At 75.7% G+C, this 56,979-nt stretch carries 46 protein-coding genes (2 of these 46 running past the window's edge); 22 read left to right on the top strand and 24 right to left on the bottom strand.

Annotated features, from left to right (window positions below; translation table 11 throughout):
- Window positions 1-826, top strand: partial view of a cytochrome P450 gene (locus tag VFG42_RS14760; RefSeq protein ID WP_324909499.1) — the 3' portion only. The gene continues 554 nt to the left of window position 1, outside the view; 826 of the gene's 1,380 nt are visible here — the last part of the coding sequence; its start codon lies off the left edge, out of view; it ends in the stop codon at window positions 824-826.
- Window positions 823-1,782 (top strand): NADP-dependent oxidoreductase, encoded by a 960-nt coding sequence (locus VFG42_RS14755; protein WP_324909498.1) that lies wholly within the window; start codon window positions 823-825, stop codon window positions 1,780-1,782. The genes VFG42_RS14760 and VFG42_RS14755 overlap by 4 nt, the downstream gene beginning before the upstream one ends.
- A gap of 44 nt (window positions 1,783-1,826) precedes the next feature.
- Here the strand turns inward: VFG42_RS14755 and VFG42_RS14750 are convergent, their stop codons facing one another.
- Together VFG42_RS14750 and VFG42_RS14745 are read right to left on the bottom strand one after the other, a co-directional pair.
- Window positions 1,827-2,396: a helix-turn-helix domain-containing protein gene (locus VFG42_RS14750; RefSeq protein WP_324909497.1), complete on the bottom strand. Its 570-nt coding sequence runs from the start codon at window positions 2,394-2,396 to the stop codon at window positions 1,827-1,829.
- A gap of 12 nt (window positions 2,397-2,408) precedes the next feature.
- Complete coding sequence (locus VFG42_RS14745) at window positions 2,409-3,923, bottom strand: MFS transporter (protein WP_324909496.1); 1,515 nt, start codon at window positions 3,921-3,923, stop codon at window positions 2,409-2,411.
- A 116-nt stretch (window positions 3,924-4,039) separates the two neighbouring features.
- Between VFG42_RS14745 and VFG42_RS14740 the strand changes: the two genes are divergently transcribed.
- Window positions 4,040-5,470 (top strand): MFS transporter, encoded by a 1,431-nt coding sequence (locus tag VFG42_RS14740; protein WP_324909495.1) that lies wholly within the window; start codon window positions 4,040-4,042, stop codon window positions 5,468-5,470.
- 3 nt (window positions 5,471-5,473) lie between these two features.
- Window positions 5,474-6,007 carry a universal stress protein gene (locus tag VFG42_RS14735; RefSeq protein ID WP_324909494.1) on the top strand — a complete coding sequence of 178 codons (534 nt, stop codon included), beginning with the start codon at window positions 5,474-5,476 and terminating at the stop codon, window positions 6,005-6,007.
- On the opposite strand, the gene VFG42_RS14730 is transcribed toward VFG42_RS14735, so the two are convergent.
- From VFG42_RS14730 to VFG42_RS14720, 3 genes are all read right to left on the bottom strand, one after another.
- Complete coding sequence (locus tag VFG42_RS14730) at window positions 5,998-6,909, bottom strand: DUF5996 family protein (RefSeq protein WP_324909493.1); 912 nt, start codon at window positions 6,907-6,909, stop codon at window positions 5,998-6,000. The two genes, VFG42_RS14735 and VFG42_RS14730, sit on opposite strands and share 10 nt — an antisense overlap.
- Window positions 6,910-7,005: 96 nt before the next feature.
- Window positions 7,006-8,175, bottom strand: a complete 1,170-nt coding sequence (locus VFG42_RS14725; protein WP_324909492.1) for an acyl-CoA dehydrogenase family protein — start codon at window positions 8,173-8,175, stop codon at window positions 7,006-7,008.
- A gap of 72 nt (window positions 8,176-8,247) precedes the next feature.
- On the bottom strand, window positions 8,248-9,060 hold the full coding sequence (locus VFG42_RS14720; RefSeq protein WP_324909491.1) for a crotonase/enoyl-CoA hydratase family protein: 813 nt from the start codon (window positions 9,058-9,060) through the stop codon (window positions 8,248-8,250).
- 82 nt (window positions 9,061-9,142) lie between these two features.
- Here VFG42_RS14720 and VFG42_RS14715 point away from each other — a divergent pair, with 82 nt between their 5' ends.
- Window positions 9,143-10,039 carry a haloalkane dehalogenase gene (locus tag VFG42_RS14715; protein ID WP_324909490.1) on the top strand — a complete coding sequence of 299 codons (897 nt, stop codon included), beginning with the start codon at window positions 9,143-9,145 and terminating at the stop codon, window positions 10,037-10,039.
- Here the strand turns inward: VFG42_RS14715 and VFG42_RS14710 are convergent.
- Window positions 10,036-10,635, bottom strand: a complete 600-nt coding sequence (locus tag VFG42_RS14710) for a phosphatase PAP2 family protein (protein ID WP_324909489.1) — start codon at window positions 10,633-10,635, stop codon at window positions 10,036-10,038. The two genes, VFG42_RS14715 and VFG42_RS14710, sit on opposite strands and share 4 nt — an antisense overlap.
- Window positions 10,636-10,733: 98 nt before the next feature.
- On the opposite strand from VFG42_RS14710, the gene VFG42_RS14705 reads away from it, so the two are divergent.
- The gene (locus VFG42_RS14705; RefSeq protein ID WP_324909488.1) at window positions 10,734-11,627 is read left to right on the top strand and encodes a class II fructose-bisphosphate aldolase; all 894 of its coding nucleotides are present in this window, start codon (window positions 10,734-10,736) and stop codon (window positions 11,625-11,627) included.
- 190 nt (window positions 11,628-11,817) lie between these two features.
- On the opposite strand, the gene VFG42_RS14700 is transcribed toward VFG42_RS14705, so the two are convergent.
- On the bottom strand, window positions 11,818-13,164 hold the full coding sequence (locus VFG42_RS14700; RefSeq protein WP_324909487.1) for a pyridoxal phosphate-dependent decarboxylase family protein: 1,347 nt from the start codon (window positions 13,162-13,164) through the stop codon (window positions 11,818-11,820).
- Between the two features lie 97 nt (window positions 13,165-13,261).
- Between VFG42_RS14700 and VFG42_RS14695 the strand changes: the two genes are divergently transcribed.
- A complete protein-coding gene (locus VFG42_RS14695; protein WP_324909486.1) occupies window positions 13,262-15,568 on the top strand; it encodes a TIM-barrel domain-containing protein in 2,307 nt (768 codons plus the stop codon).
- Here the strand turns inward: VFG42_RS14695 and VFG42_RS14690 are convergent.
- The 3 genes from VFG42_RS14690 to VFG42_RS14680 all read right to left on the bottom strand — a co-directional run bounded on the left by VFG42_RS14690 (window position 15,565) and on the right by VFG42_RS14680 (window position 19,180).
- Window positions 15,565-16,911, bottom strand: coding sequence for a DUF1254 domain-containing protein (locus tag VFG42_RS14690; protein ID WP_324909485.1), 1,347 nt, complete (start codon window positions 16,909-16,911; stop codon window positions 15,565-15,567). The genes VFG42_RS14695 and VFG42_RS14690 overlap by 4 nt on opposite strands.
- 85 nt (window positions 16,912-16,996) lie before the next feature.
- A complete protein-coding gene (locus VFG42_RS14685) occupies window positions 16,997-18,307 on the bottom strand; it encodes a serine protease (RefSeq protein WP_324909484.1) in 1,311 nt (436 codons plus the stop codon).
- Between the two features lie 99 nt (window positions 18,308-18,406).
- Entirely contained in the window at window positions 18,407-19,180 is a 774-nt protein-coding gene (locus tag VFG42_RS14680) for an intradiol ring-cleavage dioxygenase (protein ID WP_324909483.1), read from the bottom strand.
- A gap of 114 nt (window positions 19,181-19,294) precedes the next feature.
- Here VFG42_RS14680 and VFG42_RS14675 point away from each other — a divergent pair, with 114 nt between their 5' ends.
- The 4 genes from VFG42_RS14675 to VFG42_RS14660 all read left to right on the top strand — a co-directional run bounded on the left by VFG42_RS14675 (window position 19,295) and on the right by VFG42_RS14660 (window position 24,191).
- Window positions 19,295-21,499, top strand: coding sequence for a methyl-accepting chemotaxis protein (locus tag VFG42_RS14675; RefSeq protein WP_324909482.1), 2,205 nt, complete (start codon window positions 19,295-19,297; stop codon window positions 21,497-21,499).
- Window positions 21,500-21,682: 183 nt separating this feature from the next.
- Window positions 21,683-22,453 (top strand): hypothetical protein, encoded by a 771-nt coding sequence (locus VFG42_RS14670; RefSeq protein WP_324909481.1) that lies wholly within the window; start codon window positions 21,683-21,685, stop codon window positions 22,451-22,453.
- The gene (locus VFG42_RS14665) at window positions 22,450-22,728 is read left to right on the top strand and encodes a hypothetical protein (protein WP_324909480.1); all 279 of its coding nucleotides are present in this window, start codon (window positions 22,450-22,452) and stop codon (window positions 22,726-22,728) included. The genes VFG42_RS14670 and VFG42_RS14665 overlap by 4 nt, the downstream gene beginning before the upstream one ends.
- A complete protein-coding gene (locus VFG42_RS14660) occupies window positions 22,728-24,191 on the top strand; it encodes a sigma-70 family RNA polymerase sigma factor (protein ID WP_324909479.1) in 1,464 nt (487 codons plus the stop codon). Before VFG42_RS14665 ends, VFG42_RS14660 begins: the two co-directional genes overlap by 1 nt.
- Before the next feature lie 38 nt (window positions 24,192-24,229).
- On the opposite strand, the gene VFG42_RS14655 is transcribed toward VFG42_RS14660, so the two are convergent.
- Together VFG42_RS14655 and VFG42_RS14650 are read right to left on the bottom strand one after the other, a co-directional pair.
- Window positions 24,230-25,612: a glutamate decarboxylase gene (locus tag VFG42_RS14655; RefSeq protein ID WP_324909478.1), complete on the bottom strand. Its 1,383-nt coding sequence runs from the start codon at window positions 25,610-25,612 to the stop codon at window positions 24,230-24,232.
- The gene (locus tag VFG42_RS14650; RefSeq protein ID WP_324909477.1) at window positions 25,576-26,967 is read right to left on the bottom strand and encodes a chloride channel protein; all 1,392 of its coding nucleotides are present in this window, start codon (window positions 26,965-26,967) and stop codon (window positions 25,576-25,578) included. The genes VFG42_RS14655 and VFG42_RS14650 overlap by 37 nt, the downstream gene beginning before the upstream one ends.
- 85 nt (window positions 26,968-27,052) lie before the next feature.
- Here VFG42_RS14650 and VFG42_RS14645 point away from each other — a divergent pair, with 85 nt between their 5' ends.
- Window positions 27,053-27,547: a potassium channel family protein gene (locus tag VFG42_RS14645; protein WP_324909476.1), complete on the top strand. Its 495-nt coding sequence runs from the start codon at window positions 27,053-27,055 to the stop codon at window positions 27,545-27,547.
- Between the two features lie 40 nt (window positions 27,548-27,587).
- Here VFG42_RS14645 and VFG42_RS14640 read toward each other — a convergent pair whose 3' ends face one another.
- Window positions 27,588-29,498 carry a glycoside hydrolase family 15 protein gene (locus tag VFG42_RS14640; RefSeq protein ID WP_324909475.1) on the bottom strand — a complete coding sequence of 637 codons (1,911 nt, stop codon included), beginning with the start codon at window positions 29,496-29,498 and terminating at the stop codon, window positions 27,588-27,590.
- Window positions 29,499-29,537: 39 nt separating this feature from the next.
- Window positions 29,538-29,939 carry a hypothetical protein gene (locus VFG42_RS14635; RefSeq protein ID WP_324909474.1) on the bottom strand — a complete coding sequence of 134 codons (402 nt, stop codon included), beginning with the start codon at window positions 29,937-29,939 and terminating at the stop codon, window positions 29,538-29,540.
- Window positions 29,940-30,231: 292 nt separating this feature from the next.
- Between VFG42_RS14635 and VFG42_RS14630 the strand changes: the two genes are divergently transcribed.
- Complete coding sequence (locus VFG42_RS14630) at window positions 30,232-32,280, top strand: LuxR C-terminal-related transcriptional regulator (protein WP_324909473.1); 2,049 nt, start codon at window positions 30,232-30,234, stop codon at window positions 32,278-32,280.
- A gap of 61 nt (window positions 32,281-32,341) precedes the next feature.
- Window positions 32,342-32,965: a hypothetical protein gene (locus tag VFG42_RS14625; RefSeq protein WP_324909472.1), complete on the top strand. Its 624-nt coding sequence runs from the start codon at window positions 32,342-32,344 to the stop codon at window positions 32,963-32,965.
- Between the two features lie 66 nt (window positions 32,966-33,031).
- Here VFG42_RS14625 and VFG42_RS14620 read toward each other — a convergent pair whose 3' ends face one another.
- Both VFG42_RS14620 and VFG42_RS14615 read right to left on the bottom strand, forming a co-directional pair.
- Window positions 33,032-33,646 carry a hypothetical protein gene (locus VFG42_RS14620; RefSeq protein WP_324909471.1) on the bottom strand — a complete coding sequence of 205 codons (615 nt, stop codon included), beginning with the start codon at window positions 33,644-33,646 and terminating at the stop codon, window positions 33,032-33,034.
- A 105-nt stretch (window positions 33,647-33,751) separates the two neighbouring features.
- Window positions 33,752-34,408: a trimeric intracellular cation channel family protein gene (locus tag VFG42_RS14615; protein ID WP_324909470.1), complete on the bottom strand. Its 657-nt coding sequence runs from the start codon at window positions 34,406-34,408 to the stop codon at window positions 33,752-33,754.
- 81 nt (window positions 34,409-34,489) lie between these two features.
- Here VFG42_RS14615 and VFG42_RS14610 point away from each other — a divergent pair, with 81 nt between their 5' ends.
- Entirely contained in the window at window positions 34,490-35,764 is a 1,275-nt protein-coding gene (locus tag VFG42_RS14610; RefSeq protein WP_324909469.1) for an amidohydrolase, read from the top strand.
- Window positions 35,765-35,842: 78 nt separating this feature from the next.
- Window positions 35,843-38,110 (top strand): DEAD/DEAH box helicase, encoded by a 2,268-nt coding sequence (locus VFG42_RS14605; RefSeq protein ID WP_324909468.1) that lies wholly within the window; start codon window positions 35,843-35,845, stop codon window positions 38,108-38,110.
- A gap of 27 nt (window positions 38,111-38,137) precedes the next feature.
- Here VFG42_RS14605 and VFG42_RS14600 read toward each other — a convergent pair whose 3' ends face one another.
- Both VFG42_RS14600 and VFG42_RS14595 read right to left on the bottom strand, forming a co-directional pair.
- Complete coding sequence (locus VFG42_RS14600) at window positions 38,138-41,608, bottom strand: hypothetical protein (protein WP_324909467.1); 3,471 nt, start codon at window positions 41,606-41,608, stop codon at window positions 38,138-38,140.
- 29 nt (window positions 41,609-41,637) lie between these two features.
- The gene (locus VFG42_RS14595; RefSeq protein WP_324909466.1) at window positions 41,638-44,820 is read right to left on the bottom strand and encodes a fibronectin type III domain-containing protein; all 3,183 of its coding nucleotides are present in this window, start codon (window positions 44,818-44,820) and stop codon (window positions 41,638-41,640) included.
- A 364-nt stretch (window positions 44,821-45,184) separates the two neighbouring features.
- Here VFG42_RS14595 and VFG42_RS14590 point away from each other — a divergent pair, with 364 nt between their 5' ends.
- Both VFG42_RS14590 and VFG42_RS14585 read left to right on the top strand, forming a co-directional pair.
- Window positions 45,185-45,400: a hypothetical protein gene (locus VFG42_RS14590; RefSeq protein ID WP_324909465.1), complete on the top strand. Its 216-nt coding sequence runs from the start codon at window positions 45,185-45,187 to the stop codon at window positions 45,398-45,400.
- The gene (locus VFG42_RS14585) at window positions 45,397-46,995 is read left to right on the top strand and encodes a glycosyltransferase family 39 protein (protein WP_324909464.1); all 1,599 of its coding nucleotides are present in this window, start codon (window positions 45,397-45,399) and stop codon (window positions 46,993-46,995) included. Before VFG42_RS14590 ends, VFG42_RS14585 begins: the two co-directional genes overlap by 4 nt.
- Window positions 46,996-48,271: 1,276 nt before the next feature.
- Here VFG42_RS14585 and VFG42_RS14580 read toward each other — a convergent pair.
- The gene (locus VFG42_RS14580; RefSeq protein WP_324909463.1) at window positions 48,272-49,300 is read right to left on the bottom strand and encodes a glycoside hydrolase family 43 protein; all 1,029 of its coding nucleotides are present in this window, start codon (window positions 49,298-49,300) and stop codon (window positions 48,272-48,274) included.
- Window positions 49,301-49,558: 258 nt separating this feature from the next.
- On the opposite strand from VFG42_RS14580, the gene VFG42_RS14575 reads away from it, so the two are divergent.
- From VFG42_RS14575 to VFG42_RS14560, 4 genes are all read left to right on the top strand, one after another.
- Window positions 49,559-50,200, top strand: a complete 642-nt coding sequence (locus VFG42_RS14575; RefSeq protein ID WP_324909462.1) for a hypothetical protein — start codon at window positions 49,559-49,561, stop codon at window positions 50,198-50,200.
- Window positions 50,201-50,272: 72 nt separating this feature from the next.
- On the top strand, window positions 50,273-52,090 hold the full coding sequence (gene edd / locus VFG42_RS14570) for a phosphogluconate dehydratase (RefSeq protein ID WP_349260419.1): 1,818 nt from the start codon (window positions 50,273-50,275) through the stop codon (window positions 52,088-52,090).
- Window positions 52,087-52,725 (top strand): bifunctional 4-hydroxy-2-oxoglutarate aldolase/2-dehydro-3-deoxy-phosphogluconate aldolase, encoded by a 639-nt coding sequence (gene eda / locus VFG42_RS14565; RefSeq protein WP_324909460.1) that lies wholly within the window; start codon window positions 52,087-52,089, stop codon window positions 52,723-52,725. The genes edd and eda overlap by 4 nt, the downstream gene beginning before the upstream one ends.
- Before the next feature lie 228 nt (window positions 52,726-52,953).
- A complete protein-coding gene (locus VFG42_RS14560; protein WP_324909459.1) occupies window positions 52,954-53,793 on the top strand; it encodes an NAD(P)-binding protein in 840 nt (279 codons plus the stop codon).
- 5 nt (window positions 53,794-53,798) lie between these two features.
- On the opposite strand, the gene VFG42_RS14555 is transcribed toward VFG42_RS14560, so the two are convergent.
- From VFG42_RS14555 to lpdA, 5 genes are all read right to left on the bottom strand, one after another.
- On the bottom strand, window positions 53,799-54,635 hold the full coding sequence (locus tag VFG42_RS14555) for an LLM class F420-dependent oxidoreductase (protein ID WP_324909458.1): 837 nt from the start codon (window positions 54,633-54,635) through the stop codon (window positions 53,799-53,801).
- Between the two features lie 103 nt (window positions 54,636-54,738).
- Window positions 54,739-55,281, bottom strand: a complete 543-nt coding sequence (locus VFG42_RS14550) for a nitroreductase family protein (RefSeq protein ID WP_324909457.1) — start codon at window positions 55,279-55,281, stop codon at window positions 54,739-54,741.
- An 84-nt stretch (window positions 55,282-55,365) separates the two neighbouring features.
- On the bottom strand, window positions 55,366-55,776 hold the full coding sequence (locus VFG42_RS14545; RefSeq protein WP_349260424.1) for a type II toxin-antitoxin system VapC family toxin: 411 nt from the start codon (window positions 55,774-55,776) through the stop codon (window positions 55,366-55,368).
- Complete coding sequence (locus VFG42_RS14540; protein ID WP_324909456.1) at window positions 55,773-56,009, bottom strand: AbrB/MazE/SpoVT family DNA-binding domain-containing protein; 237 nt, start codon at window positions 56,007-56,009, stop codon at window positions 55,773-55,775. The genes VFG42_RS14545 and VFG42_RS14540 overlap by 4 nt, the downstream gene beginning before the upstream one ends.
- Before the next feature lie 77 nt (window positions 56,010-56,086).
- Window positions 56,087-56,979: the 3' portion of a dihydrolipoyl dehydrogenase gene (lpdA, locus tag VFG42_RS14535; protein ID WP_324909455.1), read on the bottom strand. Its footprint extends 439 nt past the window's final position; only the last 893 of its 1,332 coding nucleotides appear in the window; its start codon lies off the right edge, out of view; it ends in the stop codon at window positions 56,087-56,089.

Raw genomic sequence — 56,979 nt, 5'->3', positions numbered from 1 at the left:
GCTGACCTCGCTGCTGGCGCTGCAGCCGCTGTTCTTCCTGCCCCAGGCGCTGCGCCGCGACCTCGGGCGGTTGAGCCCGTGGGGCCTGTTCCGGCGGCGGCTGGCGGCGGCCGACGCGCTGATCTACGAGGAGATCGCGCGCCGCCGCGCCGATCCCGCCCTCGACGAGCGCGCCGACGTGCTGTCGCTGCTGCTCCGGGCCCGCGACGAGGACGGCGGCGCGCTGACCGACCGCGAGCTGCGCGACGAGCTGATGACGATGCTGCTGGCCGGGCACGAGACGACCGCCACCGGGCTGGCCTTCGCGTTCGACCTGCTGGGGCACCATCCCGAGGTCCTCGCCCGCCTGCGCGACGAGCTGGCCGCGGGCGACGGCGACCGCTACCTGGACGCGGTCGTCACCGAGACGCTGCGCCTGCGCCCGGTCATCGACGGCGCGGAGCGGACGCTGACGCGCCCGCGCGTGGTCGGCGGCCACGAGCTGCCCGCCGGGATCCGCGTCTACCCCGCGATCGCGGTCGTCCACCTGCGCGAGGACCTCTACCCCGACGCGACCGCGTTCCGGCCCGAGCGCTTCCTGGACGGCAAGGCCGACGCCTACACCTGGCTGCCCTTCGGCGGCGGCATCCGGCGCTGCATCGGCGCCGCGCTCGCGCAGGCCGAGATGGCCGAGGTGATCCGCGCCGTCGTCCTGCGCGCCGACCTGGAGCCGGTCCGCGCCGACCCCGAGCCGGTCGTCCTGCGCGGCATCACGCTCGTGCCGCGCCACGGCACGCCGGTGCGCGTGCGGCGGATCGCGCCGGCGGTGCCACACTCGACGGCATGACCTCCACCGCCGCCGTGTCCCCCGCCCGCCGCTGGGTCGCCGAGCAGTTCGGCGCGCCCGCCGAGGTGCTGAAGCTCGTGGAGGCCGAGGTCCCGCCGCCCGGGCCGGGCGAGGTGACGATCGCGGTCCGCGCCGCCGGGCTGAACCCGGCCGACTACAAGCGGATGGCCGCCGGCGACCCGGCGGCGCTGCCGATCGCGCCGGGCTTCGAGGTCGCGGGAACGCTGGCGGCGGTCGGCCCGGACACCGAGATCGCCTCGGGCGGCGGCGCGGTCGGCGACGCGGTGCTCGCGTTCCGGATCGGCGGCGGCTACGCGACGGCGGTGACGGTCCCGGCCCGGGACGTCTTCGCCAAGCCCGCGTCGCTGGGCTTCCCGGAGGCGGCCAACCTGCTGCTGGCGGGCGCGACCGCGGCCGAGATGGTGGAGCGGACCGGCGTGGGCGAGGGCGACACGGTCCTGCTGCACGGCGCGTCGGGCGCCGTGGGCGTGGCGGCGCTGCAGCTCGCGCGGCGGCGCGGGGCGCGCGTGATCGGCACCGCGAGCGAGGCGCGGTTCGGCGTCGTCGAGGAGCTCGGCGGCGAGCCGGTGGCCTACGGCGACGGCCTGGAGGCGCGCGTCCGCGCGCTGGCGGGCGACGGCGTCGACGCCGCGCTGGACGCGGTCGGCACCGACGAGGCGAGCGACGTGTCGCTCGCGCTGGTCGCCGATCGCGACCGGATCGTCACGATCGCGAACGCCGGCCGCGCGCGGGCCGACGGCTTCCGCCACATCGGCGGGTCGATGTCCGGCTCGGCGGAGTTCCGCGACCAGGTCCGCCCGGAGCTGATCGCGCTGGCCGGCGAGGGCGCGCTGGTCGTCCCGGTGGCGCGCACGTTCGCGCTGGACGAGGCGCCGGCCGCGCTGGACCTGCTGCGCGGCGGGCACCCCGGCGGCAAGCTGGCGCTCGTGCCGTAGCGGCCGGTCAGCGCCGCGGTGCTCGAAGCGCCCGGCCGTAGGCCTCAGCCGGCGGCGGGCTCGCGCAGGCCGCGCGCGAGGATCTCGGCGTAGGCGCGCGGGTCGCGGTCGATCGTGCCCGACGTGATGACGGCGCCGGTGATCATGCGCAGCGCGACGAGCAGGTCCTGGGTGTCCAGGGCGACCGCCAGCGAGCCGTCCCGATGCCCGCGCTCGGCCAGCGGCGCCAGGATGTCGATCGCCATCGCCACCAGCTCGGCGCGCACCTCGGGGTCCACGTCGCCCCGGCTGAAGGCGTCGACCACGCCCCGGTTCTCCGCGTAGACGTCGACCTGCGCGACCAGGAACCGCCCGACGACGTCCGGCCCGCCGCCGGCCATCGCCGCGTCGCGCGCGGCGCGGCACGGCTCCAGCAGCGACTCGCCGACCGCCAGCATCAGCGCGCTCTTGGACGGGAAGTTCCGGTACAGCGTCGCCACGTTGATCCCGGCCTCGCGCGCGATCTTCTCCACCCCGACGCCGAAGCCCTCCCGGCGGAAGACCTCGGCGGCGGCGGCGAGGATCCGCGCGCGGTTGGCGACGGCGTCCTTGCGGGGAGCGCGGGCGGCGGGCATCGCCCCGGGAGGCTAGTCCCCTTCGAGCATGGGCAGGCCGGCGGCGCCGACCTCGCCCTCCTCGACCGCGCGCTCGGCGTCCGCGTGCGACACGGGCGCGGCGTCGGCCTCCAGGTCGCCGGTCAGCAGCCACGCCACGCCCGCCGCGACCAAGCAGATCGCGGCACCGATGAAGAACGTCTTCCCATAGGCGTCGCTCGTCGGGACCGCGGCGTCGTGGTCGAACGCGCGCACGAACGTCACCGCCAGGCCGCTGCCGATCGAGAAGCCCACGTACCGGGTCACCTGGTAGAAGCTCATCGCGCTGCTGGTCTCGTCCCGGGGCACCGAGGAGACGATCAGCCCGGGCATCGCCGCGAACGTGAAGCCCAGGCCGAGGCCGACGAAGGCCATCGTCACGAACGCCTGCCAGAGCGCGTCGCCGGTCAGCGCGAAGAACGCCATCCCGAGCGCCAGCACCGTCGCGCCGAGCGGGATCGCCGCGCGGACGCCCGCGCGGTCGCGGACGATCGGGTACAGCCGGCTGGAGGCCATCGACAGCACCGACAGCGGCAGCAGCGTCAGGCCGGCGGCGAAGACGGTGCGGTGCATCCCGCTCGGGAGCTGGACGACCTGCGTGATCAGCGAGATGCCCAAGTACATGGCCATGCCGAGGATCAGGCCGGTGACGTTCGCCGCCAGGACCGCGCGGCGGCGCACCAGGCGCAGCTCGACCAGCGGGTGCTCGGTGTGCAGCTCGGCGATCGTCCACAGCCCCAGCAGCACGATCGCCGCCGCGATCAGGCCGAGCGTCGAGCCCGAGCCCCAGCCCCAGTCGCTCGCCTTCTCCAGCGCCAGCAGCAGCGCCAGGACGCCGGCGCCGATCAGCGCGGCGCCGCGCAGGTCCAGCGGGACGCGCTCGTGCTCGCGCGCCGGGCCGGGGATCCAGAGCAGGGCCACCAGGAACGCCAGGCCGCTGGCGCCCGCGCCGAACCAGAACGCCGCCGAGGCGTCGGCGTGCTCGGCGATGAAGCCGGTGATCGGGTAGCCGAGGCCGACGCCGGCCGCGCCGATGATCGACAGCAGCGCGATGACCGACCCGGCGCGCAGGTGCGACAGGTGGTCGCGGGCGGAGGCCATCGTCAGCGGCATCAGCGCCAGGCCAAGGCCCTGCAGCGCCCGGCCGAGGATCAGCGGCCCGAGCGAGCCGGCCAGCGCGGCGATCACGCCGCCGAGGCTGACGAGCGCGAGGCAGACCAGCAGCGTCGTGCGCCGGTGCGGGCCGTCGCCGAGGCGGCCGACCAGCGGCGAGGCGACCGCGCCGACCAGCAGCGTCGCGGTCAGCGACCACTGCGTCGCGCCGAGGCTCGCGTGCAGGTCCTGGGCGATCGTCGGGATCAGCGGCGCGCCGAGCGAGCTGATGACCGACACCACCATGCCGACGGCCAGCAGCGCCGGGACGAACGCGGGCCCGGGGCCGTGGGCCTCCGCGGCCTCCGCTCGCCCGTCTCGTCGCGCCTGAACCGTCTTGTCAGCAATTGATGACATCGCGTCACGACGATAGCGCGATCCGAAGCCCGCGCCGGGGATCGCTAGACTGCCCGGCCGATAACGAAGTGAGCACTTCGTTTCTCCCCCTGCCGTCGCACCCCGCGCTCTTCTCCATGACCCACGCCTCCGCTGACCGCCAGCACCACAACGTCACCCTCGCCGTCCTCGGCGTCGGGGCGCTCGCCTTCGCGCTCGCCCAGACCACCGTCGTGCCCGCGCTGACCCCGATGCAGCACGCCTTCGGGGTCGGCACGTCCGACATCACGTGGATGGTCACCGCCTATTTCCTGTCGGCCTCGATCTTCACCCCGCTGCTGGGCAAGTTGGGGGACATGTTCGGCAAGGAGCGCTTCCTGTCGATCGCGCTGGCCGCCTTCGCCCTCGGCTCGCTGGTCTGCGCGCTCGGCAACGGCCTCGGGCTGGAGATCGTCGGCCGCGTCCTGCAGGGCGTCGGCGGCGGCGTCTTCCCGCTGAGCTTCGGCATCGTCCGCGACGAGTTCCCGCGCGAGAAGATCCCGACGGGCATCGCGCTACTCGGCGCGATCGTCGGCATCGGCGCCGCCGTCGGCCTGCCGCTCGGCGGCCTGCTCGTCGACCAGGCCTCCTACCACTGGATCTTCTGGATGTCGGCCGCGATGGGCGTGGTGGCGACCATCACCACCATCAAGTTCGTGCCCGAGTCGCCGGTCCGGACGCCGGGCCGCCTCGACGTCGGCGGCGCCGCGATCCTCGCCGTCGGCCTGTCGTGCGTGCTGATCGCGGTCTCGCGCGCCAACGAGTGGGGCTGGGGCGCGGGCCGGACGCTCGGCCTGATCGCCGTCGGGCTGGTCGTCCTGGTGGCCTTCGTGGCCTTCGAGCGCCGCCACAGCGCGCCGCTGATCAACATGAAGACCTTGGCGCGGCCCGCCGTGCTGACGACCGACCTCGCGACGCTGCTGGTCGGCTTCGGCCTCTTCGGCACCTACGTGTTGATCCCGCAGATGGCCCAGCTGCCCAAGGGCCACGAGATCGGCCTGGGCCTCGACGCGTTCCAGGCCGGCCTGCTGATGGCGCCCGGCGGCCTGGCGATGCTCGTCGTCGCGCCGATCGTCGGCCAGGCCGGCGAGCGCGTCGGCTCCAAGCCGCCGCTGCTGATCGGCTGCGTGATCGCCGCGCTCGGGCTCGTCGGCCTGGCCGAGCTGCACGGCCACGTCGTCGAGGTCATCCTCTGGGGCCTGGTCCTCAACGTCGGCGTCAGCTGCGCGTTCGCCGCGCTGCCCAACCTGATCGTCAACGCGGTCGAGCCGCACGAGACCGGCGAGGCCACCGGCGTCAACACGATCGCGCGCAACGTCGGGGCGTCGCTGGGCGGCCAGGTCGCCGCGTCGATCATCGCCGGCCACGCGATCGCCGGCGGCCTGCCCGCCGAGAGCGGCTTCCGGATCGCGTTCCTGATGAGCGCGGGCGTCGCGCTGGCGGCCGGGGCCTTCGGCCTGCTGATCCCGGCGTCGCGCCCAGCGGGCGCCGCCGCACCGGCCGCCGCCACCGAGCCGACGCGCGCCTGAGCCATGTTCCGCAACGTGCTGGTCGGCCTCAGCCTCACGCCCCGCTCGGAGCGTCCGCTCCGCGAGGCGATCGAGCTCGCCGACCAGCACCACGGACGGCTGACGATCCTCACCGTCCTGCCCGAGTGCCGCTCCTGCGCGTTCGGGCCGATCGAGACCTGCACCGCGGCGCGCGACGTCTCCGACGACCTCTGGCGCACCGGCCAGGCCGCGCAGCGCGCCGCCCTGGAGCAGGTCCCGGCGTGCCTGCCGGTCTCCACGCTGCTGCTGCAGGGCTCGGCCTGGTCGTGCCTGATGCGCGAGCTGCGCGGTGAGCGCCACGACTCGCTCGTGGTCGGCGCCTCCGGCCGCTCGCGCCTCTCGCGCCTGCTGCACCGGTCCTTCGACGACCGCCTCACGCGCTGGTCGCCGGTGCCGGTCCTGGTCGTGCCGCCGGAGGGCCCGACCGACCTGTACGTGTCGCGCGCGGCCCGCCGCCGCGGCGCTCGAACGCGCCTGGCCCGCGATCCGCGCGGGTCCGGCGCGCCTCAGCGCTGAGCGGACGCCGCCTCCAGCGCGGCGCGGTCCCAGGCGCCGCGCTCGGCGGCGGCCTCGTAGGTGCTCTGCAGGAAGTCCAGCAGCGTGGCGTCGGGGTCGGCGGCGCGGCGGACGACCTCGTAGGGCAGCAGGAACTGGCGGAAGTCGTCGTTGTAATAGGCCTCGGTGGGCCGGACGGGGACGTCGCGGAAGCCGTCGGGCTCGGGGTAGGCGTAGGCGTAGAACGCGCCCTCCTCCCCGCCGCCGGGCCAGAAGCCGCAGCTGCTCAGCTCGTGGGAGTAGGCCTCCACCATGACCCAGTCGGCGCAGTTGGGCGCGCCGCCGGGATGGCGCGGAGCGGTGCGGCCGGTGAAGCGCGTGACCGCCAGGTCGAACGAGCCCCAGAAGAAGTGCACGGGGCTGGCCTTGCCGACGAAGCGGCCGCGGAAGTCGTGCAGCACGCGGTCGGCCTGGACGAGCTGGCGCCAGAACGCCTGCGCGGCGGCGGGGTCGTACGAGGCGTGTTGCTCGTCCCGCTCGAACGGGATCGCGGTCTCGACCTCGACCGGCGTCGTGTTGATCTCCACGTCGATGCCGAGGTCGGCCAGCGCGGCCATCGTCTCGGCGTAGAAGCGCGCAACGCTCTTGGGCTCCAGCGCGACGTGGCGCTCGTCGCCGCCCTCGCGGTGCACGTGCAGCCGGTGCGCGCAGAAGTCCAGCTCGATCTCGAACGTCGTCGTGCCGTCCGGGATCGCCCCGGTCGTCAGCCCGCGCGGCGTGACGTACAGCGTCACCTGCCACCAGTGGTTGACCATCGGCGCCTTGGCGAGCCGCACCTTGCCGACGACCTGCGTCCACATGTGCAGCGTCTCGCGCGTGTCGGTCCAGTCCTCGACGCGCAGCGCGGGCCAGTTGTCGCTCATGACCGGACAGGCTGACCGGCCATGAGCGGCCGGTCAAGCGGTGGGCGCGGGGCCGCCGCGCGCGCGACGCGGCGCGGCGCGGCGGCCCGCCCGGGGCTACAGGCCCATGCTGCGGCCGACCAGCTCCTTCATGATCTCGTTGGTGCCCGCGTAGATCCGGTTGACGCGCGCGTCGGCCCAGATCTCGGAGATCTTGTACTCGGTGGTGTAGCCGTAGCCGCCGAAGAGCTGGACGCAGGCGTCGGAGACCTCGGACAGCAGGTCGGTCGTCCAGTACTTGGCCATCGCCGCCTCCTGCACCGTGCAGGTGCCGTCGACGTAGCGGCCGATCGTGCGGTCCATCCAGCAGCGCGTGATGTCGACCTTGGTCTGCAGCTCGGCCAGGACGAAGCGCGAGTTCTGGAACGAGCCGATCGGGCGGCCGAACGCCTTGCGCTCCTTGACGTAGTCGAGCGTCAGCGCGAGCGCCGCCTCGGCGCCGGCCATCGAGCTGACCGCGAGGCCCAGGCGCTCGGGGATCAGGTGCGCCATCAGCTGCGCGAAGCCCGTGCCCTCCTGGCCCAGCATGTTCTCGGCCGGGACGCGGCAGTCGTTGAAGAACAGCTCGGCCGTGTCGTTGGCGTGCTGGCCGCGCTTGTGGATCTGCTTGCCGCGCTCGAAGCCCTCCATGCCGCGCTCGATCACGAACATCGACAGGCCCTTGTGCGGGTCGTCGCCCGTGCGGACGGCGGTCACGACGAGGTCGGCGTTGATGCCGTTGGAGATGAAGGTCTTGGCGCCGTTGATGATGTAGTCGTCGCCGTCCTTCTTGGCGCGCGTGGCGATCGCGCTCAGGTCCGAGCCCGTGCCCGGCTCGGTCATCGCCAGGGCCAGGATCTTCTCGCCCGACGCGACGCCCGGGAACCAGCGCTGCTTCTGCTCCTCGTTGGCGGCGGCGCGCAGGTAGGGCAGGCCGAGGTCGTTGTGGACGGTCGGGCCCATCCACGACGACTGGACGATCGCGTAGGCGGCCTCCTCGGCGAGGATCGCGTTGAAGCGCCAGTCGTCGACCTCGGATCCGCCGTACTCCTCCTCGACGGCCATCGCCAGGAAGCCGTGCTCGGCGGCCTTGGTGAACAGGTCGCGCGAGACGATGTGCGCCTCCTGCCACTCCTCGTGGTGCGGGACGACCTCGGCCGCCAGGAAGCGGCGGAAGCTCTCGCGGTAGTCGTCGTGGACGTCTTCGAACAGCGGGCGCCGGGCGCCGGGAGCGGTGGTGATCGACATGCTGGGACTTTCGATTCCGGTGGTCAGGAAGGCCGCACGTCATACCGCATGACGGGTGCGAGCGCGCTGCCGTCAGGACGGGTCGACGAAGACCGGCGGCTCGTCGGCCATGCCCGCGGTGACCGCCGCGATCTGGTTCGGCTGCCCGATGAGCTGCGCCTGAAGCTCGGATTCGAGCAGCAATGCGGCGCCGCGATCGTCGGAGACCCAGGTGTCCTCGTAGAGGCGCTTGGCGCGGCGGACGGCGTCGGGCGACCGGCCGGCGATCTCGGTCGCCAGCTCCAGCGCCGCGGCCAGCGGGTCGTCGGCCACGCGGGTGACGAGGCCGAGCCGCGCGGCCTCCTCGCCGCTGATCACGCGGCCCGTGTAGGTCAGCTCCTTGGCGCGGTCGATCGGCATCAGCCGCGGCAGCGTCTGGGTGATGCCCATGTCCGGCACCAGGCCCCAGCGGATCTCCATGACGCTGAGCTTCGCGTCCGGCGCGGCGATGCGGACGTCGCCGCCCAGCGCGATCTGCAGGCCGCCGCCGAAGCAGTTGCCGTGGATCGCGACGATCACCGGCGCCTTGACCTGGATCCAGTCGAAGGCCGCGCGCTGCGGGAGGTTGGCCAGGCCGTCGGCGCCCTCGCGCGCGACGAGCTGGTCGGCGGTCAGGCGGCCGCTGCTCATCATCGAGACGACGTCCAGGCCGCTGCAGAAGCTCTTGCCCTCGCCGTGCAGGACCACCGCGCGCACGTCGGGCGCGTCGCGCAGCCGCTCGGCGGCGCCGACGATCTGCTCGAACATCGCGAGGTCCAGCGCGTTGTGCTTCTCGCCGCGCACGAGCGTGACCACCGCCACGCCGTCCTCGCCGACCTGGACCCGGACTCGCCGCTCGTCGCTCATGGGCGGCAATCTACGCGCCCTCGCGCGACCACGGGAGCGCGGCGCCGGCGCGGTGCGCGCCCGACTGTCAAGCTGCCGCGCCATGGAGATCCTGCGCACCCCCGACGAGCGCTTCGCCGACCTGCCCGGCTGGCCGTACGAGAGCCGTCACGCCGAGGTCGGCGACGGCCTGCGGATGGCCTACGTGGACGAAGGCCCGCGCGACGGCACGCCGGTCCTGCTGCTGCACGGCGAGCCGTCGTGGTCGTACCTGTACCGGTCGATGATCGGCCCGCTGGCCGACGCCGGGCTGCGCGCGATCGCGCCCGACCTGATCGGCTTCGGCCGCTCCGACAAGCCCGCCGCGCGCGAGGACTACTCCTACGCCGACCACATGCGGTGGCTGACGGCGCTGGTCGTCGACGTCCTCGACCTGCGCGGCGCCGTGCTCTTCGGCCAGGACTGGGGCGGCCTGCTCGGCCTGCGGCTGGCCGCCGAGCAGGAGGAGCGCTTCGCGGCGATCGTCGCCTCCAACACGTTCCTGCCCACCGGCGACCGCCCGCTCGGCGAGGGCTTCGAGCAGTGGCGCGCGTTCTCCCAGCAGGTGCCGGAGTTCCCGACCGGCGCGATCGTCAACGGCGGCACGACGCGCGACCTGACGCCCGCGGAGATCGCCGCCTACGACGCGCCGTTCCCCGACGAGTCCTACAAGTCGGGCGCGCGCCAGTTCCCGACGCTCGTCCCCGCCTCGCCGCAGGATCCGGCCGTGCCCGCCAACCGCGCCGCCTGGGAGGTCCTGCGGCGCTGGGAGAAGCCGTTCGTCTGCGCGTTCGGCGACCGCGACCCGGTCACGCGCGGCGCCGACCGCGTGCTGCGGGAGCTGATCCCCGGCGCGGCCGGGCAGCCGCACGTCACGCTGGAGGGCGTCGGGCACTTCTCCCAGGAGGACGCGGGGCCGCGGCTGGCGGAGATCGTGATCGCGACGGCGGCCTCGGCCTAGCGGCTGCCGTAGGCCGCCCGCGGCCCGGACCGGTCCCAGACCCGCAGGGCGCCGACGCGGTCGGCGAGCGCGTCGGTCAGCGCGCGGACGCGCGGGTGGTGGAAGGCCAGCGCGACGAGCGCGCCGAGCGCCGCGCCGGCGAGCACGTCGCTGGGGTAGTGGATGCCCATGGCCACGCGGGCGACCGACAGCAGCGTGGCGGCGACCAGCGCCGCCACGCCCCAGGCCCGCGAGCGCAGCAGCAGCGCCACCGCGATCGCGAACGACGCGGTCGCGTGGTCGCTGGGGAAGCCCGCGTCGGCCGCGTGCGCGGCGAACAGGTGGACGTCGCCCGGGTGCGCGACGAACGGCCGCGGGCGGTCGACCACCCGCGCGAGCACGGCGGCCAGCGCGAGCGCCACGCCGGCGCCGAGCCCGGCGGCGACGACGGCCCGTCGGGTCCCGGTCCCCCGGCGACCGCCGACGAGCACGAACGCCGCGATCAGCAGGCCGAGGAACAGCGCCTCCGACGCGTTGGCGTAGGCGACGAGCGGATCCTCCAGCGCGTCGTGGTGGGCCAACAGCGAGTTGAGGTCCTTGACCAGCGTGAAGTCCATCGCCCCGGATCCTCGTCCGCCGCGCCTGAACGAGACATGAACATCGCGTTCACACGGCCTGGCGTTCCGGCCGCGACAGGCCTACCATCGACGGTGTCGTGACCGATGCCGTCGCCAGGGCCCGGGAGCTGATGGAGCGCAGCCGCGCCGAGCACTTCGCGGTCGGGGCCTTCAACGTCGACAACCAGGAGACGCTGCTGGCGATCGCGCGCGCGGCGCAGGCCAAGGCCTCGCCCGTCCTGGTCGAGGTCAGCCACGGCGAGGTCCAGGCGATCGGGCTGGCGAACCTGCGCGACATGGTGGACAACTACCGCGCCGAGCTGGGCGTCGAGATGTACGTCAACCTCGACCACAGCCCGACGGTCGCCGACGCCAAGGCGGGCATCGACGCGGGCTTCGAGCTCATCCACATCGACTACAGCCAGGCCAACAAGGACGCCACCGACGAGGAGATCGTCGCCGCCACGCGCGAGGTCGTCGCCTACGCGCGCGAGACGACCGGCGCGCTGGTCGAGAGCGAGCCCCACTACTTCGGCGGCAGCTCCAACGTCCACGCCGAGGACATCGACTACGACGAGGTCCGCAAGACGTTCTCCACGCCGGAGGGCGCCAAGGCGTTCGTCCAGGAGACCGGGATCGACACGTTCGCCGCCGCCGTCGGCAACCTCCACGGCCGCTACCCCGTGCCCAAGGTCCTCGACCTCGAGCTGCTCGCGAGGATCCGCGCGGCGATCGACGTCAACATCTCGCTGCACGGCGGCTCCGGCACGCCCGGCCACTACTTCGAGGAGGCCGCGCGCATCGGCGTGAGCAAGGTCAACATCAACTCCGACCTGCGCTACGCCTACCGCACGACGCTGGAGAGCCAGCTGCGCGACCACCCCGAGGAGTACGCGATCGTGCGCCTGATCGGCCCGGTGGTCCGGGCCGTCCAGGACGTCGTCGAGGCCAAGATCGACCTCTTCGGGTCGGCGGGGTACGCGCGGCCCTAGCTGTCCTGGTCAAGGCGCGGATCCCGGTCGCGCGGCTGGGCGACGCGACGATCGCGCTCCCGGTCGAGAGCGACGCGTCGCTGCCGTGCCCGGCGTTCGCCTGCGACGCCGCGTGGACCGGGCGGCTGACGCTCACGCGCCGGTCGGTGACCGAGGACCCCGCGCCCGGCGCGCCGAGGCGCCGGTCGACCTACGCCGCGCGCGCCAGCGCCTCCAGCCGCGCGTGCAGCGGGTCGACCCAGCCCTCGTGCTCGGGCTTCATGAGCACCGAGCGCAGGATCCGGACGGTGTCGGCGTCGCGCTCGACGTCGGGGTGCAGCGCGGCGAAGGCCCCGGCGTCGACGCGCAGCGTCGACAGGAACACGGGCTCGTCGGCGTCGGGGGCCATGCCCGCGTGCAGCATCGCCTCGGAGGCCGCGTCGATCTCCGACATCCGGGATCGGCGCGGCCAGTAGCTGACGATGTCCAGCGCCGGGTCGAGGTGGAGTTGGAGCGTGTCGGACGCGCGGACGCGCGCCGCGAGGTCCAGCGCCGCGCGGCGGCACGCCGCGAGGATCGCGCCCAGGCCGCGCTCGCGCTCCAGCGGGAACGCCCGCAGCGTCAGCCACAGCGCGCCGGCCGCCGCGCCCGCGCGCGAGCACTCCAACGAGATCTCGCCGAGGTGCAGCTCGTCGGAGGTGAAGTACGTGTAGGGCGAGTCGTGCCGGTAGAAGCGCCCGACGCCCGGGTCGGCGAACAGCACCGCGCCGCACCCGTAGGGCTGCAGGCCGTGCTTGTGCGGGTCCACGACGACCGAGTCGCAGCCGCCGATCGCCGGGTAGGCGTCGTGCTCGCCGAGCAGGGCGTAGAACCCGCCGTAGGCGCCGTCGACGTGGAGGCGAGCCCCGTAGCGGTCCTTCAGCTCGAGCGCCGCGCGGACGTCGTCGACCGCGCCCAGCCCGGTCGTCCCCGGCGTCAGCACGACCGTCCCCACGTCGCCGCGCCGCAGCTGCGCCGCGACGGCGTCGAGGTCGATCCGCCCGTCCGGGGCGGCGGGCACCGCGCGCGACTCGACCCCCAGCACCTGGCACATGCGCCCGTGCGTGTAGTGCGCGTCGGCGGAGTGCACGACCGCCTTCCCGGGCGCCAGCTCGCGCGCGACCCACAGGGCCTCCAGGTTGGCGATCGTCCCGCTGGAGGTCAGGTGGCCGAGCGCGACCTCGGGCAACCCGAACATCTCGGTCAGCGAGGCCATCACCTCGACCTCCATCGGCGACGTCGCCTGCGAGGCGTCCAGCGCGTGGTTGTTGGGGTTGACGACCATCGCCGCCAGGTACGCGGCCACCGCGACCGGATGCGGCGGCTTGAGCATCTGCCCCGCGTAACGCGGGTGGAAGAACGGCAGCGTCGCGTCCATCCGCTCCGCGTAGTCCTCCAACAACGCGGCGACGTCGACGTCCGGCGTCAGCGCCGGGGCGCCCGGCACCGCACCCCACCGCGCCTCCCACGCCTCGACGCCCTTCAGGGCCTGGTCCACCAGCTCGCGACGGCTGTCCATCCGCCGCATGCTGCCCGGCACGGCCGCGCGGCGCAACGCCGGCGCGCGGACCGCACCGGGATGTGACATATCCGCGTGATCTGTCACACTGCCTCCCGTGTCGGTTCCGGTCCTCCGCGCGCGCCTGGCCGTCGTGCCCGCGCTGCTCGCTGCTGTTGGTGTCCATGTCGGCGTGGCGCAGGCCGCCACGAGGGTCGGCCCGCTGCGGGTCGACCCGGCCCGGACGGCGGTGAAGACCGCGTCGGGCTGGCAGACCGGCTCGCACGTGCGGGTCACGGTCGACGGCGCGCGGATCCGCGTGCGCGCCGCCGGCGGCGCGACGGCGAAGGCCGTCCGGCTCGCGTTCGCCGCGCCCGCGGGCGAGCGGTTCTACGGGCTCGGCGAACGCGCCGACGCGGTCGACCATCGCGGCGCGAGCGTCGAGAACTACGTGTCGGACGGGCCGTTCTCGCCCGACACCTACAAGATCGTCAAGAACACCATCCCGCCCGCCGGGTTCCGCCCGCGCAAGGACGCGACGTACTACCCCGTGCCGTGGGCGCTGTCGTCGCGCGGCTACGGCGTGCTGCTGGAGAACGACCAGCCGAGCACGTTCGACCTCGCGCGCGCCACCCAGCGCGCGTGGTCGATCGAGGTCGACGCGCCGGTCCTGACCGCGCGCGTCTTCGACGGCCACGGCTCGGTCGCCCGCGCGCTGGCCGCGTTCACGAAGGCCACCGGCCGCCAGCCCGCCCCGGGCGCGCCGTGGGCGTTCGGCCCGTGGTTCCAGACCGGCCAGCCCAACACGGTCCCGCTGACCGACGAGGCGTCGTGGCTGGCCAAGCTGCGCGCCGCCGACGCGCCGGTCAGCGCGGCCGAGACGCAGCTGCGCTACCTGCCCTGCGGCCTGGACCGCGGCAACGAGGACTACGAGAGCCGGCGCGTCGCCGCCTTCCACGACGCGGGCCTGGCCGTGTTGACCTACGTCAACCCGATGCTGTGCGAGTCCTACGAGCCGCTGTGGAGCGCGGCGGTCGCGGCCGGCGCGCTGCAGCGGCGCGCCGACGGGACGCCCGCGACGTTCGACTCGTTCGTCGGCGGCACCGGCCCGCTGGGCTTCACGATCCAGCCGGTCGCGCAGTTCGACTTCGCGACCGCCGCCGCCCGCGAGCAGTACGGCGCGGTGCTCGAGCGCATGGCCGCCGCCGGCCACGACGGCTGGATGGAGGACTTCGGCGAGTACACGCCCGACGACGTCGCCGGCGCCGCCACCGGCCTGCACAACCGCTACCCGACGCAGTACCACTGCGCCGCCGAGGCGATCGCCAAGACCATCAACAAGCCGATCGTGCGCTTCCAGCGCTCCGGCTGGACCGGCGCGGCGAGGTGCGCGTCGGACGTCTGGGGCGGCGACCCGACGACGACGTGGGGCTTCGACGGCCTGTCGTCGGCGGTCAAGGAGGCGCTCGGCATGGGCCTGTCGGGCGTCAGCCGCTGGGGCTCGGACATCGGCGGCTACGACACGGTCGCGCCCGACCCGCGGCTGACGCCCGCGCTGCTGAAGCGCTGGATCGAGGTCGGCGCGGTGTCCGGCGTGATGCGGACCAAGTCCTCCGGGTTGGCGATCCCCGGCTACGCGCGCCCGCAGATCTGGGACGCGGACATCGTCGCGACGTGGCGCAAGTACGCCAAGCTGCACACCCAGCTCTACCCCTACATCCTGGCCGCCGACAAGGCCTACCGGTCGACCGGGGTGCCGCTGATGCGCCACCTCGTGCTCGACGACCCGGCGGGCGCGCCGTGGGGCGGCCAGTCCGACAGCGAGTTCCTCTTCGGCCCCAGCGTGCTCGCCGCCCCGATCGTCCAGGCGGGCGCGACGTCGCGCAAGGTCTACCTGCCGCGCGGCCGCTGGATCGACGGCGCGCACGCGCTGGCCTACGACGCCGCCGACGGCGCGTTCCACGCCCGCGCGGGCGGGATCGTCCGCGGCGGCCGGACGACCACCGTCCGCGCCGGGCTCGACACGCTCCCGCTCTACGTCCGCGCCGGCGCGGTCCTGCCGCTGCTGGACGCCGACGTCGACACGCTCGCCGACACCGGCGCCACCGCGCCCGCGGGCGTCACGCGCCTGAAGGACCGCGCCGGCCACCTGCGGCTGCTCGCGTTCCCGAGCGCCGGGACGACCGACGCCACCATGTACTCCGGCGAGCCGATCCGCTCCCGCGTGGCGGGCGGCACCTGGACGCTGACGCTGCGCGGCAGCCGGTCGCGCACCTACGACGTCGAGGCCCCGCTGGCGGGGATCGCCGGCCGCCACGGCGCCTGCCGCGTCACCGGCGCGACGAGCAAGACCATCAAGAACGGCGTCCTCCACGCGACGCTCGGCGGCCGCACGGCGACGCTGCGCGTCCGCGGCCGCTGCTAGCCGCAGTCCAGGCAGCGGAGGCCCGGCGGCGCCCAGCCGGGCGCCAGGGCCTTCGCCGTGGGCATGTAGAGCCGCAGTGTGACGACGAAGCGCCCGGCCGGCGCGGGCAGCCAGTTGGCCGTGGCGCCCGCGGGGGCGGCGTGCGACAACGTCAGCCTGATCCTGCCGTCGCCGGCGACCAGGCCCGGCGAGCGGTCGCCCAAGGCGTAGCGCCCGAGCGGGTTGTCGTACAGGTGCAGCGCGGCGTCGTACATCGTCAGCGACCAGAAGGCGCGCGTGGGCAGCGGCGTGGGCAGCGTGAGCGCGTAGCGGTGGGCGCCGCTCAGCGGGCGGCCCTCGGAGTCGTAGGCGGCGTTGGGGTAGGTCGCCTCGGCGGGCGTGTTGGCCCACAGGCCGATCTTGGCGACGCTCGCGCGCAGCCAGTAGTCGGTGCCGTAGTCACCGGTCTTGGGGTCCAGGACGACCCAGCCGTGGTGCTCGCGCGCGCCGGCGGCGCGGCGGCGGGCGACGCGCGCCGCCACGGCGGCGGGGCCGGCGGCGATCCCGCGCAGCAGCGCCGCGCGCGTCCGGGCGGGCAGGGCCCGGGCGCGGGCGGCGAGGCCGGCGCCGATGCCGTAGCGCGCCAGCGGCGCGAGGTCCCGCCGCTCGGCCGCGCTGGGCGGGTTGGCGGAGAGGAAGCCGTCGTAGGCCTCGACGAAGGCCATGCCCTTGGGGACGGTCCCGGGCTTGCGGCCGGGCTGCCGGTCGAGCACGATCGGCGCGGCGCCGTTGAGCGTGTATTGGCCGACCAGCTCGCGCAGCGACGGCAGCGTGTCGGACGGCAGCAGCAGCGTGCGCCCGAGCACGAGCGCCGCGTCGGTCGGGCTGCGCAGCAGCCGCACGCCGGCGGGCGCGGTCCCGTGCCACCCCGGCCCGACGACCATCGCGTCGACCGCGCCGTCGCCGGTCGTCCGCGTGCCCGCGTAGCCGACGACGTTCGTGTAGGCGTCCATCACCTGCACCATGTGGTACCGGCCGGGCTCGGCGGGCAGGTGCACGGTCTGCGGCCCCTGCGCGAGGTCGAGCTTCGCCACGGCGTAGGCCGTGTCGACGTTCGGCATCACGACGAGCTTGTTGGAGGGGTCGATCGGCCCCGCGATGCTGACCAGCGCGTTGGTCGGGAACGTCGTCTGCGAGTCGAGGCTGAGCAGCGGCGGATACCCGTGGACGTAGGCGGCCAGGCCCGCCCGGTAGGCGGCGTCGCTGGCGGCCGACGCCGCGCCCGCCGACGCGGACGCGGCGCCGGTCAGCGCCATCGCCATCGCCATCGTCAGGACCACCGCGCGCCGCCCCCGCTTCCGCATGCGCGCACCGTAACGGGGCGCGGGGTGCGAAAGCGAGGGCCGACCGCGTCGGGTCCCGATCGTCGGGTCGGCCGCGAAGCCGCCCCTAGCGCGAGGGCGTCAGCCGGAAGGAGCGCACCGCGCCGGCGCAGGTGCCGAGCCTGGCCGCGCGGGCGCGCATCGTGACGGTCACGCTGCCGTCCAGGCCGCCGGCGCGCGGGGTCAGGCGGATGCTGTCGGTGCGGCGCAGGAAGCGGCGGGTCGCCGGCTTGGCCAGCGTCAGCCGCAGCGGCCGAGCGGCCGTCAGCGGCCACCCGGCCTGGGCGGGCGCCTGGAAGATGTCGTTGACGTAGACGTGGGCCGACCGCCGGCAGGTCAGCGACAGCCCGATCCGCAGCCAGGTGACGTGCGCGCCGTCGGCGGCCACCCGCGCGGCGACGTAGCCGCCGTGGCCGACGTAGCGCGCGTAGCGGGTCGCCGAGCCCGTGGAGGGCGCCTGGGGCGTGGGCGTGGCGGCGGGCGCCGGCGTGACGGCCGCCGGCGGCGGGACGGCGGCCGGCGCCGCGGGCGCCGGGGCGGCCGGCGCCGGCGCGGGCGGCGGCGCGAGCGCCGCGACCCAACCGGCGATCCAGGACGAGAACGCGTCCACGCGCGTGTAGAACCCCGGCCGGGTCGGCGAGCAGCTCGCCGCGCCGAAGCTGACGATGCCGATCTCCACCGGCGTGCCGTCGGCGCGCGCGGCGATCAGCGGGCCGCCGCTGTCGCCGTTGCAGACGCCGGTGATCCCGCGCGGGTCGAGGGCGCACAGCGTGCTGGAGGTGTCGAGGCGCGCGCCGACCGCCTGCGCCTGGGACGTGCAGAAGCTCGGGCTCTGCACGACCTGGCCGCCGCTCCGCAGGTCCTCCGACGGCTCGTCGCCGCCGAGCGTGTCGACGCCCCAGCCCTCCGCCACCGCCGCGGTGCCGGGCGCGAGCAGGGCGCTGTCGGCGCGGGTGGCCGGCGACAGCGGCGGAGCCGGCGTCGGCGTGGTCAGCCGCAGCAGCGCGAGATCGCCGGAGCTGTCGGCGGGCGACCAGGCGTAGGACACCACCTGGCCGACGCGGGTGAAGGACCCCGCCGGGTCGGCCGCGCGCACCGCGCCGGTCTGCACGACGAACGTGCCGGCGTCCAGCAGCGCGCCGGTGTCGGGGTCGTGCACGCAGTGCGCGGCGGTCAGCACGACGTTGGCGGCGATCACCGATCCCGAGCACTGCCCGACGTCGTTGGCGACCAGCGCCAGCGGCCCCGCGCCCGTCGCGACGGTGCCGTCGATGATCGACGCGTGCGCGACCGGCGCCGCCGGCGCGTCGGCGGCCGTCCAGCCGACCATCGCGGCAGCCGCCAGGACCGGCGTGACGAGGCGAGGGACGAGGCGCATGGGGACGGGAGAGGACGCTACTCCTCCGGCGCCGGACCGGAGCGGGTCCCGACGCGCCGCGTTCGGCCACCCGCCGCCCGGCGCCGCGGGCCGACCGCGTCAGATCCCGATCGTCAGGTTCGCCACGAAGCCCTGCTCGGCGCTGCCGGTCATGGTCGCCAGCTGGTGGATCGCCCGGTCGTCGCCGAAGACCATGTCCGAGGACAGCGACGTCCGCGCCAGGTTGGCCGCGCTGCCGGAGTAGCGCGTCGCGGCGTACACCTTCTTGCACGCCGCGGCGGGCAGCGCGATCTGCGAGGTCTTGACGATCGGCCCGTTGGCCACCGCCTTGGCGACCGACGCGTACACCTCGAAGTGGATGTGCGGCCAGCGGCCGGAGTAGCAGCCGGGGAAGATCGTGCGAAACCACGCCCGGCCGTCGGCGTCGGTCCTGGCGATGCCGCGCAGGTAGTTCTCGTCGGCGATCGCCTGCGAGTACATGGAGTAGCGCCCGAGCCGGTCGCAGTGCCACAGGTAGACGGCCAGGCCCGAGAGCGGCCGGTAGCCCTTGGCCGCGTCGGTCACCGTGAGGTTCACGCGCAGCGGCACGCCGGTGGCGAGCGTCCGCCGGTCGCCGAAGCTGCGCCGGATGTCGTGGCGCACGATCCCCGAGTCGTCGAGCACGTCGGGCCCGTTGGACCCGTCGCCCGGGTACGGCCCGGCCGTCTCGGTCGGCACCGTGCCCGTCGGCGTCCTGGCGAGCGCGGCGCCCGCGCCCAGCGCCGAGAGGATCGTCGCCGCCCCGCCCGCGCCGAACAGCTTCAGCGCGTCGCGGCGCGAGGCCAGCCGGACGAGGTCCTCGTGCAGCCCTTCACCGTGGTCGTCATGTCCCATGGCGGGCACCCTCCACCCCCACGCTGGGAAACCGCTGGGAGCGGCTCGGGGATCGCCTGGGTCGCGCGGACGGCGGGTCTCAAAGTCTCCATCCCGGGACCGACTACCCCGTCTATGCTCCGCCTCGGTCTGCCGCCCGTGCGCTCGCTGCGCCTCAAGCTCGTCCTCACCATCGTCCCGATCGCCGTCGTGGCCATCGCGGCGATGACGTTGCTGGCCATCAACAAGGCCTCCGACGCCCAGCGCAAGTCGGAGTCCGCGCACCTCACCGAGCTGACCCGCCGCAACGCCGAGAGCGCCAACGCCAAGTTCGGCGAGGCGTCCGACACGGCCAAGAACATCGCCGCGACGTTCGCCTCCTACCGGGACGGCGACCGCGCCGAGGCCGAGCGGATGCTGCACAGCGTCGCCGTCGCGCACCCGGACCTGCTCGGCTTCTGGACGCAGTGGGAGCCCAACGCGTTCGACGGCCGCGACGCCGCCCTCGCCGGCGCCGAGGGCCAGACGAAGTCCGGGCGCTTCTCGCCCTACGTCGCCTACGGCGCCGACGGCGCGCTGAACCTGACCGCGGTCGACGAGATCGACGGCAACTCGTACTACGACGTCCCCAAGGCCACCAAGAAGTCGTTCGTCGTGCAGCCCTACATCTACGACGGCACGTTGATGACGTCGTACGTGTTCCCGATCCTGCGCCACGGCCACTTCACCGGCGTCGGCGCCGCCGACATCGCGCTCAACGCGCTCAACGCCGCCACCGCCAAGACCAAGGTCCTGAAGTCGGGCTACGCGATGATCGTGTCCAACAACGGCACGTTCGCCTCGGCGCCCGACGCCAAGCTCGTCGGCCGCTCGACGCTGGCCCAGCAGGCCACCGCGCTGAAGGCGCCGATGCTCACCCGCATCGCCGCGGCCGTCAAGGCCCACCGCGGCGGCCAGGTCGAGGCCGACGACCCGTTCCACCCGGGCCGCCGCGCGATCGTCTCCTGGGCGCCGGTCAAGACCGGCGGCTGGGGCTACATCACGGTCGCGCCCAAGAGCGAGGTCTACGCCGCGGTCACGTCGCTGCGCGACCGCCTGCTGCTCGTCGCGGTCATCGCGCTGCTCGTGCTCGTCGGCGCGGTCGTCCTCGTCGCGCGCCGCCTGACGCGCCCGATCGGCGGGTTCGTGACGCGCCTGGAGCAGCTGTCCACGGTCGACGTCGCCGCGCTGAGCGACGGCATGGGCGCGATGGCCACCGGCGACCTGACGCGGTCCGTCGAGCCGACGACCGAGCCGCTGGAGGTCCACGGCGCCGACGAGATCGCCCGCGCCGGCCACGCGCTCAACGAGGCCATCGCCAACACCGGCGAGTCGCTGCGCGCCTACGAGCGCACGCGCGGCGCGCTGTCGGAGATGATCGGCGGCGTCGCCCGCAGCGCCGACCAGCTCAACAGCGCCTCGCAGGAGATGTCCTCGACGGCCGAGCAGACCGGTCGCGCCGTCCAGGAGATCGCCACGGCGGTCGAGGGCGTCGCCCACGGCGCCGAGCGCCAGGTCAAGATGGTGGCCGAGACGCGCCGTCGCACCGACACGGTCGGCGACGCGGTGCGCGACAGCGCCGACGTCGCCCAGGCCACGGCCGCCGCGGCCGACCGCACGGCCGAGGTCGTCTCCGAGGGCGTCGCCGCCGCCACCGCCGCGACCGACGCGATGGCCGCCGTCCGCGACGCCTCCGGCGACGCGACGTCGGCGATCCGCGAGCTGGCCGGCAAGTCGGAGGAGATCGGCGGGATCGTCGCCTCGATCTCCGGCATCGCCGAGCAGACCAACCTGTTGGCCTTGAACGCCGCCATCGAGGCCGCGCGCGCCGGCGAGCAGGGCCGCGGCTTCGCCGTCGTCGCCGAGGAGGTCCGCAAGCTCGCCGAGGAGTCCTCGTCGGCCGCGTCGTCGATCTCCGCGCTGATCTCCGAGATGCAGGAGGGCACGGGCCGCGCGGTCCGCGCCGTCGAGCACGGCGCGGAGCAGACCGGCGCCGGCACGGCGACCGTCGAGCAGGCCGCCGCGGCGTTCGCGTCGATCGGCACCGCCGTCTCGGAGGTCACCGAGCAGGTCGGCGCGATCGCCGACGCCGCCGACCGCGTCGTCGGCGAGCTGGCGCGCGTGCAGGAGGAGGTCGCCGAGATCGCGGGCGTCGCCGAGGACTCCTCGGCCGCGTCCGAGCAGGTGTCGGCCTCCACGCAGCAGACGTCGGCCTCGACCGAGCAGGTCGCGGCCTCTGCCCAGGAGCTCGCGCGCACCGCCGCCGAGCTGCGCGAGGCGATCGCGGCCTTCCGGCTCTGATCGCCTCCGGGCCTCCGCGCGCCGCTTGGGGATCTCCCCGATGCGGGCGCGCGGCGGCCGGCGGATCCTTCGGGCCGCGGGTGCTCGGGCCCGGCGACCAAACTCCGGGACGCCGACGCCGCGCCGCGGTTAACGGACCGGTCGCCGACGCGGCCGCCCCGCACATCGACGAAGGGAACCGCCATGCCCCACCCGCTCCTCCGCCACCTCGCACCCGCCGCGCTCGCCGGCCTCGCCGTCACGGCGGCCGCCGCGCCCGCGCACGCCGGCACCACGACGCCGCCCGTGCCCGTCGCCCAGAACGTCATCGAGCACACCGTCTGGGAGGGCGACCAGTCGCTGTCACCGGACCCGGGCCGCCGCGGCCAGGCGCGCACGGAGATCTGGCAGGGCAGCGACGCGACCCGCATCGTGTACGCGATCGACGGCCGCCTCCGGCAGGAGACCGTCTACCGCGACGGCCGCTTCACGACGTGGCTGGCGCCGGAGAACCGGATCTTCGGCGGCACGCTGACCTTCCCCGACAACAACGCCTACTCGTCGCGGGCCACGCAGGAGCGGACGATCCGCGCCGAGGTCGCGGCCGGGCACCTGGCGCCCGCCGGCGAGACCGAGGTCTCCGGGCACGCCGCGCTCGTCCTGCGCTCGACGCCGACGGCCACCGGCGACCGCGACACCCGCAGCGAGGTCGTCGTCGACCGCGACACCTACGAGCCGCTCGTGCGCACCGTCCGGTCCACCGACGGCCGCGTGCTCCAGACCCGCAGGCTCGTGGTCAGCGAGGACCTGCCGCGAACCGTGACGAGCAACGCGCTGCTGCGCCTGGCCGACCATCCCGGCGCGGCGGTCGACCGGTCGGCGTCGGCCACGCGCAAGAAGACGAGCAAGGCCACCAAGAAGGCCTCCCACCGGCGCGCCGCCGCGCGCCGCCACGCCGGCGGCCACAAGAAGTGATCACCAGCCGCCGCCTGCGCGCGGCCGCCGCGCTGCCCTGCGTGGCGGCCGCGGTGGCCGCGGGCGCGGGCACCGACACCGCCCAGGCCGCGCAGGGCCGCGCCGTCTGCGTCTCGCGGGCGACGCTCTACGAGACGCCGAACGGGATCCCGGTCGGCGAGGTCACCCGCGACGACCGCGTGATCCCGCTGCGCTGGGCGAGCGGGCGGGTCTGGGTGCGCGTGCGCACCACGTTCGGCCCGCGCGGCTGGATGCGCGCCAGGCACCTCTGCTGATGGCCGCCCTCCCCTCCACCGCGACCGTGTACCGCCGGCGCCGCCGCCTGCTCACCGACCACGACCTCGTGACGGCCGTCCGCGCCGGCGACGAGGACGCGTTCGCCCTGATCTGCGAGCGCTACGAGCCGCGCCTGGTCGGGTTCGCCGCCCGCGTGCTCGGCCCCGAGCGCTCCGCCGCCGAGGACGTCGTCCAGGACGCGCTGCTGCGCACCCACCGCACGCTGCTGCGCGACGACCGGCCGATGGCGCTGCGCGCGTGGCTGTACCGCGTCGTGCGCAACGGCTGCCTGGACGAGCTGTCGCGCGGGCGCCGCGAGCTCGCCTCGCTCGACGACCTGCAGCCGGCCGCCGAGCCGGCGGCGCCCGGCCCCGGGCCGGCCGAGCTGATCTCCACGCGCGAGCAGGCGCGCGACGTCCTGGGCGACCTGGCCGCGCTGCCCGCCGCGCAGCGCGCCGCGATCCTCGGCCGCGAGCTCGAGGGCCGCTCGCACGAGGACGTCGCCCGCGAGCTGGGCGTCAGCGTCCAGGCCTCGCGCAACCTCGTCTTCCGCGCGCGCGAGAACCTGGTCCGGACCGCCGAGGCCCGCGCCGCGTCCTGCCTGGACGTGCGCGACGACCTCCTGCGCGCCCACGACGCCCGCCGCCGCGCGAGCGCGCGGACCTACCGGCACCTGGCCGGCTGCGCGGCGTGCCGCGCGTACCGCGCCGAGCTGCAGCGGATCCGCGGCGCGCTGCACCTCCTGGCGCCGGCGCCGGTGCTGCTGGCGGCCGCGCTGACGTTCAAGGCCATCATGTCGTCGGCGGGCGGTGGCTCGGCGGCCAAGACCGTGACGGTCGTCGCGGCGGGCGCCGCGCTGACCGGCGGCGCGATCGAGCTCGCGCCGCACGTCCTGCGGACCGGCGACCCCGCGCCGGTGGCGCTGCGCAGCCCGGTCCTGCCGGGCGGCGCGCTGGCCGTCGGCGCGCCGCTGCCCGCGCGCACCGCGCTCGTCCTGCGCGACGTCCGCCTGCCGGAGGACGCGCCGCGCGTCGCCCGCCGCGTCGCGCTGGACTGCCCGGCCGGGATGGCCGTGGCCGGCGTCGTGCCGGGACGCGGCGGGCCGGCGCGCGGCCTGGATCCCGACACCCCGCCGGGCACGAGCCGCCGCGCGACGATCGTCCTCGCGGCCTCGCCGCGGCCCGCCGGCGGGATCGTGCACCTCGGCGTCGTCTGCCGCGTCCCGGACGCGCGCGGCTCGCTGCTGGCCGGGCCCGCCGCGGCGTTCACGGCCGCCGCGCCCACGCGGCTGCGCCACGTCTGCCGCGCGCGGATCTACCTGCGCTCGGCGCCGAAGGGTCCGACGGTCGGCTCGGTCTTCCGCGGCCAGCCGCTGGCGCTCCAGCGGCGCCGCGACGGCTGGGTGGCGGTCCGCACCGACGCGGGCGCGCGCGGGTGGCTGCCGGCGGCCGGCGTCTGCTGAGCCGCCGCCGCCCGCGGCGCGCGCGCCGCGCCCGCTGCTCAGTGCGCGAACGCCTTGCGGCCCGCGGCCTCGCGGTCCACCGCGCCGTGGCGCTCGAGCACCGCGGTCTGCCCGCGCAGGTCGTCGAGCAGCAGCTCGGCCATGTCGTGGGTCATGCCCGCGCGGACGACCATGCGCAGGACCGAGAGGTCCTCGCGGTTCTCGGGGAACGTGTAGGCCGGGACCAGCCAGCCGCGCTCGCGCAGCCGCTCGGAGACGTCGAAGACCGTGTAGTTGATGACCTCGGGCTTCAACGTGAACGCGAAGACCGGCAGCTCGCTGCCGTCGGTGAGCGTCCGGTACGGGCCGATCTCGGCGATCTCGGCGGCGAGGTGGCGGGCCACGGCGCTGGACGCCGCCTGCACGGCCGTGTAGCCCTCGCGCCCGAGGCTGAGGAACATGTAGTACTGCACGACGACCTCGCCGCCCGGCCGCGAGAAGTTCAGCGCGAACGTCGGCATCTCGCCGCCGAGGTAGTTCACGCGGAAGACGAGGTCCTCGGGCAGCGCGTCGGCGTCGCGCCACAGCGCCCAGCCGACGCCCGGGTACACGAGCCCGTACTTGTGCCCCGAGGCGTTGATCGACTGCACGCGCGGCAGGCGGAAGTCCCACACGACGTCGGGCTGGATGAACGGCGCGACGAAGCCGCCGGACGCGGCGTCGACGTGGATCGGGACGTCGAGGCCGGTCCTCAGCGCGAGGTCGTCGAGGCCGGCGGCGATCTCGGCGACCGGCTCGTAGCTGCCGTCGAACGTCGACCCGAGGATCGCCACGACGCCGATCGTGTTCTCGTCGCAGGCCGCGACGGCGTGCTCGGCGTCGAGGTGGAAGCGCTCGCCCTCCATCGGCACCAGCCGCGGCTCGACGTCCCAGTAGCGGCAGAACTTGTCCCAGCAGACCTGGACGTTGGCGCCCATGACGAGGTTGGGCTTGTCGGTGGACTTGCCCTCCGCGCGGCGCCGGGCGCGCCAGCGCCACTTCAGCGCCATCCCGCCGAGCATCGCGGCCTCGCTGGAGCCGGTCGTCGACGTCCCGACGGCGTCGCCCTCGCCGGGCGCGTTCCACAGGTCGCCGAGGATGTTGACGCAGCGCTTCTCCAGCTCGGCGGTCTGCGGGTACTCGTCCTTGTCGATCATGTTCTTGTCCGCCGTCGCGGCCAACAGCTCCGCGGCCTTCGGCGGCATCCAGGTGGTGACGAACGTCGCGAGGTTCAGCCGCGCGCTGCCGTCCAGCATCAGCTCGTTGGTGATGAGGTCGAAGGCGACCCCGCTGCCGGTGCCGGTGTCGCGGAGCCGATGGCGCGGCAGGGTCGCGGCCTCCGCGTCGCGGACGAGCGACGAGGAGATCAGCGAGGCGGGATGGTCGACGCCGGAGGTGCGCATCCGCCCATGGAAGACGGCGGGCGCGGTGCCCGCATCACCCCGATCGGAGGATGCGCGGCGCCCGGCGAGGCCGGCGCGGGCTCGGCGCGCGGCGTCAGGTGCGCGGTCGCGACGTGGCTGACGACGACCGCGACGATCACGACCGGCAGCACGTCGGTCCCGTCGGCGCCGAGCAGGACGGTGGCCAGCAGCGCCGAGGTCAGCGGCAGGCCGAGCATCGTCGCCGACATCGCGCCGATCCCCATCGCCACGGCCGGGACCAGCGGCAGCCCGGGCAGGCGCGAGGCGAGGATGCCCGCCGCGGCCCCGAGGTACATGGCGGGGAAGATCGGGCCGCCGCGGAAGCCGCTCAGCGACAGGGCGTAGGCGATGCCCTTGGCGGCCAGCAGCGCGCACAGCGCGCCGACCGACCAGCTCGACGCGCCGCCGACCAGGCCCGGGAGCGCCGTCTGCCCCGAGAACAGCACGTCGGTCGCGGGCCTGCCGGTGACCTGGCCGAAGCCGACGGCGAGGCCGCCGATCAGCAGGCCGAGCAGCGGCAGGGCGAGCGACATCCGGCGTCGCGCGTGCGCGCGAACCGCCTTGGCGGCGGCGAAGATCGCCACCCCGGCCACCGGCAGCAGCAGGCCGAACCCGAAGGCGTACAAGAACCACGTGGCGGTCGGATGGCCGATCGGCGGCAGGTCGGGGAGCGCCAGCGACAGCTCGCCGAAGCCGGTCAGCGAGTTCAACCCCACGAACACCAGCGAGCCGATCCCGGCGGCCAGCAGCCCGGGCAGCAGCACGACGCCGACCATCGCGCCCCCGAGCCCGGCGGCCTCCAGCAGCAGGAACGCGGCCAGCAGCGGCGAGCCCATCAGCGCGCCGATCGCCGCGAAGCTGCCCGCCGCCGCGATCGCCGCCACGGCCTGGTCGGGCGCATCGCGCGCGACCAGCCGGGTCGCCAGCGCGCCGAGGCCCGAGCCGAGCAGGACCAGCGGTGCCTCCGGGCCGAGCACCGCGCCGAGGCACAGCGTGGCCAGCGACGCGAGCAGGATGCCGGGCAGGTCGATCGGCGCCACCGTGCCCGCGGGATGGAAGCCGTCGGCCGGGGAGTGGCCGCCGGTGCCGGGCAGCCGCGCGATCGCCAGCGCGGTGAGCGCGCCGCTCAGCGCCAGCCACGGCAGCGGCCACCAGGCGGGCACCGACCCGAAGCCCAGCGTCCCGGGCAGGTGCTGGAAGATCCCGCGCTGCGCCTGCTGGACGACCTTCAGGTAGCCGTAGGCCAGCGCGGAGATCGGCGCGCCGATGACGGCCGCGAGCGCCAGCAGCCGCACGTACGCCCGACTGCGCAGCAGCGTTCCCGGATCGGGCATGGGCCCACCACAGCGGATCGGGCCCCGGTCGTCGTCACCCGGTCGGGATGACGCCGCGTGCGGGCCCGTGCACGACGATCGGGCCGTGGGGACCGAGACGACGAACGAGCGCGGCACGCGGGGGCTGCGCGCGCGCCGCCGGTCGAAGTTCGAGCGCCGGGCCGAGCACGCCATCGCCACCCGCCACGCCTTCCGCTACCTGGCGATGGCGACGATCGTGCTCTCGGCCGGCGCCGCGGTGCTCGTGTGGGCGGTCGACCGCCGCGACTTCCCGACGGTCGGCGACGCGTTCTGGTGGGCGCTGCAGACGCTGTCGACCGTCGGCTACGGAGACGTCGTCCCCCACTCCACGTGGGGGCGCGCCGTCGGCAGCGTCGTGATCGTGCTGGGCGTGACGTTCCTGGCGATGCTCACCGCGGCCATCACCTCCTACTTCATCGCCGCCGACCAGGAGCGGCGCGAGGCCGAGGTCGAGCGGATGCGCGGCCGCCGGGCCGTCGACCGCGACGCGCAGCTGGCCGAGATCCTCGAGCGCCTGCGCGCGATCGAGGGCCGGCTCGGGTCGCGCGACGGCGGTTAGCCCCTGAGCGGCGCGCGCGGGCGGTGGCCGTCGTGCTCGCTCACTGCAGCTCCGCGGTGCGCTCGGCGAGGATGATCCGGCCGGCGGCCTCGATCAGCGCCAGGTGCGAGAACGCCTGCGGGAAGTTGCCCAGGAAGCGCCCGGTGTCGGCGTCGAACTCCTCGGCGTACAGGCCCATCGGCGACGCGACGCGCAGCAGCCGCTCCATCAGGTCGCGCGCCCGCTGCTCGGCGCCGACGATCGCCAGCGCCGAGACCAGCCAGAACGAGCAGATCAGGAACGTGCCCTCCTTGCCCTCCATGCCGTCGTCGGTCTCGCCCGTGCGGTAGCGCAGCACGAAGCCCGCCTCGGTGAGGTCGTGCTCGATCGCCAGCACGGTGGCCCGGATCCGTGGGTCGTCGCCGGGCAGGAAGCCGAACAGCGCGGCCAGCAGCGTCGAGGCGTCCAGCGCGTCGGTCGCGTAGTGCTGGCGCAGCACGCCGTCGGCGGTGACGCCGTGCTCCAAGATGTCGGCCTTGATCTCGTCGGCGACCGCCTGCCACTTCTCGCCGATCCGCGGCTCGCCCCAGATGTGGGCGAGCTTCGTCGCGCGGTCGAGCGCGACCCAGCACATCAACTTGCTGGAGACGTAGTGCTGCGGGGCGCCGCGCGCCTCCCAGATGCCCTGGTCGGGCTCGCGCCAGACCTCGATCGCGCACGCCGCCTGCGCCTCGACGACCGGCCACAGCCGGCGCGGGAGGCGCCCGCTGCGGCGGGTGTGCAGCAGGATCGAGTCCAGCGCGGCGCCGAAGACGTCGTTCTGCTTCTGGTCGAAGGCGCCGTTGCCGATCCGCACCGGCTGGGCCCCGGCGTAGCCGGTGAGGTCGTCGCGCGTGCTCTCGGTCAGGTCGCGGCGGCCGTCGATCCCGTACATGATCTGCAGCGACCCGTCCTCGTTGAGCCCGAGGTCGCCGATGAACTGCATGAACTCGTCGGCCTCCCAGTCCAGGTTGAGGTAGTGCAGCGCCTGCAGCGTGAACGTCGAGTCGCGGATCCAGGTGAAGCGGTAGTCCCAGTTGCGCGCGCCGCCGGGCGTCTCGGGCAGCGACGTCGTGCCCGCCGCGACCGTCGCGCCGGTCGGCATGTAGGTGAGGCCCTTGATCGCCAGCGCCGAGCGCTGGATGTGCGTCCGCCAGGTGTGGTCGGGGATCCGGGCGCGCTCCAGCCAGGCGCGCCAGAACCGCATCGTGCTCTCCAGCCGCTCGTGCGCGTCCTCGAGGTCGGTCGGCGCCGCGAGCTGCTCGGCCCACGACAGCGCGCAGAACACGCGCTCGCCGGAGCGCAGCACGTGCCGCGCGCGCACGCGGTCGCCCTCGACCCCCAGCGCCATGTCGGTCGTCAGGCGCAGCGTCTGGCCGGTGCCGGTGGCGTCGGCGCGATGGCGGCCCTCGGCCAGCGACCACTGGGCGGGCACGCGGCCGTAGTCGAAGACCGGCTCGCAGACCATCTCGACCTCGACGTCGCCGTCGAGGCACTCGACCGTGCGCACGAGCATGTGCTCGGCGTCCTCGTCGGTCGGCGGCCGCGTGTGCGGGGTGATCGCGTCCTCGTGACGGCGCGGGCCCATCGTCAGCGCGTCGCGCACCACGAGCCAGCCGCCCGGCGCGTGCCAGGTCGTCAGCAGCGTGTTCGTGCCCGGCTCGTAGGCGCGGCCGGACGGCACGTTGATGCCGTACGGGCCGAGGCGGAACGACCCGGCGCCGCGGTCCAGGAGCGTGCCGAACACGCTCGGGGCGTCGAAGCTCGGCACGCACAGCCAGTCGACCGCGCCGTCGGGGGCGACGAGCGCGCCCGTGTGGCAGTTGGAGAGGAACGCGTACTCGGCGATGGGCGGGAACGGCGACGGCGCGGCGGCGCTCTGGGGCGCGGGCGCGGCCTCGGTCGCCCCGTTGGGCGTCGCGGCGGTGGCCATGGGCCGATGCTGCGACCCGGCCGTCGGCCGGTCATCACCTCATCGGGGTGAACCCCGGCGGCGCGCGTCGGCCACCAGCCCGCCGATCAGCTGCCCGCCCTCGATCCAGGTGGCGAGGTCGAGCAGGGCGGCGACGCCGATCGCGACCCACTCCAGCCCGTGGACCCCGTTGGAGGTCAGGCCCCACATCAAGGGCCAGGTCATGGTCGTGTACGGCGCGACGAAGAACCCGACGATCGGGATCGCCCAGTGGCCGTCGAAGGAGTCGCGCACCCAGCCGTGGCCGAAGATCCAGAAGGCCAGGATGAAGACGCGGGGCCAGATCTGGGACGAGACGAACCAGAACCACCCGAACCAGTGCGTCGAGTCGTCGCCCGGCGTCGACGGCACGTTGGCGCTGAGCGGCGTCCGGTTGAAGCTCATCGGAGCGTGTGAGGACATCGTGACCCGATCGTGGCGCCGGGTCCGAGGCGCGGCTTCACCTCATCGGGATGAACGTGGAACAGTGGTGCGTGCCTCACCGTGGAGGTGGGCGGGCCTCCTTGCCCTTGCGGCGTTTCGGCCGGGATCGTCCGGTGCGCACCCTGAACCTGCCGCCCTCGGAGGTGTGCACGTGCCCGGACCGCCCGGAGCCCTGCGCTCACGCGCTGCCGATCCACCGCCGCCACGCGTCGCGGTCCTGGAGGGCGGACGAGCGCCGGCGTCCGGACGGGCGGAGCCGCGCGTCCGGCTCGTGCGCCGGCTCGTCGCGACGACCGACGACCGCGCGGTCGTCCTGTCGGCGCCCGCCGGCTACGGCAAGACCGCGCTGTTGGAGGCGTGGCTGGCGGCCGACCCGCGCCCGGCGCGCCGGATCGCCGTCGACCGCCGCCGCGGGAGGGCGGCCGCGGCGGCGCGCGAGCTCGCCGACGCCGTCGCCGCGCTGCGCGGGACGACCGCGCGGGCGCTGCTGGTCGTCGACGACGCCGACGCCGCCGGCGGCGCGCTCGCCGCCCGGGCGCTGGAGGCCGCCGAGCACGACCTGCCCGCCACGGTCACGGTCGTCGTCTCGTCGCGCTGCGCGCCGCCCGCGCCGGTCGGCCGGCTGCGCGCGGCCTGGTCGGTCCTGGAGCTCGGCGCCGAGGAGCTGGCGCTGACCCACCACGAGGCCGCGGCGCTGCTGAGCGCTGAGGGGCTGTCACTGGACGCGGGCGCGATCGCGGCGCTGATGGCGCGGACCGAGGGCTGGCCGTGCGGGCTGCGGCTGGCCGGCCTGGCGATCGCCGGCGCGGAGGATCCCTCCCGCGCGGCGCGGGCGTTCACCGGCGCCGATCGGCTCGTGGCCGACTACCTGCGCAGCGAGCTGCTGGCCGAGCTGGAGCCCGGCGAGCGGGACCTGCTGCGACGGGGCTCGGTGCTGGAGACGCTCTCCGGCCCGCTGTGCGACGCGGTCCTGGAGCGCGAGGGCTCCGGGCACGTGCTCTACGCGCTGGCCCGCTCGGCCGCCCCGCTGCGCGCGACCGACCGCGAGGAGCAGCACTTCCGCCTGCATCCGCTCGTCGCCGACATGCTGCGCGCCGAGCTGCGCCGCGACGACCCGGCGCAGGCCCGCGCCCTGCACCGGCGTGCCAGCCGGTGCTTCGACCGCCGCGGCGACCTGCGCCGCGCGGTCGACCACGCGATCGCCGCCGAGGCGCGGGATCGCGTCGCCGCGCTGATCTGGCGGCTGGCGCCGGCCGAGCTGTTCGACGCGCACGCCGCCGAGCTGGACGCGCGCCTGGCGCGGCTCGGCGATCCGGAGGTCGCGCGCCGGCCGGTGCTCGCCCTCGCGGCGGCGCTGAGCGCGACGGCGCGCGGCGATCGCGACCGCGCCGAGGGCTGGACGGCGGCCGCGGCGCGGGCGCTCGACCGGCTCGACGGCGCGCCCCGCGCGCCGCTGGCGGCGGCCGTGGAGCTGGTGCGCGGCTGCCTGGACGCCGTGGACGTCGCGACGCTGCGCGACCAGGCCGAGCGGGCCGTCGCGCTGACGCCCGACGGCAGCCCCTGGCACCCGGCGTGCCGCCTGCTGCGCGGCGTGGCGGCGACGGCGGCGGGCGACGTCGAGGGGGCACGGCTCGACCTCGAGGCGGCGGCGCGGCGCGCGGCGACCGGGATGCCCGCGATCGAGGCGCTGTGCCTCGCGCTACTCGGCCTGCCGCGGCTGCTGGACGGCGCGGCCGAGGAGGGCGCGATCCTCGCCGAGCGCGCGCGGACGCGGCTGGACAGCCGCGGGCTGCCGGACCCGCCGGTGCGGGCGCTGGTCTGCGCGGTGGCCGCGCTGGCCCGCGCGCTGCGCGGCCGCGTGCCCGAGGCGCGGGCCGACGCGACCGAGGCGGTCGCGCTGCTGGAGGAGCGGGCCCGGCTGGCGCCGTGGTACGAGGCGCTGGCCCGGCTGGCGCTGGCCCGGGCCCAGCTGCGGCTGAGCGACCTGGCCGCCGCGCGCGAGCTCGCCGCCGAGGCGGCGCGGTGCGCGGCCCGGACGCCCGGCGCGGCGGGGCTGACCGCGTGGGCGCGGGACGCGACCGCCCGCGTCGACGCCTACGCCGGCGAGCTGCGGGCCGGGCCCGGCGCGCTGACCACCGCGGAGCTGCGCGTGCTCGGCTTCCTGCCCAGCCACCTCTCGTTCCGCGAGATCGGCGAGCGACTGCACGTGTCGGCCAACACGATCAAGACCCAGGCGCACGCGGTCTACCGCAAGCTCGACGCGTCCTCGCGATCGGGCGCCGTGACCCGCGCGCGAGCGGTCGGGCTCATCGACGGGTGAGGCTCGCACATCATCCCGTCGGGAGGATGTCATCGCTCAAGAGGCGCATCACGGTGGACCCATGACCAGCGCACGATGGAGGCTGTCCACCGCGGCCGGGTCGGCGTCGCCGTGGCACGCCGGCGGCTGGGTGCTCGGGACCGCGGTCGTGCTCGCGCTGGCGGCCGTGCTCGTCCTCGTCCTCGTGCTCGTGCGCGCCGCGCGCGGCGGCGGCAGCGGCAGCGGCAGCGGCGCCGTCGAGGCCGAGGCCGAGCCGCCGGTCACGGGCTGGCAGCTCGCGGTCCTCGGCTTCTCCCACCCGACCGAGGCCGAGGACGCCTTCGCCGCCGTCCGCGAGCAGGTGTGGGGCACCCCGCCGTGGCTGCACGACGTGGCGTTCGCGCATTCGGGCCGCCACGGGCGCATGCTGCTGCGCGGCACCTTCGCCGGCCGCTACGTCCACGTCGACGACCTGCGGTCCGTCCCCGCCGAGTCCCCGATCCTGGCGGCGCTGCGCGAGGGCGTGCCCGAGGGCGGGTCCGCCCTCGTGTCGTTCGCGCCGTCCGAGCAGGTGGCGACGCTCGTCGACACGTTCCGCGCGCGCGCCGCGTGCGTCGAGCGCCGCACGGCCTCGGTCGACGAGGTCGCGACGCTGGCGACCGCGGTGTCCGGGGCGCGCGCCACCGCGCCACCCCCGGCGCCGTAGCGCCGCCGCCGTGCCCGAGGTCCACGTCCCCAACGCCGGTCCACGCCGGTCGCCTGGGCGCGGCGGCTACTTGAACAGGTTGGCCGCGTTGGCGACGACGAGCCCGAGGATCGACAGCGAGATCAGCGACTGCAGCGTCATCGCCAGCTTCGCCCACGGCGCCAAGGGCATCGTGTCGGTCGGGCTCAGCGCGGTGCAGTTGGTGAACGACAGGTACAGGTAGTCCACGAACGACGGCCGCCACCCCGACGGCGCCAGCTCGGGGTTGAGCTGCTGGGGGAACGCGAAGTCGGGATGCTCGCGCAGGCGGTGCGCGCGCGCCGCCGACCCGCCGCCGTCGACCTCCCAGTACAGCAGCCCGAAGGCGATGGCGTTGGCGCTCCAGACCGTGGCGCCCGCGCCGAGCAGCGCCTTGGCCGACCGCGTGACCGAGCCGCCGACGATCAGCTGGTGGATCAGCTCGCCGGTCGCCGTCAGCGCGCCCGCGGCCAGCACGCCGACCAAGGCGATGGACATGACCCGCAGCGTCCGGCTGCGCCGATCGATCCGCCCCGGGTCGCCGAGGATGATCGTCCCCAGCAGGGTCGCCTCCACCGCCGGCAGCAGCCACACCGGGCCGAGCCGGAGGTCGTCGGGCAGCAGCACCGTCAGCACGACCGCGGCGAGCACCGCGCCCGCCATCGGCCAGCGCGCCTCGCCGGTGACCGCCTCGTCTTTCGTCGCCGTCGCGATGAGCCACGATGCGACGCGCGGCCGCGGGCCCGCATCATCCCGTTGGGGTGACCGTCAGCCGTCCGGCTCCTCGCCGTCGTCCGGTCGGCCGCGCGCGGTCGGGACGCTCACGCCGTAGCGCAGCCCGATGAGCCGGAGCGCGACGCACACGACGGCGCCGAGGGCCGGGAAGACCGGGCTCGTGCTGTCGGCCCTCTGGGCGGCGACGACGACCGCGGCGCCCAGCAGGGCGGGGATCGCGTACAGCTCGTGGCGCAGCACGGTCGGGACCTCGCGCAGCAGGACGTCGCGCAGCATGCCCCCGCCGATGCCGGTGATCGCCCCGAGCAGCACCGCGGGCAGCGGGCCGATCTCGAAGTCCAGCGCCTTCGTCGCGCCCGTGACGCAGAACAGGCCGAGCCCGAGGGCGTCGAAGAGCAGGACGCCGCGCTGCACGCGCTCGAGCAGGCGGCTCGCGAAGAAGCACACGACCCCGGCCGCGCCGGCGGCCGCCAGGTAGCGCCAGTCGCGGAAGGTCGCCGGGGGCGTGCCGATCAGCAGGTCGCGCGTGATCCCGCCGGCCAGCGCCACGACGCCCGACAGCACGACGACGCCGAACAGGTCGAGCCGGGCGCGGACCGCGGCCAGGCCGCCGCTGAGGCCGAAGACGAACGTCCCCGCCAGGTTCAGGGCGAGGATGAAGGTCGGATCGAAGCCGGTCGGGACGTCCACGCGCACAAGCATGCCGCCGAGGCGCACCTGACGTCGCGCCGCAACGGGTAGTGCAGGGGCACGACCGAAACGGAGGCAGACATGACGCAGCCCAAGTCCGGCCCCTCGCCGCTGGCCGGCCTCGACGCCCTGACGCCCGAGCTCGAGCGGCTCTACCGCGACATCCACCAGCACCCGGAGCTGTCGATGCAGGAGCAGCGCACCGCGGCCATGGCCGCCGACCGCCTCCGGGCCGCGGGCTACGACGTGACGACCGGCGTCGGCGGCACCGGCGTCGTGGGGCTGCTGGCCAACGGCGACGGCCCGACGGTGATGCTGCGCGCCGACATGGACGCGCTGCCGGTCAAGGAGGCGACCGGCCTGCCCTACGCCAGCACGGCGACCGCGACCGACGCGGACGGCAACGAGGTCCCGGTGATGCACGCGTGCGGGCACGACATGCACGTCGCCTGGCTGGCCGGGGCGACCGCGCTGCTCGCCGGCGCCCGCGACGCGTGGCACGGCACGGTGATGGCGGTCTTCCAGCCCGCCGAGGAGACCGCCCAGGGCGCCCAGGCGATGATCGACGACGGCCTCTTCGAGCGCTTCCCCCGGCCCGAGGTGATCCTCGGCCAGCACGTGATGCCCGCGCCGGCGGGCGCGATCGGCTACCGGCCCGGCACGACGCAGGCGGCCGCCGACAGCCTCGAGGTCCGGCTCTTCGGCCGCGGCGCGCACGGGTCGATGCCCGAGTCCAGCGTCGACCCGGTCGTCATGGCCGCCGCGACCGTCCTGCGCCTGCAGACGATCGTCTCGCGCGAGATCGCCGCCGGCCAGGCCGCGGTCGTCACGGTCGGCGCGCTACAGGCCGGGACCAAGGACAACGTGATCCCCGACGAGGCGCTGCTCAAGGTCAACGTCCGCACGTTCGACGAGGGCGTCCGCGCCCACGTCCTGGAGGCGATCGAGCGCATCGTCAACGCCGAGGCCGCGGCGGCGGGCGCCCCGAAGGCCCCCGAGATCACGACGACCGAGCACTACCCGCTGACGGTCAACGACCCCGACCGCACGGCTCGCGTGGCCGCCGCGCTGCGCGGGCAGTTCGGCGACGACCGCGTCCACGAGCGCGCCGAGCCCTACTCGGCCAGCGAGGACTTCGGGTCCTTCGGCACGCAGTGGGGCGTCCCGTCGGTCTTCTGGTACGTCGGCGGCATCGACGCCGACATCTACAACAAGGCGGTCCAGGCCCACCGCGTCGCCCAGGACATCCCGACCAACCACAACCCGCGGTTCGCGCCGGTCATCCACCCGACGCTGGAGACGGGCGTGCAGGCCATGACCGCCGCCGCGCTGGACGCGCTCGCGGACGGGTCCTGAGCCGCGCCGGCGGGCGGCGCGGCGGGCGCCGGCGGGCAGCGCGCGGCCTTCCGGGTCGCCCACTAGCCTGACCTGCCGATGCCCTCCTCCCCGTCCCCCGGCGCGACCGTCGGCACCGAGTCGATGGGGTCGCACTTCGTGGTGACGACGGTGCCGGGCGACGGGCTGGCGGGCGCGATGGCGACGCTGCCCCACGTGCTGCGGGACCCGATCCGCGAGCCGCACACGTGGAGCGCGCCGGCCGTGCCGGTCGTCGCGCGGGCCGTGCGGGCGCTGGTCGCGATGCACCCGTGGATCGACGTGGACGCCGAGGCCGAACGGCTGCTGACGACCGTCGAGGCGCTGCCGGAGGCGGCGACCGCGGTGGCGCACTTCTGCGAGCACAAGCCCGGCGTGCCGGGCGTCGTCATCGCGATGGAGCCCGACCCCGAGCTGCGCGCCGCGCTCGGCCGGCTGCCCGACCGCCGCCACGACCCGGTGCTCGACCGCTTCTGGGTCCCCGCGCGCGAGCCGGCGCTGGAGGCGCTGGGCGACGAGCTGGACCGGCTCGGCGCGCTGACCGCCACGCCCGAGGTCCGGCGGCGCGTCGGGCGCTACGAGCAGCCGTCGCTGTCCACCGCGGCGGTGGTCGACGTCGCGCACCGCTGCGACGTCGCGGTCGTCGAGAACGCGGCGGGCGAGGTCGGCCTGCGGCTGTGCCGGCGCTGCCACCCGGACCTCGAGCCGGCGCTGGCGCCGCTGGGCCTCGTGACCAAGAGCTTCGACTCGTGGTGGGTCTCGATCCACGGCGACGGCGGGCTGCGCGCGCTGCTGGAGGCGCGGCCCGAGCTGCGGGGCGACGGCGGCGACGCCGTGCTGGCCGCGCTCGACGCGGCGGCCGCCGTCGCGGGCACCGCCGACGCGCTGGAGGCGCTGTCGTCGGCCGAGGAGGGACGCGTCGAGGTCGACGGGCTGACCGCGCCGCTGCGGCCGTTCCAGGGAGCGGCGGTCGACTACGCGCTGCGCGCCCGCCGCACGTTCCTCTCCGACGAGCCCGGCCTGGGCAAGACGATCCAGGCGCTGGCGACGCTGGAGGCCGCCGGCGCCTACCCGGCGCTGATCGTCGCGCCCGCCTCGCTGCGCATCAACTGGCTGCGCGAGGCGGAGCGCTGGCTGCCGCACCGCACGCGCGCCGGGCTGTCCGGCGGCGACGCGGTCGGCACGTGCGACATCTCGGTCGCGTCCTACGAGATCACCCATACCTTGGTCGACGGCGCGACCGCGCGGCCGCCGCGCGCGCTCGTGCTCGACGAGTCGCACTTCTGCAAGACCCCGACGGCGCGCCGCACGCAGGCGGTGACCGCGATCGCCGACGCGCTCGACGAGGACGCGATCGTCCTGCTGCTCTCCGGCACGCCGGTGCTCAACCGCCCCGAGGAGCTCGCGCCGCAGCTGAAGATCCTCGGGCGGCTGGAGGAGATCGGCGGCGCCCGCCGCTTCGCGCGCGTGTACGCGCGCGGGCAGGAGCTGAACACGCTGAACCGCCGCCTGCGCCGGACCTGCTTCGTCCGCCGCCGCAAGGCCGACGTCCTGCGCCACCTGCCGGCCAAGCAGCGCGTGATCGTCCCGGTCGCGATCGCCAACGGCGGCGAGTACCGCGCCGCGCAGGCCGACGTCGCCCGCTGGGTCCGGGCGCAGGCCGAGGCCGACGAGGCCTTCCAGCGCGAGATCGCGGGCCTCGACGACGACGCCCGCGCCGCCGCGATCCGCGAGCGCGGCCGCGACGCCGAGCAGCGTGCCCGCCGCGCCCAGGCGCTGGTCCGGATCACGCAGCTCGCGCTGATGGCGGCCCGCGGCAAGCTCGACGGCGCGCGCGAGTGGATCGCCAACTTCGTCGAGACCGGCGAGAAGCTGGTGGTCTTCACCCGCCACCGCGAGATCGGCGACGCGTTGTTGGCGTCCTTCCCGGACGCCGCCTGCGCGACCGGGCGGTTGGACGCCGACGGCCGCGCCGCCGAGGTCCAGCGCTTCCAGGCCGACGACGCCTGCCGCCTGATCGTCTGCTCGCTGGACGCCGCCGGCGTCGGCCTGACGATGACCGCCGCCTCCAACGTCGCGTTCGTCGAGCTGGGCTGGACGCCCGCGGCCCACGACCAGGCCGAGGACCGCGTGCACCGCATCGGCCAGGAGGAGGCGGTCACCGCCTGGTACCTGCTCGCCGCCGACACGATCGACGAGCGCATCGCCGCCGTCATCGAGCGCAAGCGCGAGCTGATCCGCGCCGCCACCGACGGCGCCGTCGGCGACCAGGACGCGGTCCTCGACGAGCTGCTGGACTGGCTGTCGGCCGACGACGCCGCGCGCTGACGGTCGAGCGCTCTCGGCGCCGCCCGCTCAGCGCGCCCCCTTCCGGATCGTCAGCGCCCTGCGCGCCGAGGCCGCCTTGGCCCCGGTGGCCGACGGCGTGAACGTGGCCGTCACGGTCGTCCGGAGCGTGCCGCGCCGGATGCGCGCCCGCGCCGAGGACGACAGCTTGACCGTGGTCGAGGCGGTCCCGGCCTTGGCGACCGCCAGGCGGCGCGTACCCAAGGTGATGGTCTTGCCGCCGGACCGCATCGTGACCCTGATCGTCACCGTGCCCTTGCGGGCGACCTTGACCTTCAGGCGCACCGCCCCCGACCTGTAGGTCAACGCCGAGAGCCTCGGCGCGGCCGTGGCGGTGGTCGCCGGCGTGGTGGGCACCACCGCCGGCGGGACCGGGGCGACGACCGGCGGCGCGGGGTCCGTCGCGGGCAGGGCGGGGACCGCGACCGGCGCCGAGGTCGCCGCGAGCGCGGCGTACCAGGACGGGCTCTCGGTCACCAGGACCGACAGGCTCTGGCCGGCGTCGGCGGCGGTCACCGTGTAGGTGGCGCCGGTCGCGCCCGCGATCGGGACGCCGTTGCGCAGCCACTGGTAGGCGGGCGGCGCGAGGTCGACCCAGCCCGTGCGGTCCGCGGTGAGCGTCGCGCCGACCGCGACGGTCCCGACGATCGACACCGTCCCGGCCGGCATCCCGGACAGGTAGACCACGACGTGCACGGTCACCGGGGCGGACGCGAACCCGTGGGTGTCGGTCCCGGTGATCGTCGCCGCGTAGGTGCCCGCGACGCGGCCGTTGACGCCGGACGTGTCCGCGCCCAGCGTCCCGTCGATCGCGTTGCCGTAGCGGTCGGTCAGCGTCGCGCCCGAGTTGGCCAGCAGCGTCGCGGCGTCGAGCGGGTCGGCGGCGCTGAGCGGCAGGTAGACGGTCACGGCCGGCAGCGAGACGACCGGCACCGGCACGAGCCGCAGCGACGCGCGGACGACGTCGGCCGCGTCGTGGGCCTGGCCGTCGCCGACCGTGACGTCGTAGGTGCCGGGCACGTCCCAGTCCACCGCCGAGGTGTCGACGACCGGCGTCCCGCCGGCCGTGCTGCCGCTGACCGTCGCGCCGAACGCGTCGACCAGCGCCGCCTGCGACGGCGCCGAGCCGGTGGCGGTGAGCGTCGCCGTCCCGCGCGCGACCGCCACCGCCGCCGCGGAGACCTGCACCGTCACGTCGACCGGTGCGGTGTCGAACCCGTACATGTCGGTCGCGGTGAGCGTCGCCGTGCAGCTCCCGGCCGCGCTGCCGCACCCGGCGGGCACGGTCGCCGACAGCGTGCCGGCGACGGCGTGGCCGCTGCCGTCGGCGATCCGCGCGCCCGCGGCGCTCACCACGGACGCCGCGGTCGGCGGGTGGCCGACGTTGAAGTACACGGTCGGCTCCGCCTCGATGACCGAGACCGCCACGATCCGCAGCGTGGCGAGCACCGGATCGGCGTGGTCGCCCGCCTCGCTGTCGCCGACGGTCACGCGGTACTGGCCGGGCGTGGCGAAGTCCACCGCGTCGTCGCCGGCGACCGCGCCGGCCAGGTCGACGGTCGGCTGCCCGTCGCCGTTGACCACCGCCGCGCCCAGCGCGCGCAGGACCACCGACGGGTCGGGCGCCGTGGCGGTCGCCTGCAGGATCGGGGTGCTGTCGGTCAGCGTGATCGTGGTCCGGCCCGCGCGCTGGATGACGACGGTGGCCGTGGTCGGCGTCAGGCCGTCGGCCGGGTCCGTGTCGCCGACGGTCACGGTGTAGCGGCCGATCTGGTCGAACCGCACGGCCTGGTCGCCGGGGACCGCGCCCGTGAGGTCGACGGTCGGCGCGCCGGCGGCCCCCGGCGGCAGCATCGCCCCGAGCGCGTCGAGCACGGCCGCCTCGGTCGGCGCCGTCGAGGTCTGGGCGAACGTCGCGGTCGGGTGGGCGACGATCACGGTCCCGGGCGTGTAGACGACGATCGTGACGGCGACCGGCGCGGCGTAGGCGCCGTCGGCGCCGATCGTGGCCGGGTAGGAGCCGACGGCCGACCACGTCACGTCGCCGGTGTCGATCGTCGCCGTCCCCCTCGTCGTCGTCGCGCCCGCGTCGGCCAGCAGCGCGGCGTCGCTCGGATGGCTGCCGACCGGCACGACGATCCGCGTGCGCGCGACCGCCAGGCCCGCGCCGCCCTGCAGGGTCGGCGCGCCGTCGCTCGCGGTGCCCGTCCAGGTCCACGGGCGCACCGCGCCGCCGCCGCCGAAGTCCCACCCCAGCTCGTCGTAGGTGGCGCTCGTGGTCGCGTCGGTCAGGCCGGTCGCCGTGCCGGCGTAGGTCGACTCGGTCTTCAGCGTCTGCGGCGAGACCGGCGTCGGGTCGGCGCCCGGCAGGCCCGCGCCGGTCGAGTTGATGTACTGGAAGTCCGAGCTGACGAGGTTGCTGGCCGTCGACCAGTTGCCCGCGCTGGGGCTCGGGCTGGACCCGACGTAGCCGGCCGTCGTCGCGTAGCCGACCGTCGCGGAGGCGAAGTTCAGGCTGCCCGCCGACCGGTGGCCGGCCGCCGAGCCCTTGATCGTCCCCGCGATCGCGTTGCCGGTCATGGCCACGCCGGCCGCCGGCGCGCCGCCCGCGCCCGTGTACGTCGTGCCGACCTCGCCGACCAGGCCGCCGACGACGTAGTAGAAGGTGTTGGCCTGGCCGCCGGTGCCGTCGACCGGGTGCAGCGGGTTGCTCAGCGTCGTGTCGACCGAGTTGTGGGCGACGGTCGTCGGCCCGGTCGCCATGCCGACGATGCCGCCGGTGCGGTTGGCGTCGACCAGCGAGCCGCCGGACACCAGGTTGTCGGTGAACGTGGAGGCCGAGCCGTCGGTCGTGAAGAGCTGGGCGTTGGCGTACTCGTTGGCGTAGGCCAACGCGACGAGGCCGCCGACGTAGCTGCCGCCCCCGCCGCCGGTGGAGGAGATCGTCGGGGCGAGCAGCTGGATCCCGCTGACCGTCGAGGCGAAGCTCCACACCGAGACGCCCGCGACCGAGGCGTTGGCGGCCGTCGAGGTGGCGGTGACGTTCTTGAGCGTGAGGTTCTTGACCGTCGCGCGGTCCAGGACCCGGAAGAACCCCAGGTTGCTCGCCGCCGCGCCGGTCCCGCCCGGCAGCGAAGCGACGAAGGCGTCGGGGGCGTACTTGATGTTGCTGATCGTGTGGCCGTCGCCGTCGAAGGTGCCGCTGAACCAGTCGATCCCGGTCCAGGTGGCGTTGGCGTGGTCGACGTCGGCCGTGAGCTTGTAGGACGCGGTCGACGCGCCGGCGTGGGCGGTGTCGGCGTTGATCGCCTGGAGCGCCATGGCGAGATCGGCGTCGGAGGCGATCAGGTACGGCGAGGCCGGCGTGCCGGCGCCGGAGAGCGGGTCGGCCGCCGCCGCGGTGGCGGCGCCTAGGACGGCGAGGATCGCGACCGCGGCCGCGGCGAGCGCGGACGAGCGGACGGTCTGGGCTGCGGACATCGGGGTGAGGCTCCTTGGTGGCGCGGCGATCAGCCGCGACGGACGGGACGGGTGGCGGCGGAGGTGCGCGTGACGGGCTCGTAGCCGGGCGCGCGAGCGGTGACCTTCACGGTGATCCGCTTGCCGCGGTCCTCGGGGCGGACCTTGTAGGCGATGCCGGTCGCGCGCTCGGAGACGACGCGGCCGGCGACGGTGCGGCCCGCGACGGCGCGCCCGCCGACGAGCCACACGTAGCTCAGCTCGGGGTTGGGCTTCCAGTCGCCGCGGACGACGTGGAGGGTCGCGCCGACCTTCGGCGTGCCGGAGATGCGCGGGGCCGGGCCGTGCAGCGTGCCCTTGCCGACCACGACGCCCTCCGCGGTCCGCGCGCGCGTCGCGTAGCCGACGCGTCGCGCGGTGACCCGCAGGCCGATCTCCCGACCGGCCTCGGCCGCCGTGACGACGTGGGTCGCGTGCGTGGCGCCCTCGATCGGCCGGCCGTCGACCAACCACTGGTACTCGAAGGTCGGCGTCGGCGACCAGCGCCCGGTGACGGCCGTGAGCGTCTGGCCGACGCGCGCCGTGCCCCGTACGCGCGGCGGCGCCGCGGTGCGGAACGCGGCCGGCCGCACGGTCTCGGCCCGCGAGATCGCCGACAGCGCCCCGGCCGCCAGCCGGACCTGCAGCGGCCGGCCGGCGTCGGCCGGGACCGGCGTGTAGGCGCGGTCGGTCGCGCCGTGGATCGCCGCGCCGTCGAGCAGCCACTGGTAGGCGAGGCCGTCGGACGGCGTGCCGGCGCCCGGCCGCGCGGCGACCGCGCGCCCGACGCTCGGCGTGTCGGCGATCGCGGGCGCGCCCGGCACGCCGCGCGCGCCCGCCCCACCCGCGCCCACGCCCTCGGCCACCGTCTGGGGCGCCGACGTGACCGACGCGGTCCGGTAGCCGGCCGCCGTCCCGGTCACGCGAACCTCCACGACGTGGCCCACGTCGCCGGCCGCCGGCGCGTAGGACGTCCCGGTCGCGCCGCCGATCGGCATGCCGTCGCGCAGCCACTGGTAGGCGAGCGCCACCGAGGCCGGCGTCCACGCGTGCGCCTCGGCCGTCAGCGTGCCCCCGGCCACGGGCGCGCCGCTGACCGTCACCGCGCCCGGGTGCGGCATCCCGCCGGCGACGACCGCGGCGAACGAGGTCGCGGTGGTCGTCGCGAAGCCCTCGCGGGCGCCGGTGACCCGGACCGCCAGCTCCTGGTCGAAGTCCGCGGCGGCGATCGTGTAGGTGTCGGACGTCGCGCCGTCGATCGGGACCCCGGCGCGCAGCCAGCGGTAGCTCAGCGTCACCGACGACGGCGACCAGGCGCCGGGATCGGCGGTCACCGTGCGCCCGACGCTGACCGCGCCCGCGATCGACGGGCGGCCCGCCGCGATCTGCCCGGACCGGCGCGTGAGCACGAGCCTCTCCAGCGGCGCGGTCGGCGCCGGCGTCTCCGAGGAGACCGAGAACCACTGGAACGTCATCGTCGTCTGCCCCGGTCCGTCGCCGGGGTCGACGTCGAAGACCGCGTAGCCGTAGGCGTTCTCCGCGTCGTAGAACCCGAGCCAGGGCGCGTCCTCGACCGCCTGCGTGTTGCCGGCGGGCGCCGCGAACGGGTGCGCCTCGGCCAGGCCGGTGATCGGGTCGAACGTCTCGCCGATCGTCGAGGCGGCGCCACCGCCGCCGACGACGAGGTGCACCGTGCCCCGGCTCGTGTCCCACACCTGCGCGCCGTCGACCTCCAGCGGCTCGACCTGGGTCGCGGTCGGGCGGCGCGTGTCGATCGTCGCGCCCGCCGCGTAGGTGCCGAACGGGTTGGTGAGCGCGCCGCTCGCCTTCCCGGACGGCGGGTCGTAGCCGCGCGTCGGCAGGCTGCGGCAGTAGTTGTGGTTGTGCCCGGTGAGCGTGAGGTCGACCTCGTACTTGTCGAACAACGGGCCCCACGCGGCGCGCACGCCCATGTCGCAGCTGTTGCCCGTGTCGACGCTCGCGAACGGGAAGTGCATGTAGACGACGATCATCTCGACGCCCGAGCCCTCGGCCCGGGCGGCCTGGAGCGTCTGCTCCAGCCACTGCGTCTGGAGGTTGGGCGTCGGGCCCGACGGGACCAGCGCCATGTTGTCCGGGTCGGCCGCGAGGTCGCCGGTGTACTGCGACACCTTGGGTCGGCTGTAGTCCGAGGTCTGCCAGTTGACGTCGTTGCCGGCCAAGGCGATGAACAACACGGTGCCGACCCGGAAGCTGTAGAAGTTGCCCTGGAGGCGGTTGCCGTCCCAGTTGGTCAGGCCGTTGTCGGGCAGCAGGTGGCGCGAGCAGTAGGTGCCGTGGCCGTAGGCGCCGTTGTAGTAGCTGCCGGAGGTGCCGGTCGTCTGCGGGACGCCGTGGATGTCGGTGCGGCCCGGCTCCAGCTCGTGGTTGCCCGGGACCGGCATCCACGGGAAGCCCTTGGTCGCCGCCGCGTTCTGCAGCGCCCAGGAGCGCCACGTCGCGGGCGGGTTGCTGCCGTCCGCGTAGGCGAGGTCGCCGACCATCAGGTGGAACAACGGCGCGCCGTTGCCGTCGCCGGGGTCGGTCACGCCGGCCGCCGTCAGCGGCGACATCGCGGTCGTGCCCTGGTCGCCGAAGGCGGTGAAGCGGAACGCGCCGCGGCCGGCGGGCGCCGTGTGGAACGTCGCCGACGCCGTGCTCCCGTCGCCGTCGGTCACCTCGTAGTAGTACTTGGTGTCGGGCTGCAGGCCGGTCAGCGGCACGTGGTAGTGGTAGGTCGTCTGGCCGGTCTGGCCGTCGGTGAAGCTCGTCACGCACGGGCGCGTGCGGGGCTCGGCGAGGTCGAGCGGCGCGGGGTCGGGCAGGAACACCGGCACGCCGGGGCGCTCGGCCGTGATCGGCGCGGTGGCGTAGGCCAACATGGGGGCCTTCATCGCCACCGTCCCGGGCGCGCTCCAGGAGACCGTCATCTCGGTCGCCGGGTCGGCGCCGAACGTCATCCGCAGCTGCTCGGGCGCCGTCAGCGCCGGCAGCGCGGCGTCGGCCTCCGGGGCGTCCAGGGCCAGCGTCGCGCCCTCGACCAGGCCGCCGACGCCCATCAGCCCGCCGAGCCCGACCGACCCGCCGATCAGCGCGGCGCGGCGCGTGACCTCGGGTCCCTCGCCCGTCCCGTCGCCGCCCGCCTCCGCCGCCTTCCGCCTGCCACGTCCAAGCAACTGCCCGTCCCCTTCCGTCCACGTTTCGCTCAGGTGCCCGACGCGCAAACGACGACGACGAGCTTCATCGGCGCCCGGGGTCGGGCGCGAGGGAACGGCGGCACGGTTGCGACGGAGGGCGACATCGCTCGCCCTGCCGGGAGTGGCGGGGATCCAACTCCCCGGCCGCCGTCGAGATGTGTCCACGGCGTGACGCGCCTGTGACCAATCGGTGGCGGCGGGGCTCGTCGACCACCGGGTGTCCGCGCGCGCGTTCGCGTGACGGCCGTCGCGACCACTTGCGGCCGAACGCCTAGACGAGGGTGGCCGGCTGTCTACGGAACGGCCGGCGACGCCCGTCGGCCGGGCGTACCGTGGGACGACCATGTCGCTGTCGTCTCCGCGACGCCTGCCCCACGCCGAGCCGCACGCCGTGCTTCGCCGTCGGCGTCGGGTCCGGCGCGCGGTGGTGGGAGCGGTCCTGGCCGGCGTGACGTTCGCGGGCGGCGCGATCGCCGCGCGGGCGGTCGACTCGGGGCACCTGGTGTTCACCGTGCCGGCACCGTCCACCGGCGCGGGGCTCTCCGGGGCGCGCCGATGAGCGTCGCCGACCTCCCGGCGGTCCGGCCCGCGCGCTTCTGGGCGACCCGGCGGACGGCGCGGGTCGGACGCGTGGCGGTCCACGTGGCCGAGGTCGGCGCCGTCGCCGCGCTGATGGCCTGGATGGTCCACGCGCGCGTGCGCGACCTCGGCGTGCCGCTCTGGATCGACGAGGGGATCTCGCTCGGGATCGCCGGCCACCCGCTGAGCGCCATCCCGGGGCTGCTGCGCGAGGACGGCGCGCCGCCGTTGTTCTACGTGATCCTGCACGGGTGGACGTCGCTGTTCGGCGCCACGCCGCGCTCGGGCCACGCGCTGTCGCTGACGTTCGCGGTCCTCGCGGTGCCCGCCGCCTGGTGGGCGGCGCGCGCGCCGTTCGGCCCCTACGCGGCGGTCCTCGCCGCGGCGCTCGTGGCGCTCGATCCGTTCGCCGGGACCTACGCCATCGAGATCCGCATGTACTCGCTGCTGCTGTTGACGGGGCTGCTGGCCTGCGGGACGTTCGTGCGCGCCTACGCGCTCGTCGACGGCGACCGGCGCTGGGCCGCCGCCTTCGCGGTGGCGCTCGCCGCCACGTTGTACACGCACAACTGGGGGCTCTTCATCGCCGCGGCCTGCGGCGTGGCGTGGCTGGCGCTCCTCGCCGTGCGGCCCGGGGCCGCCCGCCGCTCGCTGCTGATCGCCGGCGTCATCGGCTTCGGCGGCGCGCTGGCGCTGTTCGCCCCGTGGGTGCCGACCGTCCTCTACCAGGCGCGCCACACCGGCGCGCCGTGGTCGCACGCGCCGAGCTGGGCCTCGGTCGGCAACGCGACCCGGCACGTGCTCGGCGGCCACGTGCCCGAGACCGTGCTGCTGCTGCTCGCGCTGGCCGGCGCCGGCACGCTGCTGCGCCCCGTGTCGGCCCCGCGCGCCCGCGCCGCGCTGACGCTGGCCGCGATCACGGTCCTCACGTTCGCCATCGCCTACGCGTGGTCGAACCTCAGCTCGCCGGCGTGGGCGACGCGCTACCTGGCGATCGTGCTCGCGCCGATGGCGCTGGTGCTCGCCGCCGGGCTCTCGCGCCTGGGCCCGGTCGCGGTCGTCGCGCTCGCCGTGGTCTTCCTCGGGACCTGGTACGACCAGCCGACCCACGCGTCGCTGGCCCACAAGAGCAACGCCGCGTTCGTCGCCCGGCGCCTGGGCAGCACGCTGCCGCCGGGGACGCTGGTCTTCTCCACGCAGCCCGAGCAGGTCCCGCTGCTGGCGATGTCCCTGCCGCCCGGGCTGCGCTACGTCACCCCGCTGGGCGACGTCACCGACCCCCACGTCATGGACTGGCGCAACGCGATGGACCGGATCTCGCGGCCGGAGGCCGGCCTGCGCTTCGTCCGCCTCGTCGACGCGCTGCACCCCGGTCAGCGCCTGCTGCTCATCCAGCCGCGCTTCGGCACGCCGACCGCGCCGTGGACGCGCCGCGTCGGCTACCTGGCCGGGAAGGTCAACCGCGAGGTGCTGACCGACCCGCGGCTGAAGGTGCTCGCGTCCGCCGTGCCGCACCGCGGGTTCACGCGCGCGACGGTCTCGGGACGGCTGCTGGAGCGGACGGCGGCCCGATGAGGCGCGTGGCGGTCGCGCTCGCGGTCCTGACCGCGGTGGCCGCTGCCGGACAGCTGCGGGTCGACCGCGAGCGCGCCCACGCGCGGCTGTCGGCCGACGGGCGCGCCTACCTGCGGCTCGCGCGCGACCTCCAGCAGCGCCATCGCTGGGGCGACCACGGGCTCAAGCAGCCGTTCCGCTGGGCGCCGGGTGCCCCCGTGGTCTTCGCGGCGACCGCCGCGCTGACCGGGCAGCCGGTCGGCCGCGCGAGCGCGCGCCACGCGCAGCTCGCGCTCGGCCTGCTGCTCGTGCCCGCGACGTTCGCGCTCGCCGCGATGCTCGCGGGCCGGATCGCCGGGCTGGCGGCGGCCGCGGCGGTGGCCGTCTACGTGCCGCTCGCGCGCGCGGGCGCGGCGGCCGGGACCGAGACGCTCGGCGCGCTGATGGTCGTGCTCGCCGCGATCGCGGCCGTGCGCGCCGCGCGGGCGGGGCCGAGCGCGGCCCGCGACGCCGCGCTGGCCGGCGGCGCGCTCGGCCTGGCGTCGCTCGTGCGCGGGGACCTCGTGTTGGCCGCGGTCGCCGTCCCGGTCCTGCTCGGCGGGCTGGCCGCGCGCGACGCGACCGTCCGCCGTGGCGTCGCGGTCGGCGCCGCGGCGCTCGCGGGCGCGGCGGCGTTCATGGGGCCCTGGTCGGCCTTCGCGAGCGCCCGGACGCACCGGTTCGTGCCGGTCACCGACGGCGGCCCCGCGAACCTCTTCGTCGGCACGGACCTCCCGGCCGACGGGGCGATCTTCGGCGTCAAGCGCCAGTACGCGGCGGCGACGCGCCGGATCCATCCGGCGGTCCGGCGCATGCCGACCTACAGGCTGCCGGAGGAGCTGGTCCTCGACGCGGTCGCCGCGGGCCACGGCTGGCCGGCGCGCGACCGCTCGGCGGCGCTGGAAGCCGCCGCGCGCGAGAACCTGCGCCGCTACGCGCTCGGCCGTCCGGTCGCGTTCGCCGAGCTGGAGGCCCGCAAGCTCTGGCGCATGTGGGGCAGCCCCTACCGCGGCGGCCACGCCCCGCCGTCGGACCCGCGCGTCGCCTGGGAGCACCGCGCGCTCGCGCTGCTCGCGCTGGGCGGGCTGGCCGTCGGCCTGTGGCGGACCCGCGACCGGCGGCTGGCGCTGCTGGCGGCGATCGTGGCGGTGACGACCGCCGTCGACGTCGCGTTCGTCTCCGAGGCGCGCCACAACGTCCGGCTGATGCCGTTGGCGCTGGCCGCCGGAGCGGCGGGCTGGACGCTGGCGTTCCGCGCCTACCGCAGCTCGACGGCGTCGCTCGGGGTCGAGCCCGAGACCGACGGCCAGCCGTCGGAGCCCCAGCGGACCGGGTCCAGCAGCGCCTCACGCCCGGCCGATCCGGCGCCCACGCGCGGGTAGGCGTGGTACATGACCAGCGTGTGGCCGGCGGTGTCCTCGATGAACGACGTGTGGCCCGGGCAGCGCCAGCCGCCGCCCGACCTGAGCACCGGGTTGCGCGGGGCGCGCTGGAACGGCCCGGCCAGCGAGCGCGCCCGGGCGACGCCGAGCGCGTAGCGGCAGCGCAGCGACCCGTACGTGTTGCCCGAGTAGAAGAGGTAGGTCCAGCCGCCGTGGACGACGATCGACGGCGCCTCGACCACCGCGCCCTCCCAGGCGTCGTGGCTGCGCAGCATGAGCTTCGGGGTTCCGACGAGCCGCAGGCCGTCGTCGGTGAGCCGCTGACGCCAGATCGCCGAGCCGCGCCCGACCGCGTTGCCGTCCTCCTTCCAGACCAGGAACAGGCGGCCGTAGCGGTCGCGCGTCCGGGTCGGGTCGATCGAGCCCGCGGGCTGGCAGACCAGCGGGCCGCGATCGGTGTACGGCCCGCTGACCCGCGGCGCGGTCGCGACCGCGACGCAGAGCCGCCCGCCGCGTTGCCGGGCCGCGTAGTAGAGGCGCACGCCGTCGGCGTCGACGAAGATCTCCGGCGCCCAGAACGAGTCGCTGGCCCACGACGGCAGCTTCGGGAAGAGCTGCCCCACCCGCGTCCAGTGGATCAGGTCGGTCGAGCGCATCAGCGGGAAGCCGGGCGCGGTGGCCGACGACGTCGACGTGGCCCAGTAGGCGTTCTCGTCGCGGACGATCGACGGGTCCGGGAAGTCGGTGGCGATCACCGGGTTGGTCCACGTGATCGGGATCGGCGGCGTGACGAGCGAGCCGGCGCGATCGGGCCACAGCGCGAGCGCCGACAGCGCGGCGAGCGCGACGGCGACGAGCGCGACCAGCAGCGCGCGATGGCGATGTGACAGGCGGACGGCGTGCACGGCGACGGGACGGACCGGACGAACCCGGCGCGGTCGCCGGAAACGAGCGGGCCACTCTACGGGCGGTCGGAGGTGCCGCGGCCGTCCGGCCGCGCCGCCGCGCGGTCCCCTGACGGAACCCGCGTCGGCAGGCTGACCGGCGTGGGGCGCCGACGAGCGCCCGCGCGCCGATGTCGGGCATACCGGGAGCGCACCATGCGTCCTCCCGTCCCCCGCATCCGCGCCGCGACGGTGGTCCCCACGACCCGCTGATCGCCGATGCCCTGCCACCACATCGACGGGTGCTTTCGCGGCGACGAGGTCAACATCGGCTATCGCCCCTATCGGACGACGACCGCCACGGCGATCCGCACCGGCCGCTCGCCGGACCGCGCGGTCGTCGTCGCGCTGGACCCCGGCCAGGGCCTGGGCCGTCAGACCGTCCGCAACCCCGGCCACGACGACCTCCCCGCCGACCGGGAGCCGGAGGCCGGGGCCGACGGCCGGGCGTGGATCTGGGTCTACGCCCGTCGGCACGGCGGCTCGGGCTGGATCCCGCTCGAGGACGTCGAGCCGACCGAGAGCCCGCCGGGCCGCCCGTGCCGCGGCCCGGCCGGCTTCGACTTCGAGCCGGGCCTGATGCCCTCCAAGCACGGCCCGCACACCACCTGCGGCAACCGCGCCCACGGCCCCACGTCCTGGCGGCGGCGCGGCGTCGTCGGCGACGCCTACCTGCGCTGGTCGCCGGACGGCACCGCGTTCGACTACCTCCACGCCGGAGACCTCGTCGCGATCCGCGGCTGGGGCCCGCGCGCCTTCGCCTGCGTGACCGTCATCGCCGCCGACGAGCTGGCGCCGGGCACCGGCGGCTGGGTCGACCGCGCCGCGCTCACGCACGCGGCCGAGCCGGCCCACGCGTGACCTGCCCGGTCGGGTGAGCCCGGTCGGGTGAGCTTGGCGGCGGCGGTCTTGCCGGGATCCGGCGCGTCCCGCATGGTGCGCGCCGTGCCGACCCACCCCACCGTCACCGCCGTCACCGAGCGCGTCGTCGAGCGCTCCGCCCCCACCCGCGCCGCCTACCTGGAGCGCATGCGCGCCGCCGCGCTGCGCGAGCCCGCGCGCGGTGATCTGGGGTGCGCGAACTTCGCCCACGGCGCGGCCGCCTGCGACCCGGAGGAGAAGCGGCTCCTGCGCGGCGCCGAGCGCCCCAACATCGCGATCGTCAACGCCTACAACGACATGCTGTCGGCCCACCAGCCCTACGGTCGCTACCCCACCATGTTGAAGCGGGCCGTGCGCGAGGCGGGCGGCGTCGCGCAGGTCGCGGGCGGCGTGCCCGCGATGTGCGACGGGATCACCCAGGGCCGCGCGGGCATGGAGCTGTCGCTGCTCAGCCGCGACGTCATCGCGATGGCGACCGCGATCGCGCTCTCGCACGACATGTTCGACGGCGCGCTGCTGCTGGGCATCTGCGACAAGATCGTCCCCGGCCTGCTGATCGGCGCGCTGACCTTCGGCCACCTGCCGGTCGCGCTCGTGCCCGCGGGCCCGATGACCTCGGGCCTGCCCAACGGCGAGAAGAGCGCGGTGCGGCGGCGCTTCGCCGCGGGCGAGATCGGCATCGAGGCGCTGCGCGACGCCGAGGCCGCCGCCTACCACTCGGCGGGCACGTGCACGTTCTACGGGACGGCCAACAGCAACCAGCTGGTCGTCGAGGCGATGGGGCTGCACCTGCCGGGCGCGGCGTTCGTCAACCCCGGCACGCCCGAGCGCGACGCGCTGACCGCCCAGGTCGCCGCCGCGGTGACCGCGCGGACCGCGCTGGGCGACGACCACACGCCGCTGGCCGAGGTCGTCGACGAGCGTGCCGTCGTCAACGGCGTCGTCGCGCTGCTGGCCACCGGCGGCTCGACCAACCACACCATGCACCTGCCCGCGATCGCCGCCGCGGCCGGGATCCAGCTGACCTGGGACGACTTCGACGCGCTGTCGGGCGTCGTGCCGCTGCTGGCGCGCATCTACCCCAACGGCCCGGCGGACGTCAACGCGTTCCACGCCGCGGGCGGCACGCGCTACCTGATCGGCGAGCTGCTCGGCGCGGGCCTGCTGCACGAGGACGTGACGACGATCGCAGGGCCCGGGCTGTGGCGCTACGCGCAGGGCGCGCCGGCGTCCACCGGCGACGGCGACGTCCTGCGCCCGGCCTCCGCGCCGTTCGCGCCCGACGGCGGCATCCGCGTCCTGGACGGGTCGCTCGGCCGCGCGGTGACCAAGGTGTCCGCCTTGACCGACGAGCGCCGCCGCGTCACCGCGCCCGCGCGGGTCTTCGACGGCCAGGCCGCGTTCCTGGAGGCCTTCGAGCGCGGCGAGTTGGACGAGGACCTGGTCGCCGTCCTGCGCTTCCAGGGACCGCGCGCCAACGGGATGCCCGAGCTGCACAAGCTGACGCCCGCGCTCGGCGTCCTGCAGGAGCGCGGCCACCGGGTCGCGCTGGTCACCGACGGGCGCATGTCGGGGGCCTCGGGGACGATCCCGTCGGCCATCCACTGCACGCCGGAGGCCGCCGCGGGCGGTCCGCTGGCGCGGGTGGCCGACGGCGACATGATCATGTTGGACACCGTGGCGGGGACCCTGGACGTGCTCGCCGACCTGAGCGGGCGCGTGCCGGCGGAGCCGACCGTCGACGTCGACGCCGGCACTGGCCGCGAGCTGTTCACCACCATGCGCGCGCTGCTCGGCCCGGCCGACGCGGGCGCCACGGTCTTCGCCGCGCCCGATCCCGCCGCCGCGCGGGCCGAGGTGGCCGCGTGAGCGCCGCGCCGCTGACGATCGACGCGGTGATGGCGCTGGCGCCGGTGATCCCGGTCGTCGTCCTCGACGACCCGGACGCGGCCGTCCCGCTGGCCCGGGCGCTCGTGGCCGGCGGGCTGCCCGCGATCGAGGTGACGCTGCGCACGCCCGCCGCGCTGGAGGCGATCGCGCGGATCGCCGCCGACGTGCCGGACGCCGTCGTCGGCGCGGGCACCGTGACGACGGCGGCGCAGGCCGCCGACGCCGCGGCCGCCGGCGCGCGGTTCCTCGTCGCGCCCGGCCAGACGCCGCGCCTGCTCGACGCGCTGGAGGACCGCGGGCTGCCGTTCCTGGCGGGCACCGCGACCGCGTCGGACCTCGTCGCGCTGCGCGAGCGCGGCATCGCCACCGCCAAGTTCTTCCCGGCCGCGGCCAACGGCGGCCCGGCCGCGCTGCGCGCGCTCGGCGCGCCCTTCCCCGAGCTGCGCTTCTGCCCGACCGGCGGCATCGACCCCAACAACGTCGCCGACTACCTCGCGCTGGGCAACGTCGCCTGCGTCGGCGGCTCCTGGATGGCGGCGCCGGCGGCGATCGCGGCCGGCGACTGGCCGGGGATCGAGGCCGCGGCCCGGGCGGCGCGCGCCGCGTCCGCCTAACTTGCCGCGCGGGAGACGCCTCGAGACAGCCGCCGGCCGTCGGACCGCGAGATCGCCCGCGCGCTGATCGGCGAGGTCGACGCGGTCGCGGTCGTCAGCCACGACGACATCTACGCGCTGCGGATCGCGCTGGTCGTCGAGCACGCGCTGCCCGGCGTCGCGCTGCTGGTCACGATCTTCGACCGGACCGTCGCCCGGCAGGTCCGGCGCGCCGTCCCGAACTGCCGCGTGGTCTCGCTCGGCGACGCGGTGGCGCCGATCCTGACCGAGGACTGCCTGGCGCGGGCGCCCCGGCGCGGGCGCTGGGCGCGCGCGTGGTCGACGCTCTCCTCGCAGCTGCGCCCCTACGACGCGGGCACCCGCCTGCTGGTGCTCGGCGTGGTCGGCCTCGCGGCGATCGTCACGGCCGAGACCGCCGTCGCCGCCCTGCGCTTCGACCATCCGCTGGACCGCGCGTTCTACGAGGCGGCCAAGACGACGGCGGCGGTCGGCCCGGACGCGGTCGCCGAGCACGGCCCCGGCTGGTACGCGGTCGCGGTCGGCATCGCGATGCTCGCGGGCCTCGCGCTGGCGGCGGTCGCGACCGCCGGCCTGGTCCATCGGCTCACGACGCGCCGGCTGATCGGGATCGTCGGCCGCCGCACCCTGCCGCGCCGCGACCATGTCATCGTGGTCGGGTTGGGCCAGGTCGGCGTGCGCCTGTGCCTCATGCTGCGGCGCGCCGGGATGGCGGTCGTGGCGATCGAGCGCGACGACGCCGTGCCCGGGATCCACGTCGTCCAGCGCCTCGGCGTGCCGGTGATGATCGGCGACGGGACCGAGCGCGACCTACTCCTGCGCCTCGGCGCGCGCCGCGCCCAGGCGCTCGCCTCGGTGACGTCGGACGACCACGTCAACGTGGCGGTCAGCGTCGCCGCGCTCGGCCTGCGCGACGACCTCCGCGTCGTGCTGCGCGCGGGCGACGACGACGCGGTGACCGAGACCCGCGCGCTGTTCCCGATCGGCGTCGTCCGCGACGTCAACCGGCTCGCCGGCGACGAGCTGGTCCGCGTGCTCCTCGGCGCCTAGTGTCGTCAGCCGATCAGCGCGCCGGCCAGCGCGGTCCACGACGCGCGCGGGATGCCGTCCTCGCCCAGCGGCTGCAGGCAGACGTGGTCGGCGCCCGCGTCGAGGTGCGCGTGGACGACCTCGGCGAGCCGCTCGGCGCTGCCGTGCGGGACGACCGCGTCGATCAGCCGGTCCGAGCCGCCGTCGGCCAGGTCGTCCTCGGTGAAGCCGAAGTCGAGCAGGTTCTTGGTGTAGTTGCGCAGGCCGAGGTAGAGCTTGGCGTAGTCGCGCGCGATCGCGCGGGCGCGCGCGGGATCGGTCTCGAGCACGCACGCGACCTCGGGCGCGACGAGCTTGCCGGCGCCCAGGCGCTCGCGGGCGAAGCGCGTGTGGTCGACGGTGATGAAGTACGGGTGGGTGCCGGCCGTGCGCTCGCCGGAGAGGTCGAGCATCTTCGGCCCCAGCGCGGCCAGGCAGCGCCCCTCGACCGGCGGCGGCGTCGGGGACGCGTCGAGGCCGTCCAGGAACGCGCGCATCGACGACAGCGGCCGGCGGTAGTCGCTGGTCGCCTCCGGATGGCCGATGCCGATGCCGAGCATGAACCGCCCGGGGAACTCCTCGCGCAGCCGCGCGTCGGCGGCGGCCGTCTCGGCCGGGTCGTTGTTCCAGACGTTCAGGATCCCGGTCGCGGCGACCAGCGTCGACGTCGCCTCCAGGATCGGCCGGATGTCCGGCACGTGCGGCGAGCCGCCGACCCACCACGCCCCGAACCCCAGCTGCTCCGCCAGCTTGGCGGCCTCGCCCGCGCGCTCGATCCCGAACGGCCGATAGCTGGTCCAGACGCCCACCTTGCCGATGTCCATGGCCTTCATCCTGCCACGCCGCCCCGTGCCCGGAACGGCGTCCGTCCGCGCAGGGTCCCGCGCCGAAGGCGCCGGCCGCCTCGCCGCGCGGCCCGGAGCGGTCCTAGACGCCGGCGGCCCGGTCGAGGTCGACGACGATCTCGTCCAGCGGCCGGCGCCCGGAGGGGATGACGCGGCGGCCGGTCGCCGGCGGTGCCGCCGCCGGGCGTCCGAGCGCGATCGCGGTGCGGATCCGCCAGCCCTCGTCCAGCCCCGCGAGCACGCGCGCCCGCTCGACGTTCGCGTCCGGGAAGAACGTGACCGGGCACGAGCCGAGGCCGACCGCGCGCGCCGCGAGCATGAGGCCCTGGGCGAGGCGACCGAGGTCGAAGTCCAGGTCGGCGCCGCCGGTGCGCAGGTCGCCGGCCAGCAGCACCGCCACCGGAGCGGCGACCAACGGCCCGGCATAGGCGCCGAGCGCCGCGAACCGCGCCCGCACCCCAACATCGCGCGCGACGACCAGCCGCCACGGCTGCCGATTCCGCGCCGAGCCCGTCCACCGAGCGGCCTCCAACACCCGCCGCACCGTCACCTCATCCGGCCCCTCCGGATCGAACGCCCGCGTCGCCCGCAGGCCGGCGACCGCGGCGATGACAGCCTCGCTCATGGCCGAGATCCTGCCCGACCGCCGCCCCCGACGCGGCCCGCCCCGAGGACCTGCCGCCGTTCGTCGCTCAGCGCGTGGTGCGGCTCATGCGGCGATGACGACCCGAGCGCCGACCGCCTCGTAGGTCGCGCGGGCGCGCGCGTCGCGGGTGGCCAGCTCGGCGTCGTGCTCCACCGCGGCCAGGGCGACCAGCGCGTCGTAGACCGCGCCGCCGGAGATGTCCAGGCGCGCGAACGTGTCGGCCAGCCGACGCGTCGTCTTCTGGGCCAACGACAGCGACGGCGCGAAGCGCTCGGCCAGCAGCCGCGCGGCGTCGACGGGCGGAAGGCGCAGGTCGCCGGGCAGCCGGGTCAGCACCGAGTAGGTCTCGACCGCGGCGTGGCCGGAGAGCGCGACCTCTCGGCCCGCCCACCACGCCACGACGCGATCGTGCTCGCGATGGGTGGCGACCAGCAGCGGAACGGCGACGCTGGTGTCCAGCGCCAGAACCGCTATCGCCGCCCCGCGTCGATCAGGCCGAAGACGTCCTCGTCGCCGATCGTCGTCTCGCCGGTGGCGACCGTGACGCCGTGCTCCTGCACCAGCTGCGCCGTCCGCCCGGACGGAACCAGCTGCAGCCCCGCGCCGTAGCGCGAGATGTCCACCGTCGAGCCCGGCGTCAACCCCAGAGCGTCACGCAACGCCTTCGGCACCACCACACGCCCCACGCTGTCGATCGAGACCCGCATTGCCATCACGGTACCAGTCGATTCCCAGCGATCGTGAGCCGCCGTGGCATCGCGGGCACCGCGCACGAGCGCCGCGCTCAGCCGTGGATCAGCCAGCCGTCCGCCGCGCGCGCCGCCTCCAGGATGCCTTCGGAGAGCGTCGGGTGGCCGTGGATCATGCGGGCGACGTCGGCGTAGCCGGCCTCGGCGAGCTTGGCCGTGACCAGCTCCTGGATCAACTCGGTGGCCTTGGCCCCGACGACGTGGCCGCCGAGCAGCTCGCCGGTCGCCCGGTCGCCGATCACCTTGATGAGCCCGGCGCGGTCGCCGTAGACCGTGCCCGCCCCGACCGCGCCGTACGGGACCTTGCCGATCGCGACGTCATGGCCGGCGTCCCGCGCCTGGCGCTCGGTGAGGCCGAACGAGCCGACGTTCGGCGTGCAGAACGTCGCGCGCGGGATGTCGGCGAGCGCGAGCGGGTGCGGGTCCAGCCCGGCCGCCGCCTCGACGGCGATCACGCCCTCCTCGGAGGCCTTGTGCGCGAGCGCCGGGCCGGGCACGAGATCGCCGATGGCATACACCTTGGGATGGGACGTGCACAGCGTCCCGTCGACCGCCACCAGCCCGCGCTCGTCGCGCGCCACGCCCGCCGCGTCGAGCCCGAGGTCCGCCACGTCGGGCGCGCGCCCCGCCGCGATGACGACCCAATCGGCCTCCTGGCCGTCGTAGAACGTGCCCGTCCGGACGTCGATCCCCTGGGCCCGCAGCCCGCGCAGCGCGACCTTCGAGATGTCCTCGTCCTCGGTCGGCAGCACGCGGTCGAGCCCCTCGTAGAGCGTCACCGCCGTCCCGAGCCGCGCGTAGGCGCTGGCGATCTCGGCGCCCGACGCGCCCGCGCCGATCACCGCCATGGTGGCCGGCAGCGCATCCAATCGCCAGGCCTCCTCGGTGCCGATCACGTTCCCGCCGTAGTCCAGCCCGGGCAGCGCCG

Origin of the sequence: Baekduia sp. (genome assembly GCF_035685985.1) — a bacterium.
GTDB lineage: Bacteria > Actinomycetota > Thermoleophilia > Solirubrobacterales > Solirubrobacteraceae > Baekduia.
The sequence above is the reverse complement of the archived record's forward strand: the minus strand, read 5'-3'. Positions and strand labels throughout refer to the sequence as shown.

Bases quoted from the DNA above. Each gene is read 5' to 3' on its own strand.
- VFG42_RS14635 (WP_324909474.1), bottom strand. From the start codon at position 29,939: ATGTCCTCACACGCTCCGATGAGCTTCAACCGGACGCCGCTCAGCGCC.
- VFG42_RS14710 (WP_324909489.1), bottom strand. From the start codon at position 10,635: ATGGACTTCACGCTGGTCAAGGACCTCAACTCGCTGTTGGCCCACCAC.
- VFG42_RS14655 (WP_324909478.1), bottom strand. From the start codon at position 25,612: ATGCGCACCTCCGGCGTCGACCATCCCGCCTCGCTGATCTCCTCGTCG.
- VFG42_RS14720 (WP_324909491.1), bottom strand. From the start codon at position 9,060: ATGAGCGACGAGCGGCGAGTCCGGGTCCAGGTCGGCGAGGACGGCGTG.
- VFG42_RS14680 (WP_324909483.1), bottom strand. From the start codon at position 19,180: ATGGGACATGACGACCACGGTGAAGGGCTGCACGAGGACCTCGTCCGG.
- VFG42_RS14685 (WP_324909484.1), bottom strand. From the start codon at position 18,307: ATGCGCCTCGTCCCTCGCCTCGTCACGCCGGTCCTGGCGGCTGCCGCG.
- VFG42_RS14660 (WP_324909479.1), top strand. From the start codon at position 22,728: ATGGCCGCCCTCCCCTCCACCGCGACCGTGTACCGCCGGCGCCGCCGC.
- VFG42_RS14675 (WP_324909482.1), top strand. From the start codon at position 19,295: ATGCTCCGCCTCGGTCTGCCGCCCGTGCGCTCGCTGCGCCTCAAGCTC.
- VFG42_RS14620 (WP_324909471.1), bottom strand. From the start codon at position 33,646: ATGGCGGGCGCGGTGCTCGCCGCGGTCGTGCTGACGGTGCTGCTGCCC.
- VFG42_RS14605 (WP_324909468.1), top strand. From the start codon at position 35,843: ATGCCCTCCTCCCCGTCCCCCGGCGCGACCGTCGGCACCGAGTCGATG.
- VFG42_RS14575 (WP_324909462.1), top strand. From the start codon at position 49,559: ATGCCCTGCCACCACATCGACGGGTGCTTTCGCGGCGACGAGGTCAAC.
- edd (WP_349260419.1), top strand. From the start codon at position 50,273: ATGGTGCGCGCCGTGCCGACCCACCCCACCGTCACCGCCGTCACCGAG.
- VFG42_RS14625 (WP_324909472.1), top strand. From the start codon at position 32,342: ATGACCAGCGCACGATGGAGGCTGTCCACCGCGGCCGGGTCGGCGTCG.
- VFG42_RS14540 (WP_324909456.1), bottom strand. From the start codon at position 56,009: ATGCGGGTCTCGATCGACAGCGTGGGGCGTGTGGTGGTGCCGAAGGCG.
- VFG42_RS14640 (WP_324909475.1), bottom strand. From the start codon at position 29,498: ATGGCCACCGCCGCGACGCCCAACGGGGCGACCGAGGCCGCGCCCGCG.
- VFG42_RS14550 (WP_324909457.1), bottom strand. From the start codon at position 55,281: ATGAGCGAGGCTGTCATCGCCGCGGTCGCCGGCCTGCGGGCGACGCGG.
- VFG42_RS14690 (WP_324909485.1), bottom strand. From the start codon at position 16,911: ATGCGGAAGCGGGGGCGGCGCGCGGTGGTCCTGACGATGGCGATGGCG.
- VFG42_RS14725 (WP_324909492.1), bottom strand. From the start codon at position 8,175: ATGTCGATCACCACCGCTCCCGGCGCCCGGCGCCCGCTGTTCGAAGAC.
- VFG42_RS14745 (WP_324909496.1), bottom strand. From the start codon at position 3,923: ATGTCATCAATTGCTGACAAGACGGTTCAGGCGCGACGAGACGGGCGA.
- VFG42_RS14735 (WP_324909494.1), top strand. From the start codon at position 5,474: ATGTTCCGCAACGTGCTGGTCGGCCTCAGCCTCACGCCCCGCTCGGAG.
- VFG42_RS14750 (WP_324909497.1), bottom strand. From the start codon at position 2,396: ATGCCCGCCGCCCGCGCTCCCCGCAAGGACGCCGTCGCCAACCGCGCG.
- VFG42_RS14670 (WP_324909481.1), top strand. From the start codon at position 21,683: ATGCCCCACCCGCTCCTCCGCCACCTCGCACCCGCCGCGCTCGCCGGC.
- VFG42_RS14715 (WP_324909490.1), top strand. From the start codon at position 9,143: ATGGAGATCCTGCGCACCCCCGACGAGCGCTTCGCCGACCTGCCCGGC.
- VFG42_RS14700 (WP_324909487.1), bottom strand. From the start codon at position 13,164: ATGGACAGCCGTCGCGAGCTGGTGGACCAGGCCCTGAAGGGCGTCGAG.
- VFG42_RS14730 (WP_324909493.1), bottom strand. From the start codon at position 6,909: ATGAGCGACAACTGGCCCGCGCTGCGCGTCGAGGACTGGACCGACACG.
- VFG42_RS14600 (WP_324909467.1), bottom strand. From the start codon at position 41,608: ATGTCCGCAGCCCAGACCGTCCGCTCGTCCGCGCTCGCCGCGGCCGCG.
- VFG42_RS14755 (WP_324909498.1), top strand. From the start codon at position 823: ATGACCTCCACCGCCGCCGTGTCCCCCGCCCGCCGCTGGGTCGCCGAG.
- VFG42_RS14610 (WP_324909469.1), top strand. From the start codon at position 34,490: ATGACGCAGCCCAAGTCCGGCCCCTCGCCGCTGGCCGGCCTCGACGCC.
- VFG42_RS14555 (WP_324909458.1), bottom strand. From the start codon at position 54,635: ATGGACATCGGCAAGGTGGGCGTCTGGACCAGCTATCGGCCGTTCGGG.
- VFG42_RS14740 (WP_324909495.1), top strand. From the start codon at position 4,040: ATGACCCACGCCTCCGCTGACCGCCAGCACCACAACGTCACCCTCGCC.
- VFG42_RS14650 (WP_324909477.1), bottom strand. From the start codon at position 26,967: ATGCCCGATCCGGGAACGCTGCTGCGCAGTCGGGCGTACGTGCGGCTG.
- VFG42_RS14585 (WP_324909464.1), top strand. From the start codon at position 45,397: ATGAGCGTCGCCGACCTCCCGGCGGTCCGGCCCGCGCGCTTCTGGGCG.
- VFG42_RS14590 (WP_324909465.1), top strand. From the start codon at position 45,185: ATGTCGCTGTCGTCTCCGCGACGCCTGCCCCACGCCGAGCCGCACGCC.